This is a genomic window from Mesorhizobium sp. WSM4307 (assembly GCF_007003945.1).
Classification (GTDB): Bacteria; Pseudomonadota; Alphaproteobacteria; order Rhizobiales; family Rhizobiaceae; genus Mesorhizobium.
Genome location: NZ_VFTB01000010.1, coordinates 220,445 through 274,370, shown reverse-complemented (window position 1 = coordinate 274,370; position 53,926 = coordinate 220,445). Strand labels below are relative to the sequence as shown.

Here is a 53,926-nt window from a genome sequence, read left to right as displayed (position 1 = left end):
TTTTCATCACGCTTTCAGAGCGCCGGCTCGGCTACGGACGCCTTGAAGACATCGAGGCGGGCTCCCGTCTCCGACGAGAAGAAATGCATGTCTTCAGGCGAAATCTTCAGGCCGACCTGGCTGCCGGGCTCGGGATGGACCGCCTCCGACGTCATCACCGAAAACGGTGCGCCGTCGAGATCGACATAGATGACCCGCCCCGCCCCCAGTTCCTCGACCAGATCGACGGTGGCGTTGAGCGCGCCGGCCGTGCCGGGCGCCACCAGCCGGACGGCCTCGGGCCGGATGCCCATCGCGACCTTCGCGCCGACCGGCAGGCCGGTGCGTGCCATGGCCAGGCGCCGGCTGCCGCCAAGCAGCGACAGCCCGTCGAGCTCGACCGTGCCTTCCAGAATGTTCATGGCCGGCGCGCCAACGAAGGTGGCGACGAAGCGGCTGGCCGGGCGGGTATAGATTTCGCCCGGCGTGCCGACCTGCTCGACGCGTCCGCCATTCATCACCACCAGCCGGTCGGCCAGCGTCATCGCCTCGACCTGATCGTGGGTGACGAAGACGGAGGTGGCGTTCAGCCGGCGATGCAGCTTGCGGATTTCCGAGCGCATCTGCACGCGCAGCTTGGCATCGAGATTGGACAGCGGCTCGTCGAACAGGAACACCTTCGGCTCGCGGATCATGGCGCGGCCCATGGCGACGCGCTGCCTTTGGCCGCCGGAAAGCGCCATCGGCTTGCGGTCGAGCAGATGTTCGAGCTCCAGTGTGCGGGCGACCGCCTGGATGCGCTGCTGGCGCTCGGCCGAGGGAACGCCGGCGACCTTGAGCGAATAGCCGATGTTCTGCGAAACACTCATGTGCGGATAGAGCGCGTAATTCTGGAACACCATGGCGCAGCCGCGCTCGCGCGGTTCCAGCCTGTTGACCACCGTGCCGTCAATCGCGATCTCGCCGGCGGAAATCTCCTCCAGCCCGGCGATCATCCTGAGCAGCGTGGACTTGCCGCAGCCGGAAGGTCCCAGGATGACGACGAATTCGCCTGAGGCGAAGTCGAGGTCGACGCCGTGCACGACCTGCGTCTTGGCGTAGTTCTTCTTGACGCCGCGTATTGTGATGGAGGCCATTTTTGTCTCCTTATTTCTCGGTGGCGATCAGGCCGCGCACGAACCAGCGCTGCATCAGCACCACGACGATCAGCGGCGGCAACATGACGATCAGCGTGCCGGCCATGGCGATGTGCCATTCCGGAATGCCGCCGACATTGGGGATCAGTTGTTTGAGCTCGGTCACCGCCATCGCATGCGACTGATCGGTGGTGATGAGCAGCGGCCACAGATACTGGTTCCAGGCCCACAGGAACATGATGGTGCCGAGCGCCGCCATGTTGTTGCGCGACAGCGGCAGCAAGATATCGATGAAGAAGCGCAGCGCGCCCGCGCCGTCCATGCGCGCGGCCTCGGTCAGTTCGTCCGGCACGGTCAGGAAGAACTGCCGGTAGAGGAAGGTGCCGGTCGCAGTGGCAACCAGCGGCAGTATCAGGCCGCTGTAGGAATTGAGCAGTCCGAGGCTGAGCTGGACCTGCACGCCCGAGACTTTTTCGATCAGCCAGGAAATGCCGGTCAGGTCCAGGATCGCCTGGTACGGCTCGAGCACGTTGGCGACCACGGCGTAGGTCGGCACGATGCGCACTTCGAGCGGCAGCATCAGTGTGATGAAAATCAGCCAGAAGATCAGCATGCGGCCGGGATAGCGGAAGTAGACGATCGAGAAGGCGGTGAGCGCCGAGACGATCACTTTGCCGGCGGCGACGCCGGTCGCCATGATGAAGCTGTTGAGCAGCTTGGGACCGAGATCGGCGGTCGTCCAGGCGGTCTTGATGTTGACCCAGAAGTCGCTGCCCGGCAGCAGCGACATCGGCACATCGTTGACATCCTTGAGGTTGTGCGACGCCGCGATCACCACGACCACGAACGGCGCAATGCAAAAGATGAAGCCGATGAACAGGATCAGATGCGTGAAGAAATTGAGGAACGGGGTGCGCTCGACCATATCCATCTCACCTGTAGTGCACGCGCCGCTCGATGAAGCGGAACTGGAAGATGGTGAGCACGATGATGAGCAGCATCAGGATGATGCTCTGCGCGGCGGCACCTGAATAATCGAGGCCTTTGAAGCCGTCGGAATAAATCTTGTAGACCATCAGATTGGTCGCATTCGCCGGACCGCCAGCGGTCATGATGTCGACGATGCCGAAGGAGTCCTGAAAACTCTCGGTGATGTTGATGACCAGCAGGAAGAAGATGGTCGGCGTGATCAGCGGAAACTGGATGTCCCAGAAACGCCTGATGACACCGGAACCGTCCATCGCCGCGGCCTCGATCAGCGAACGCGGGATGGCCTGGAACGCCGCCAGGAAGAAGATGAAGTTGTAGCCGACATATTTCCACGAGAAGGCGACGATGATCGAGGCCATGGCGTCGGCGCCGTCGAGGCCGGGATCCCAGAAGCCGGGCCAGACCCGGTTGACCACGGCCATGAAGCCAGCCTCCGGCGCCAGGATGAAGCGGAACGCCATCGCCAGCGCGGGCGCGGCGATGCCGTAGGGCCAGATCAGCACCACGCGATAGAGACGCGAGCCGGCCAGCTGCCGGTCGGTCAAGGCGGCGAGCACAAGCGCGATGAACATTGCGAGACCGGTACTGATGCCGGCGAAGACAAGGCTGGCGGTGATCGAGTTCCAGTAGTCGGCGTTGGACAGGATCGAGCGGAAATTGTCGAGCCCGACCCAGATGTTGCCGCCGCCCCAGGGCTGTTGCAGCGTCAGCGACCAGTACACGGCCTGGCCGGCCGGCCAGTAGAAGAACGTGAAGATCAGGAGGAGCTGCGGCACCGCGAAAAGGATGCCGATCGTCCATTTGCCGAAAGTGACGCGTTTTTCCATCGATCCGCCGATGCCGTTGAACCGTCAGCCCGCTTCTTGGGCAAGACTAGATATGAAATGGCCGCCCGTCGAATCTCGGCGGACGGCCGTTCCGCAATCGGAGGTCAGGGCAGGGTCTTGCCCGGATAGGTCTGCTGGAAGCGTTCGAGGATGGCGTCGCCGTTCTTGACCAGAGTGTCGAGGCCTTCCTGGACGCTGACCTTGTTGGCGAAGATCGCCTGCATCTGCGTGCCGAACTCGGCGCGGATCTGGGTGAAGTTGCCCAGCCGGATGCCGCGGGTGATTTCGGTCGGCTCGGACGCCGTCAGGCTGGCGATGGCGACTTCACGGCCCTTGTAGGGCGCCTTGTCGTAGAAGCCCTGGCCCTTCATGTAGTCGAAGCCAGACTTGGTCACCGGGATGTAGCCGGTGTTGGTCGACCAGAACAGCGCGGTCTTGGGGTCGTGGATGAAGTTCAGGAAGGCGGCAGCGCCCTTGTACTCGGCGTCCGACTTGCCGGAGAGCACCCACAGCGAAGCGCCGCCGACGAGCGAATTCTTGCGCTCGGTGCCGGCATAGACCGGCAATTCGGCGACATCCCACTTCATGCCTTCCTTCTGGGTCCTGCCGACCGTGCCGTGGTCGCCGACCGAGGTCAGGATGACCTGGCAGGTACCCGAGGCGAAGGCCTGGACCATATCCTGGCCGAGATCCTTGGACTTGATCTTGATCAGGCCGGCGTCATACCACTTCTTGAGATCGGTGACATACTGGACGAACTTGGTCTTGTTGACTTCCAGACGCGCGTCGAGACCGTCATAACCATTGTTCTTGGTGGCGATCGGCTGGTTGTGGAGCGCCGAGAACTGCTCCATCAGCTGCCAGCTTTCATTGGCAGAGATGTTGATCGCCATCGGGCACTCGTAGCCGGCGTCCTTCAACGCCTTGAGGTCGGCGCCGACATCTTCCCAGGTCTTGGGTGCTTCGGTCTTGCCGATCTTGGCGAAGGCGTCCTTGTTCCAGTACATCAGCGGGGTCGAGGAATTGAACGGGAAGGACAGCATCTCGCCCTTCGACGTGGCGTAGTAGCGCGCGATGCCTGGGAAATAGTCGGCATAGTCGATCTTGTAGCCGTTTTCTTCCATCAGCTTGTCGGCGGGCTTGTAGGCGCCCGACAGCATCATGGTGGCGGTGCCGACATCGTAGACCTGGACGACGGCCGGCTGCTTGCCGGCGCGGAAGGCCGCGATGGTGTTCTGCAGCGTGGCGTCATAATTGCCCTGGCTGGTGCAGACGACTTCGTAGTCCTTCTGCGAGGCGTTGAAGTTCTTGCACAGCGTGTCGACGACACGGGCAAGGTCGCCCGAAAGGCCGAACCAGAAGTCGAATTTTACCGGTTCTGCAGAGGCAGGCATTGCCAGCGCGGTGCTGAGCGCACCAGCGGCAAGGGCAGCAAAGCCCCGCTTGATCATGGTCATGGTTTTTCCCTCTTGAGTGGCTGGTGACAAGGGTCTTGCGCAAGTCCTTGCCCGCTCTCTTAGAGAAGGTATGTGACAGTTCTGTTGTGGCTCCCCGGCCTTTGCACAGCTGCCCGTTCCTCTCCCTCGGCGGCTTTGGCCGGCATTAAAACGCACCGGCGTTTTAGGTAGCTAGGGCGACTGTCGAAGACGTAAAGACCGCATCGGCCGCCATGATTATCCGGCTAAGGGGACAATGATATCCAGGTGCGGCAGCGGGCGTAAATGCGCCGGGGAAGCACGCCAGGGCTACTATCTCGGCAAACCGGCGCCCATCGAGGCGTTCGACGACCTGACCGGCCACGGCAAGCGCACTCCGGCGCGCACAGACCATCGGGATGGCAGTCTCGTATTGCTCAAGCCAAGCGTGCGCTCGGCTTGATCGCTCACGATCCGAGCGCCGTGTCGATCAGCCGCCTGGCGTCAGGCCCCGACCATTCAGCCGGGCCGTTCATATGCGCGATCAGGCAGCCTTCGCCGTCGATCAGCATGGTGGCGGGAAGGCCGAGCGCCAGGCCGCGTGCCTTGAGGTCGTTGAACAGGGCCACCGTCGAATCCCGGTAATAGCCCAGCGCTTCGACACCTGTTTCCTTGAGGAATTTCTTCGGCTTCACATCGTCGCCGGCATCGACATTGACGGCGACCACCTGAAAGCTGTCGCTGCCCTTCTCCTTCTGCAGCGCATCGAGCGCCGGCATTTCGGCACGGCAAGGCGCGCACCATGTCGCCCAGAGATTGAGCAGCACCGTCTTGCCGGCATGGTCGGCGATCGTCATCGGCTTGCCGTCCGGGCCATTGAAGGCGAGGCTTTTCATCGACTGCGGCGGATCGGCGGGCAACAGGGCCGCGACCTGGCCGGTGGCGGCGGCCGCGATCTTCTTGGCGCGATCGCTCTTGGCGGCGCAGGCGACGTCATCCTTGCTGCCGCCGACCGCCACCTGGGCCGGTGCATTGTTGCCAGACCGGCTCTCGCTGACATATACCGCGACCGCGCCGGCCAGCGCTCCCGCCACCAAAGCGGCGAGGATCAGGCGCGGGGCCGGGAAAAATCTGTTTCCGTCTGCCATTTTCTCAAACTGCTCCGAAGCACGGGTTTTATAGCGATGAGCGACAAGAAGACCAGCAACCAGATGTGGGGCGGACGATTTGCCTCGGGTCCGGCCGCGATCATGGAAGCGATCAACGCGTCGATCTCGTTCGACCGCAAACTCTACGCACAGGACATACGCGGCTCGATCGCCCACAGCGAGATGCTGGCGCAAACGGGCATTATTTCGGCGGCCGATCAAGAAAAAATCGCTCACGGGCTGAACACGATCCTGAAAGAGATCGAGGCCGGCCGCTTCGAGTTTTCGACGAAGCTCGAAGACATCCACATGAATGTCGAGGCCCGTCTCGCCGACCTGATCGGCCCGGCCGCCGGCCGCCTGCACACCGCGCGCTCACGCAACGACCAGGTGGCGGTGGATCTGAGGCTCTGGGTCAAGGACGAGTGCTTCCGCGTCGCCGAGGCGCTGAAGGGCCTGATCGCGGCGCTGCTGGAGCGGGCCGGGGAGCACGCGGCGACCGTGATGCCGGGCTTCACCCATATGCAGGCGGCGCAGCCGGTGACCTTCGGCCACCACTGCATGGCCTATGTCGAGATGTTTGCACGCGACCTGTCGCGCGTGCGCGATGCGATCGAACGCATGGACGAGAGCCCGCTCGGTGCCGCCGCCCTTGCCGGCACCAGCTTCCCGATCGACCGCCACAGAACCGCCAGGGCGCTCGGTTTCCGCGAGCCGATGCGCAATTCGCTGGACAGCGTTTCCGATCGCGATTTCGCGCTGGAGTTCCTCGCCATGGCGGCGGTCTGCGCCACGCATCTGTCGCGGCTGGCCGAGGAGATCATCATCTGGTCGACGCCGCAATTCGGCTTCATCAGGCTGTCGGACAGTTTTTCCACCGGCTCCTCGATCATGCCGCAGAAGAAGAACCCCGACGCCGCCGAACTGGTGCGTGGCAAGACCGGCCGCGTCAACGGCCATCTGGTCGGCCTGCTGACGGTGATGAAGGGCATGCCTTTGACCTATGGCAAGGACATGCAGGAAGACAAGGAATCGGTCTTCGACGCCGCCGAGACGCTCGACCTGATGCTGGCGGCGATGACCGGCATGGTCTCCGACATGACGGTCAAGGCGGCGGCGATGAAGAAGGCCGCCGGCTCCGGCCACGCGACCGCGACCGACCTCGCCGACTGGCTGGTGCGCACGCTGGGCCTGCCGTTCCGTGAGGCGCATCACGTCACCGGCCGTGCGGTGGCGCTGGCCGAGGAGAAGAAGGTAAGCCTGGAAAAGCTTTCGCTGGAGGATCTGCAGTCGATCAATCCCGGCATCACATCGGATATCTTCTCGGTGCTGGCGGTGCAGAATTCGGTCAAGAGCCGCACCAGTTTCGGCGGCACCGCGCCGTCGGAAGTGAGGAAGCAGATCCGCTATTGGAAAAAGCGGCTGGTCAAAGCCTGAGGCCGATATTTCGACGGCAATATCCCGGATATTGCAACCGGCAATATCCGGGGTGCAATGCGCCGAGAACTCGGCTAAAAGCGGCGGCTGACAAAACGTTTCGGACGGATGGATCGATGACCGGAAGCAGGATTTTGGTGACGCTGACGCTGCTGGCGGCGATGGCCGCCGTGACCGCCTGCGGCCGCAAGGCCGGTCTCGACACGCCCTATGAGGCGGCCGTCCAGGCGCGCAAGGATGCCGAGAAGGCCAAGCAGCCGCTGCCGCCGGAGCCGGAAAAACCGGTCAAGGACAAGAAGTTCATCCTCGACCCGCTGATCTAGAACCGATCAGGCCGGGTTTGGCTTCCAAGCCCGATCTTATCGTGCTCCAACTTCCGGAATCACTCTCGTGAACCATTTCGACTACCGCGACGGCGTGCTGCATGCCGAGGACGTGGCAATCCCTGATATCGCCGCTCAGGTCGGCACGCCGTTCTACTGCTATTCGACGGCCACGCTGACCAGGCACTACCGCGTCTTTGCCCAGGCTTTTGCCGGCCTCGACGCGCTGGTCTGCTACGCCATGAAGGCCAACTCCAACCAGGCCGTGCTGCGCACCCTTGCCAGGCTCGGCGCCGGCGCCGACGTGGTCTCGGAAGGCGAGCTGCGCCGGGCGCTGGCGGCCGGCATCCCGGCAAGCAAGATCCTGTTTTCCGGCGTCGGCAAGACCGCGCGCGAAATGGACCTTGCGCTCGAAGCCGGCATCCTTTGCTTCAACGTTGAATCCGAGCCTGAACTTGAACTGTTGTCGGCGCGAGCCACGGCACTCGGCAAGGTGGCGCCGGTCTCGCTGCGCATCAATCCCGATGTCGACGCCAAGACGCACAAGAAGATTTCCACCGGCAAGGCCGAGAACAAGTTCGGCATCGCCTGGCAGCGCGCGCGGCAGGTCTATGCCCGTGCGGCGACGCTTCCGGGTATCAAGGTCACCGGCATCGACACCCATATCGGCAGCCAGATCACCGAGTTGCAGCCCTTCGACGACGCCTTCGCCCTTTTGGTCGATCTGGTCGGCGCACTGCGCGCCGATGGCCACGCCATCGAGCATGTCGATGTCGGCGGTGGCCTCGGCATCCCTTACCGTGTCGACAACAACCCACCGCCCTTGCCCGACGCCTATGCCCAGATCGTCAGGAAGCATGTCACCAAGCTCGGTCTGAAGGTGATGTTCGAGCCGGGCCGGCTGATCGTTGGCAATGCCGGCATCCTCGTTTCGGAAGTGATTTTCGTGAAGGAAGGCGACGCCAAGAATTTTCTGGTCGTCGACGCCGCCATGAACGATCTGATCCGGCCAACGCTTTACGATGCCTTCCACGACATCAGGCCGGTCGTGCAGCCGCCGGCCGACACGCCGCGCATGATGGTCGACGTGGTTGGCCAGGTCTGCGAGACCGGTGACTATCTCGGCCTCGACCGTGACCTGCCCAGGCTGAAGGCCGGCGATCTCATTGCCGTTTCCACCGCCGGTGCCTATGGCGCGGTGCAGGCAGGCACCTACAACACCCGCCTGCTGGTGCCGGAGGTGCTGGTCGACGGCGACCGGTTCCACATCGTGCGCCCGCGCCTGACCTATGACGATTTGATCGGGCTGGATTCGGTGCCTGACTGGCTGGCATAGAAGCCACAGCCGGCAGCGCTACAGCCGGTTCTGCAGGAGCGTCCTTGTCTCGGCGATCCTGTCTTCGTCACGGCGGTAGAACGTCCATTGCTTGATGCGCTTGGGCCGCAGCAGGCCGGCCTGGGTGAGCACGCGCATATGCTCGGAGAGCGTCGCCTGCGTGATACCGAGCTTTTCGGCGATCAGCAGCGCGCAAACGCCGTCCTCGATCAGATCGCCGTCGGCCTGAGCCGGGAAATGCGCGCGCGGATCCTTCAGCCAGTTGAGGATCTGCAGCCTGCGTTCGTTGGCGATCGCCTTGAAGACATCAACCTCTTGCATTTAGTCATTTTGCCAAGTTACTAATTGCTGTCAATCCCAAGGAGATCGCCATGGCGCAGGGCAACCCCGTTACACGCGAGCGCATTGCCGCGATGGAACCGCGCATCCGGCCCTATATCAGGCACACGCCGGTGCTGCGCGTCGACATGGCCGACTTCGACCGGCCGCCGCTGGCGGTAGACCTCAAGCTCGAATGCCTGCAGCATTCCGGTTCGTTCAAGGCGCGCGGCGCCTTCACCAATCTTTTGGAAAGGCCGGTTCCCAAGGCCGGCGTCGTCGCCGCCTCGGGCGGCAACCATGGCGCTGCCGTCGCCTATGCCGCCATGCGGCTCGGCCACAAGGCGACCATCTTCGTTCCCGAAGTGAGCCCGCAGGCCAAGCTGGACCGCATTCGCGGCTATGGCGCCGACCTGGTGGTTGGTGGTGCCCGCTATGCCGAGGCGCTGGCCGCCAGCGAACGTTTCGCGCAGGAGACTGGCGCCTTGCAGATCCATGCCTTCAACCAGGAGGAAACGTTGGTCGGACAGGGCACGCTTGGGCTCGAGATCGAGAGCGACCTGCCCGAGATCGACACGCTGTTGGTCGCCGTCGGCGGTGGCGGCCTGATCGGCGGCATCGCCGCCTGGTATGCCGGCCGCATCCGCATCGTCGCCATCGAGCCCGAAGGCGCGCCGACGCTTCATCGCGCCTTCGAGGCCGGCCATCCCGTCGACGCTCCGGCGGAAGGCATCGCCGCCGATTCGCTGGCGCCGAAGCGCGTCGGCGAAATGATGTTCCCGATCGCCGAGGCCTTCGTCGAGCGCTCCATCCTGGTCAGTGATGACGACATCATCGCCGCGCAGAAGGCGCTGTGGCATCGGATGCGCATCATCTCCGAGCCGGGTGGGGCGGCCGCCTTCGCCGCGATCCTGTCCGGCCGCTACACGCCGGCACCGGGCGAACGCGTCGCCGTGCTGGTCTGTGGCGCCAACGCAAACCCCGCCAATTTCTGATTGCAACCATTTCGGCCGGGTTCACATTTTCTGAGAACGCCTCGCCTTTGCCGTGTTTGCTGGTATTCTTCGAGTCGTGAGGATCGGGCTATCCCGCCTGATTCCAGGAAGGGCCGATGACGCAACGACCCACCTCTAGCGATCGCGGTCTCGCCGGGCGCCTTGCACTCAGCCGGCTGGCGACGCGGGTCTCGATGATGGTCGAGCGCGGCTGGCCGCTGCTGCTGCCGCTGATCCTTATCGCCACCCTGTTCCTGAGCATCTCCTGGTTCGGCGTTTTCTCACGGTTGCCGGATATCGCGCGCATCGGCCTTGTCGCCGCATTCGGCCTGGCAGGGCTGGCGGCGCTCTATCCGCTGCGTTTCTTCCGCCTGCCCGGCGCCGCCGAGGTCGACCGCCGCATCGAGGCCGCCAACGAATTGCTGCACAGCCCGGTGCTGGTGCAGGCCGACCGGCCAAGCGGCCGCGAAAGCAGCTTCTCGCAGGCGCTGTGGCGTGAACACCAGAAGCGCATGGCCGCCAGGCTCGACAGCCTTGGCGCCGACCTGCCGCGCACCCGCGTGCCGGAGCGCGATCCTTGGGGGCTGCGCGCCGTGGCCGCGCTGCTGCTCGTCACCGCCTTTGCCTTCTCCTTCGGGCCGACGGGCGGCAGGATAGCCGACGGCTTCAGCACCCACGGCGCGCACGATGCCGTGCCGCCACGCATCGATGCCTGGGTAACGCCGCCTGCTTATACCGGCAAGCCTCCGATCTTCCTGACCGCCGACGCCAACCAGGCAACGCCGACGTTTCATGTGCCCGAGGGCAGCGACGTCTCCTTGCGCGTCACCGGAGGCTCGGGCGAGGAAACGCTCGCCTATGCCGACAAGGATGGCAATGCGCGCACCATCGACCCCGCCGGACCACAGGCGGCCAGCGCCAAGTCAGCCGCGAGCCCGGCGGCGCCGACCCCCGCATCCCCGTCGAAGGTGCGCCAGTTCATCGGCAAGCTGACCGGCGACGGCACGCTGACGCTGAAATCGGGCGAGGATCAGCTCGGCCGCTGGGCCTTCGCCGTGATCGAGGACAAACCGCCACAGATCCGCTTCGTCGGCGAGCCCAAGCGCGCCGCCAACGGCGCCTTCGAACTCAACTACCAGATCGACGACGACTATGGCGCCGCCAACGCCAAGGCGGTCTTCGCGCTGGTCGACCCGCAGGTGCCGGGCGCGCATCCGCTCTACGGCCCGCCCGAAATGCCGTTGGCGCTGCCGCGCCGCGGCGGCAAGTCCGATGCCGCCAAGACCACCAAGGACCTGACCGAGCATGTCTGGGCCGGCAGCAGCATCAAGCTGACGCTGGTCGCCACCGACGACGCCGGCCACACCGCGTCGAGCGAGACCAGGACGCTGGTGATGCCGGAGCGGCCTTTCGCCAACCCGCTGGCGCGGGCTGTAATCGAACAGCGCCGCCTGCTGGCCCTCGACGCCAATGCCAAGCCGCACGTGCTCGACCTGATCGACGCCATCACGCTGCGGCCGGAAGACACGTTCGACAACATGTCCCACTACCTCGCCATCATGAGCGCGCGCAGCCGGCTGAAACTGGCCGGCAACGACGATCAGCTGCGCGGCGAGGTCGCCTATCTCTGGGAAATCGCGCTCGGCATCGAGGAGGGCAACCTCTCGGCCGCCGAGAAGCGGTTGCGCCAGGCGCAGCAGGCGCTGCAGGACGCCATCAAGAACGGCGCCAGCGATGCCGAAATCGAGAAGGCGATGAAGGAACTGCGCGAGGCGATGAACCAGTTCCTGCAGGAATTCGCCGAACGCGCCAAGCAGAACCCGAATGCGCCGCAAATGCAGCAGAACGGCCAGGAACTGCGCCAGAGCGACATCGACCGGATGATGGACCAGATCGAGAACCTGGCGAAGTCGGGCGACCGCGACAAGGCGCAGCAATTGCTGTCGCAGTTGCAGGACATGATGAACAATCTCCAGGCCGGGCGTCAGCAGCAGGGCGGCGAGCAGGACAGCCAGATGCGCCAGCAGATGGACAAGCTCGGCGAGATCCTGCGACGCCAGCAGGAGATGATGAACGACACTTTCCGCATGGACCAGATGCAGCGTGGCGAGCGCCAGCGCGGGCAGAACCGCGATGAGCAGCTTGGCCAGGGCGGTGGCGAGGACCAGGACAAGCCAGGCGCCGGCGAGGACCGCGATCCGCTGGCCAGGCAAAAGCCGATGACGCCGCAGGAATTCGCCGATGCACTGAAGCAGTTGCAGGAAGGCCAGGGCCAGCTGAAGGGCGATCTCGAGCAGTTGAAGAAGAACCTCGAAGGCATGGGCATGGAGCCCAATGAAGGATTTGGCGAGGCCGGCAAGTCGATGGGCAGCGCCGAGCAGGCGCTTGGCGAGGGCCAGGGCGACGAGGCCGTCGGCCACCAGGGCCGGGCACTCGAGGCGCTGCGCAAGGGCGCCAAGGACATGATGAAGCAGATGCAGGCCATGCAGGGCGACCAGGGCGGCAGCCAGGAAGGCGGGCGTCAGCAGAATGCCGACCGCGACCCGCTCGGCAGGCCGCGCGCCAGCCAGGGTCCCGATTTCGGCGATTCGGTGAAGGTCCCCGACGAGATCGACGTCCAGCGCGCCCGCCAGATCCTGGAAGCGATCCGCAAGCGGCTCGGCAACGCGCTCAGCCCCGATATCGAGCGCAGCTATCTCGAGCGGCTGCTCGAGCTGAAATAGGGACCGCCCCCACACCCCGGCCGCCCCCTCGAACGGTTGCAACACCATGCCGAAGCTCGGTACCGTCACGCCCATCCTGCGCATCTTCGATGTTGCCAAGGCGCATGAATTCTACGTGGGGTTTCTCGGTTTCGAGGTGCGGTTCGAACACCGCTATGATGACAACGCGCCGCTCTACACAGGCGTTTCTCGCGACGGCTGTGTCTTGCATCTGAGCGAACATCATGGCGACGGCACGCCGGGCTCTCACATCCGGATCGAGACGACCGACATTGCGGGGCTCCACCACGAATTGACCGAAAGAAAGTACCGCTTCGCCAGGCCGGGGTTGGAGGAGACGCCCTGGAAGACGAAAGAGGTCACGGTCGACGATCCGTTCGGCAACCGCCTGACCTTCTATGAGGATGTGAAGGACTGAGCCTACCGGTTGACGAACGCCTCGCGGATCGCCTCCTGCATGCCGTCGATCGCCTCGCCCGACGCGTTCGGGTTGCGATGCATCACCACATTGGAGGAATCGATGTCGCCGAATCCATCGGCGGAGGTCAATTCGCGGCAGCCGTCCGGGATGTTGCTGCGCGAGATCGGCGCGATCGCCAGCCCTGACGTGACCGCAAGCTTCAGGCCGCCGGTGGTGTCGCTGGTATAGGCGACACGATAGGCAAGACCGCGCTGCTCCAGCGACTTGATGGCGAAGTCCTTGCACCAGCTGACCCGGTTGTAGAGCGCGATCGGCACCGGCCGTTCCTCGTGCATGTGATGCAGGGTCGACGTCACCCAGACGGTCGGGTCGTGCATCAGCACTTCGCCGCCGGCCGGGTCCTGCCATTCGAACACCACGCAAAGATCGAGTTCGCCGGCGGCGAGCGCCGCCAGCTGCGCCTCCGAATGCGCGTAGCGCACGGTGACCTCGACCTTGGTGTGGCGTTTCGAAAACGCGCTGAGCGCGCGCGACAGGATGGCGTGGCCATATTCCTCCGGAATGCCGATGCGCACCGGTCCGCCGAGCGGCGCTGCCGCCATCGACGCCGCCGTTTCGTCGAGCAGCGAGACGATGCGGCGGGCGTTGACGATGAGTTCGCCGCCGCGCCGCGTCAATGCGACGCCGCGCGAGCCGCGCTCGAACAGGCTGTCGCCGACCAGCTCCTCGAGCTTCTTCATCTGCATCGACACGGCCGACTGGGTGCGCCCGGCCTGCTCGGCCGCACGGGTGAAATTGCCGGTCTCGGCGATGGCGACGAAGGTGCGCAGCAGATCGCTGTCGAGGGTTGGACGCATGCTATCCATCATAAGCAGATTTGATTGCAGGCATCATTCCAATTCGTTTGCAACATGTCAAACACCGGACGATAGTTGCCTCACCCATTGGATATGCGGCTGCGAAATCGGCCGCGGACCAAGCAAAGAGTCCTCACTCGTACCCGCTGCCCGAAACGGTGGCGGGTTCTTTTTGATCTGGAGGCGGAGCTGCTTCGGATCGTACGCGCAGGAGCCGGAACGCAGATGCAGAATAGGATGGTGCGCGGCATCCTGAGCCTGTGCCTGGGCGTGCTGGTGTTCTCGCTGCAGGACCCGCTCGTCAAGGCCGTGTCGAGCGGCTATCCGGTGACCGAGGTGATGGCGATCCGGTCGATCGTCGCCCTGCCGATCCTGATCATTCTCGTCCATGCCGATGTCGGGCTGTCGGCAATCCTGTCGAAGCGGTTCGGCTTGCTGACAATCCGCGCCTTCATCCAGTTCACCTCCTACACGGTCTATTATCTGGCCATCGCCGCGCTGCCGCTGGCCGACGCGGTGGCGCTCTATTTCATGGCGCCGCTGTTCATCATGGCGCTGGCCGGACCCTATCTCGGCGAACGCGTCTCCTGGCGGACGCTGGCGACCGTGCTGATCGGCATGCTTGGCGTCATCGTGATGGTGCGCCCCGGCGCCGGCCTGTTCGACTGGGCGGCACTGCTGTCGCTCGGCTCGGCGGCGCTCTACGGCTTCTCGCAACTGATGGCGCGCAAGATCGGCGATACCGAATCGTCCACCGTCATGGCCTTCTACCAGAACGGCGCCTATCTCATCGGCGCCGCCGTGGTTGCCGGCACGTTCCATCTCGCCGGCATAAGTCACGCCGTCCACCCCAGCGTCGAATTCCTGGTGCGGCCCTGGATATGGCCGACGCTGCCGGATTTCCTCAAGATGGCCGCCTGCGGTTTCGTCGCCTCCGCCGGCATGATCCTTCTGTCGCAGGGCTACAGGCTGGCGCCGGCCAACCGGGTAGCCACCTTCGAATACACCGGCATTCTGTGGTCGCCGCTCTGGGGTTTCCTGTTCTTCGCCGAGGTGCCGCGGTCGACGACCGTGATCGGCGCGGCGCTGATCATCGGCGCCGGCCTGCTCGCGCTCAACACTGGGCGGCGCAATAGCGCGGCGCCCGTGCTTGCCGCCGCCGATCCGGTCTGATCAGGCGAAGCAGATCAGCGCGCGCTCGACGCGCGAACGGATTTCGGCCAGCGTGAACGGCTTCTGCACGACATCGAGGATGATGCCGTTCAACTCCTCGGCGCGCTCGCGCTGGTCGGCATAGCCGGTCATCAGCATGATCTTCATCGCCGGAAAAAGGGCGGCCGCGGCGATCGCCATCTCGATGCCGTCCATCTCGGGCATGCGGATGTCGGAGACGACGAGATCATAGCCACCATGGGCGGCGCGTATCAGCGCCAGGCCTTGAGCGCCGTCGGCGGCGATATCGATTGCGTGGCCTGCGCGTTCAAGCGCGCGGGCAGCGAGGGTGCGGACGGACTCATCGTCCTCGACGATCAAAAGCTTTGCCATGGCCGGCAATTTGGCCGCGAAAAGTTGACTTTTCCTGAAAGGACCCAGCCTGAGACCGGGCTAATTTTTCCGGCGCCGTTAAGGCCTTTTTCAGAACTTGTCGGCGCAAGGCAGTGGCCTCACGCATCGCCTTTCACAACACCCACGAACGGCAATTCACGGAAGGCGTGCGCGACATCCATGCCGTAACCGACGACGAAATAATCGGGGCAGTCGAAGCCGACATAGTCGGCGACGAGCGCGGTCTGGCGGCGCATGCGCTTGTCGAGCAGCACAGCGATGGAACAGCTTTTCGCGCCGCGCGACAGCATCAGGTCGCGGGTGAAGGTCAGTGTCTTGCCCGATTCCAGAATGTCGTCGATCAGCAGCACGTCGCGGCCGGCGACCTCATTGTCGATGTCGCGCAGCACCCTCACCTCGCCACTGGTGGTGCCGGCGCCATAGCTGGAAATGAAGATGAACTCGACCTCCGGCGACAGGCCGACATCGTGCATGGCGCGGATCAGGTCGGCGGCGAAGATGAACGAGCCCTTCAGCACCGAAATCACCAGGAGATCATGATAGTCGTGCCCGGCGATCTCCTTGGCGAGCTCGAGATTGCGCCGCGCGATCGCCGACGCCGAAAACAGGACTTCGATGTCCTTGTCGCGTACGATTGGCATTTTTCGCCCCTCAAGTTTTTTGCCCAAACGCCTTCACACCGAGCGTGTGTTGAGATTCAGGTCAGGCCGAGTCGAAAACGGTGGTTTCCGAGAACCGGAGCGGAGCGTACTTAAGTACGTGAGCACCGGAAGCGCAGGGAACCGCCGTTTGCAGGCCGGCCTCACCTGAATATCGACACACGCTATTCAGCGAAAGTAACCAAAACGGTCCTTACGCCGTTCTTAGGCACGTCGAGCCGACTGGCAAAGCCGAATCTTTCGCCCGATGCCAGCGAATGGCCGGATGTCCCCAACGTATAGCGGGTTACGCGCCCATCATTGCCGGTCACGCGGATTTCGAGCGACGGCATTGTCGCGGGCCCCGCCCCGTCATTGGCGGCCTCGCCATCGACGAACAGCACCGGATTGGCGCCCGAGGCGTCGACACGCGAGGTGACGCCTGAAATGGTCAGCGCCGAGGCTTGCGCGCCGGTCAGGAACGGCGCCTGGCGCACCAGCGCATGTCCGCCGGAGACCCAGAAAGCGGCCAAGGCGGCACCGACGCCGGCGATCCAGAAGATCGGCCCGCCGCGCGCGGCCGGCGGCCGTTCCGCCGGCGCTTCCGGCTTGCGCAGCATGTCCATGCCCTCGATGGACGGCGTGACAATCAGGCGCGGCGGTGAAACGCTTTCCACGGCGGGGACAAAGCGCGGCATCACTTCATAGTCGGCATCGACGATATCAGCCGCCGGGCCGCGCACGATCCGCTCCGCCGCGACGATTGCCGGGGGATCGGTCATGATTTCGCCGGAAACCGGGCGCGCGGTTCGTTCGTCAGCCATCATGGCCCCGTTATTGCGCGTGTTCGCTTTTCGTTTCTTTTGCCTAAACAAAAATGGTTAACGCTTCCCCACCGGAGCCCTCGTGACGCGCCGAAACAAGCCAGAAATTAACCGCCGGTTAACCATGCCGGCCGATGGTCTTTTCGCAGAACAGGCAGGCTCAGCACTGCCAGGAATTTCAGGTCGTCGAAATTGATTCGCTTCGAAAATGTCGGCCTCCGCTATGGCATGGGTCCGGAAATCCTCCGCGACATCTCCCTGCACATCCCGGAGCGCTCCTTCCAGTTCCTGAGCGGACCCTCGGGCGCCGGCAAGACGACGTTGCTGCGGCTTCTGTTCATGTCGCTGAAGCCGACGCGCGGGCTGATCACCATTTTCGGCAAGGACCGTTCGCGCATTTCGCGCACCGAACTGCCGCATCTGCGGCGCCGCATCGGCGTGGTGTTCCAGGATTTTCGCCTGCTCGACCACATGACCACCTATGAGAATGTCGCGCTGCCGCTGCGCGTGCGCGGGCGCGAGGAAGCAAGCTACCGCACCGATGTCACGGAGCTGCTGAAATGGGTGGGGCTGGGCGAGCGCATGCATGTGCTGCCGCCGGTCCTGTCGGGCGGCGAGAAGCAGCGCGCCGCCATCGCGCGCGCCCTGATCGAGCAGCCCGAGATCCTGCTCGCGGACGAACCGACCGGCAACGTCGATCCGCCGCTGGCGCGGCGGCTGCTGCGGCTCTTCATCGAGCTCAATCGTCTCGGCACCGCCGTGGTGATCGCCACCCATGACCTTGGCCTGATGGAACAGGTCGATGCACGCCGCATGATCCTGGCCGGCGGAAGGCTGGACATCTATGACTGATCTGTCCGCCGAACACCTCGAAGAGCATGAGCAGGAAGCCGAGGCGGCTGAAGCAAGACCGCGCGCCCAGCGCCGAATGGCGCCGATCGTCCCGGCGCAGAACATCGCCGGCCGGGCGCTCGTCCTGGTCATCGCCATCATGACCTTCCTGTCCTGCCTGACCTTCGGCGCGGTGACGCTGGTGCGCGACACCGCCTCGGTCTGGGAGAACCAGATCTCGCGCGAGGCGACGATCCAGATCAAGCCGGCCGACGGCCTCGACATGGAGGCCGCCCTTGCCCAGGCCTCGCAGATCGCCGGCGAATTCCCCGGCGTGAAGTCGACAAGGATCATCGACCGCGATGCGACCGCCAGGCTGCTGGAGCCATGGCTTGGTTCGGGCCTCAACATCGACGAGCTGCCGGTGCCGCGCCTGATCATCGTCACCATCGATGAGAACAACCCGCCCGACTTCGCCGCCATGCGCGCCGCCATCACGCCGAAACTGCCGAGCGCGTCGCTCGACGATCACCGCACCTGGGTCGACCGGCTGGTGGCCATGGCCCGCACCACGGTGACCATCGGCATTGCCGTGCTGGCGCTGATGCTGTCGGCGACGGTGCTGACCGTGGTGTTCGCGACCCGCGGCGCCATGGCCGGCAATGGCCACATCATCGAGGTGCTGCATTTCGTCGGCGCCGAGGCCGCCTTCATCGCGCGCGAATTCCGCCGGCATTTCCTGGTCACCGGCATGAAGGGCGCGGCCGCCGGAGGTGCTGCGGCGGTGCTGGTTTTCATCGTCTTTTCCTGGTGGTCGTCACGCAATATGGCGACGCCGCAGGCCGACCAGGCGACTGCCCTGTTCGGCAATTTCGCCATTGGGTCGGCGGGCTATCTCGGCGTCGTCCTCATGGTGCTGGTGATCGGCGCGCTGACGGCGGCAACCTCGCATGCCACCGTCGTCGCCTATCTCAGCGACATCGATGTTCGCCAACCGGACGCATGAAAGGCAACTTGCTCTGGCGGAAATCGAAGCAGGATGATCACGGATGGAGAAACGACGTAACGCAAAGTGCGTCTTTTACCTACCCAAGGCCGCATTTCAGGATTAACCATATGGCCATGGACGTGCGGGATTCGACCGGGACGGTTGGACAGATGCCAGTGGTGGTTGCGCGTCTGCGCGACCATAGCGGGATTAGCCGTTTAAAGACCGCAGTGCGGATATCCGCGCTCTCCCTCCTCATTTTCGCAACGCTGTTTGCCGGCGGCTTCGGCTGGTTCGCCAACAAGGTCGCCCATCTCACCACGCCAGCCAATCCGGCCAAGGCCGATGCCATCATCGTGCTGACCGGCGGCCAGTCGCGCCTTGACGCGGCGATGGATCTGCTGGCATCCGGCAAGGGCGAGCGGCTGTTGATCAGCGGCGTGCATCCGTCCGCCAGCCGGCGCCAGCTCCAGGCAGCCACCGGCGGCGACAAGAACCTGTTTTCCTGCTGCGTCGACATCGACCGTGCCGCGTTGGATACGATCGGCAATGCCGAGGAAAGCGCCAAATGGGTCGAGAGCCACGCCTATGGCACGGTGATCCTGGTCACCAACAATTACCACATGCCGCGCAGCCTGCTGGAAATGGGCCGCCTGCTGCATGGCGCCAAGCTGGAACCCTATCCAGTGGTCAATTCCAATCTCGACAATGGCGGCTGGCTGACCAAGCCGCGGGCGTTGCGCGTGCTGTTCACCGAATACACCAAATACCTGCTGGCGCTGGCGCGCGGCATCGTGCCGGTGAAACCGACCCCGGACGGCATTGCGCTGGCCGAGACCGCGGCCGGCGGCTGAGCCCCCGGCGTTCCATCATCATTCCTTGTCTGTCCCCTTCGACACGGCCTTCAGGCGGCTGACCTCCTGCTCGAGCTGTTGAATGCGCCTGTCCCGCTCGCCAAGCGCTGCCGCCACATCAGCCGCTTCGAAGCGCTGCGGGATGTGTTGCGGGCAATTGGCATCCCAGGCCGAGACGGTGAACAGGATGATCTGCTCGGGACGTGCCTTGTAATCCTGCGGCATCAGCCTCGCCATCAGCTCGGCATCGTTCTCGACGACGCGCGCCGTGCCCCAGATCTTGATGCGCTGGCGCAGCATGTAATCGATCAGGAACAGGAAGGCGCGTGGATTGTCCGCCAGATTGCCTTGTGTGATGAACTGCCTGTTGCCGGAAAAATCCGCGAAGCCGATCGTCTTTTCGTCCAGCACCTTGAGAAAGCCGGCCGGGCCGCCGCGATGCTGGATGTAGGGCTGGCCATCGCCATTGGCCGTCGACAGGAAGACGCTGGTCTGCATCTCGATGAAGGCGGCAAGGTCCGGCGTGATGACAGCCTGCCAGCCACCACGCTCCTCGACGCGGGCGTAGGACTGGCGCGAACCCTTGCGCGCCTGGATCGCCTTGACGGTCGGCGTGAAGGCGACATCGCTGGTGAAAGCATGCGCGTCCATCGAAACCTCCTTGCCTGAAACCGGCTTCCAGCCGACGCAATTCCGGACGGAAAACCGCTTCACACTTTTCCTGGAACTGCTCTAAAGCCCGAGCGCCGACAAAGTCGGATGGTCGTCCGGGCGACGCCCCAACGGCCAATGATACTTGCGATCAGCCTCGCTGATCGCCAGGTCGTTGATGCTGGCGATGCGCAGACGCATCAGCCCGTGCTCGTCGAACTCCCAGTTCTCATTGCCATAGCTGCGGAACCAGGAGCCGTTGTCGTCGTGCCATTCATAGGCGAAGCGCACGGCGATGCGGTTGCCGTGGAAGGCCCAGATCTCCTTGATCAGCCGGTAGTCGAGTTCGCGGCTCCATTTGCGCGTCAGGAAAGCCTGGATGGCATCGCGGCCCTGCAGGAATTCGGCGCGGTTGCGCCAGCGGCTGTCGATCGTATAGGCGAGCGCCACTCGTGCCGGATCGCGCGAATTCCACGCATCCTCGGCCATGCGGGCCTTTTGCGCGGCGGTCTCGGCGTTGAACGGCGGAAGGGGTGGGCGACTTTCAGACATGAGAACTCCATGGCGCGGCTCTGCTGCGAACTGACATATAGCCCCTTCCATTCCTGAAATGGAGATGGCATATTTGCAACCGTTCCTTCCATTTTCTGGAAGAAGTTGTGGATCGTCTCGAAGCCATGTCGCTCTTCGTCGCGGCGGTGGAGGCCGGCAGCCTTTCCGCCGCGGCCTGCCGTTTCGGCATTCCCCTGGCGACCGTCAGCGGCAAGGTTTCCGATCTTGAGCGCCATCTCAACACCCGGCTCCTGAACCGTTCGACGCGCCGGCTGACGCCGACCGATGCCGGCGAAGCCTATCTTGCGGCCTGCCGCCGCATCCTTGATGACGTTGGCGAGGCTGAACGCGGCGCGGCCGGCGAGTACAGCGCTCCGACCGGTGAACTGGCCATCACCGCGCCGGTCGTGTTTGGCCGTCTCCATGTGTTGCCGGTGGTCACCGGCTTTCTCTCGGCCTATCCCGACGTGGATATCCGCCTGACCCTGGCGGACCGCATAACCCAGCTGGTCGAGGACCATTTCGACCTCGCGCTGCGCATCGGCCAGTTGCCGGATTCGAGCCTGGTCGCCATTGGCGTCGGCGCGATCCGCCGCGTCGTCTGCGCCAGCCCGGCCTATCTGGCCGAACACGGCACGCCCACGATCCCGGAAGATCTAGGCACCCACAGTTGCATCACCTTCGAGGGACTTTCCTCCGCCGCCCGTTGGACCTTCACCAGAGGCAAGACGGGCGTCACGGTCCAGGTCCGCTCGCGCCTTCAGGTCAACACCGCCGAGGCGGCGATCGATGCCGCGATTGCCGGCGTCGGGCCGACGAAAGTGCTTTCCTATCAGGTCGATGCCGCCGTGCGGTCCGGCAAGCTGCGCATCCTGCTGCAAGAGTTCGAGCCGGACCCGTGGCCGGTGAGCCTGGTGCATGCGGGCCACGGCCTGCTGCCGGTCAAGCTGCGCGCCTTCCTCGACTTTGCCGCACCGCGTCTGAAGGAGCGGCTGGCGCGATTGGAGTAGCGTGCCTGCGCTGGCGTGATCCATGCTTCAGCATCGGCCGGGACACTGCTGCGCCATTTCCTTTTTCCCCGCGCTTGGTGTAACCAACGCACACTTCCTCACCGGACCTCCCCCATGCTCCATGTCAGATCGCTGGCGTTCAATTTCGTCTTCTACGTCAATCTGATCGTCCAGATGATCCTCTGGACCCCCTATTATTTCCTGTCGCCCCGCCACCGTGCCTGGTTCGTGCCGAAATTCTGGTCGCGCAGCTGCATGTGGCTCTACGACAAGATCGCCGGAACGAAGAACGACATCACCGGGCAGGAAAACCTGCCCGAAGGCTCCTTCATCCTGGCGCCCAAGCACCAGTCGTTCTGGGATGCGATCGCCTTCTTCCCTTTCCTCCAGGACCCGCTCTACATCCTCAAGCGCGAGCTGACCTGGATCCCGTTCTTCGGCTGGTACATCATGAAGATGCGCATGATCCCGGTCGACCGCGGCAGCCGCTCCAAGGCCCTGAAGGCAGTGGTCGCGGCGACCAAGCAAGAGATGGCGCGCAACCCGCGCCAGTTGATCATCTATCCCGAGGGCACGCGCCGGGCGCCGGGCGACGAGCCGGCCTACAAATACGGCATCGTCGAAATCTACACGCAGCTTGGTGTTCCCGTGGTGCCGGTTGCCCATGTCGCCGGCCTCTATTGGCCGCGCCGCAAATTCCTGCGTTATCCCGGCACCATCAAGGCGCGTTTTCTGCCGCCGATCCCACCGGGCCTCGGCAAGGACGAGTTCATGGCGCGGCTGATCGGCGAGACGGAAGCGGCTTGCGACCAGCTCCTCATCGAGGCATCGCGCGCCCCCAACCCGCCCGCCTTCCCGCCGACGGCGTTGAAGCGGCTGCGGGAGCTCGGCGCGAAGGCCTGAACGCCTCCAGCCAGGCGATCAGCCGTAGACGGCCAGCAGCGTGGTCAGCACCAGCGTCGCGGCAAAGATCAGATTGATGATCCGCGAAGCGATAGGCCTGCGCAGGAAGCGCGCGAACGCCGCACCGGCAAGCAGCCACACGGCATGGATGACAACGATCATCGCCGCCAGAACCGCCAGCTTCAGCCATAGGCCGAGTTCCGCGCCGTCCTGGCTCGACGAGGCGCCGGCGAACACGGCGGCGATCGCCACATAGGCTTTCGGGTTGGCGACAGCCAGCAGGAACCCGGCCAGCCAGGTCGGGCGCGCAGCGTCGGCCGTGCGCGCCGCCAGCGGCGGCGCCGTGGCGATCCTGAAGGCGAGATAGAGGATATAGGCTGCCGAGGCGACAACCAGCACCGGCGCCAGCTTCGGCATCGAGCCAAGCACCGCCATGATCCCGGTCGCCACGACCAGCAGCACGACGACCGTGCCGAGAACAATCCCCAAGGTGTAGCGCACAGAATCGCGCAGACCGAAGGCGGCGCCAACAGCGGTGACGCTTATCGTTGCCGGCCCTGGACTGCCCATGACCACCGTGGCGGCCAGCACCAGGGCAAGCAGAGGCCGCCAAAGCTGCGGCTGCGAAAGAAGCGGCTCGGTCATCGCACCCTCCGTCTTGCCAATGGCGAAGGACGCTATGGCAAGACGGGAGCGTGGTCTTGGACGTTCGTGCGTGGGGCGGCCGAAGCCTCAGTCGCTCGCTTTGTCGAGCTCGGCCATGTCGTCGGCGGTCAATTTCAACGACGCCGCCTTGATCAGGCTGTCCATCTGGCTGGGCTTGGTGGCGCTGGCGATCGGTGCCGTGACACCTGGCCGCGCGATCGCCCAGGCAAGAGCGACTTCCGCCTGTTTCGCCGAATGCTTGGCGGATATGGCATCCAGAGCGGCCAGAATGCGCATGCCGCGCGCATTGAGATAACTGCCGACGTCCTCGCCGCGCTCGCTTTGGCCGAGATCGGCCTGGCTGCGGTATTTGCCGCTCAGGAAACCCTTGGCCAGGCTGAAATAGGTGATGACGCCGATATCCTCGGCCACGCACAGATCGCGCAACGGCCCATCGAAGGAGGAGCGGTCGTAGAGATTGTATTCCGGCTGCAGCACCTCATAGCGCGGCAAGCTGCGCAGGCTCGCCACGTCGAGCGCGGCGCGCAATTGGCCGGCGTCGAGGTTCGAGCAGCCGATATGGCGGACCTTGCCCTTGGCAAGCAGCTTCTCATAGGCGCCAAGCGTCTCCTCATAGGGCGTGGCCGGGTCCGGCCAGTGCGACAGATAGAGGTCGATGACATCGGTCCGCAGTCGCTTCAGCGAGGCCTCGACGGCCTTTTCGATATAGGCGGCGGAGAGGTCCTTGTGCCCCTGCCCCATATCCGAGCCGACCTTGGTGATCACCATGACCTTGTCCCGGTTGCCACGGTCCTTCATCCAGTTGCCGATGATGGTTTCCGATTCGCCGCCCTTGTTGCCGGGCACCCAGCGTGAATAGGCGTCGGCCGTATCGATGGCGTTCAGTCCGCCCGCGACGAAGCGGTCGAGCAGGTCGAAGGAGGTTTTCTCGTCGGCGGTCCAGCCGAAGACGTTGCCGCCCAGAACCAGCGGCGCGATGGAAAGGTCGGTGCGACCGAGACGGCGTTTCTGCAAGATGGTTCTCCGTGATGATTGGGTTGGGGCGCATGCCGCCCGCTGGCTGGGTTCGGAGCCTAAGCTAGGTCGTCCCGCGTCGAGGTCAAAGGCCTGACCGCTTATTTGAGCAGAGCCAGTGCTTCACGATGGCGCTATCCCCCGTGCCACATCCTCCAGCCAGTGGTCGCGGATACCCAGTGCCTCCAGATGCTTCAGCGTGCTGAGCACATAATCCTCGTTGTTGCCGGATTGGCCGGCGGCGCCGCGCACCACCGCCGCCGCATGCGCGGCATCCAGCGCGCCGGCATATTGCTCATGCTTGCGGTCGACGATGTAGGCGACCGCTTCGACCGTGCCGCCGCCGTCGAGGCGGACCTTGAGCGTGCGCTCGAGATAGACTGATGTGACGAGTTCGCGCTCACGTAGATAGGCGATCACCTCGTCGCGCAATTCTCCAGGCACGCGGAAAGCCAGGCCGACGCAGGAGCCGCCATGGTCGAGGCCAAGCACCAGCCCGGGCCGCTCACGCGTGCCACGGTGCACGAAGGAATAGACACACAGCGAGCGGCGATAGCCGTGCAAATGGGCGCGCCGCGTCTCGACATGTGCGAAACCCGGCCGCCAGATCAGCGAACCGTAGCCAAACACCCAAAAATCGCCCATATCGCCGTGCCTGATTGCAAAAAGAATGGCCACACCGCACCGGAATCCGGTGTTTTTCCGTCCGTCCCCGGCTACCTATTCGTCAATGTCTACCAGGTGTTGTCGGAATCGAAGGTCCGTCCACCAACACCGTGGGTTAATGAGAGCCAAAGCATGACGTCAAGTGACGAACGCCAACCAAAGTCCCGCCGCGGCCTGTTCTGGCTTGTGGCGTTCATCGTTGTGCTGTTCGCCATCTACAGCGGCGGCTGGTTCTACCTGGCCAAAAGGGTCAGGACCGAGGCCGACAAGGCGGTCGCCACGCTCAACAAGAGCGGCATCGAAGCCGGCTGCGCCAATCTCCAGGTCAGCGGCTATCCCCTGAGCTTTACCGTCTCTTGCGACAATCTGGCGTATGAGGACGATGCCAAGAACATCGCGGCCTCGGCCGGCTCCTTCAATGCCGTCGCCCAGATCATCCAGCCCTTGTCGCCGGTCGCCGATCTGCGCGGTCCGCTCAGGACCTCCGTCCCCGGCATGGTGCCGCTGTGGATCGACTGGGACAATCTGCAGGCCAAGGTCAAACTGTCATGGCCGCTGCCGCAGCGCATCGCGCTGCAGGCGGAAGGCCTGTCGGGCCAGACCGACCCGGCCGACGACACCGATCCGGTGGAACTGTTCAGCGCCGGCAGGGCGGCCGGCCAGCTGCAACCGAACGGTCAGGACGTCGATTATGTCGGCAGCTTCACCGATCTGGAGATCGACCCGGATGCAATCGGCGGCCGCGTGCTGCCGGCGCTCGATGCCAGCGGCGACGCCACGCTGAAGGATGGTGTCGCGCTGATCGGAACGCAGGTGAAGAGCCTTCGCGGCCAAAGGGTCGAGATCCGCGACCTCGATTTGTCGTCAGGCACGGCGCGGGTCACCGTTTCCGGGCCGCTGTCGGTCGACGCCGAAGGCCTGGTCGACGCCGATCTGATGATCAGGATCAAGGATCCGAAGGCCGTGGCGGCCATTCTGGCCGGCGCCATACCCGAGCAGAAGAATGCGATCGAACAGGGTTTTGCCGCGCTTGCCATGCTCGGCAGCGAACCGTCGATGCCGCTGAAAGTGGTCAAGGGCAAGGCCTCGCTCGGCTTCATCCCGCTCGGCAAGATCAAGCCGGTGCAATAGCGCGCCATGCCGGGACCCGCGAGGCTCCTCAGTGTCGGCGCGCTGACGCTGGACACCATCCTGCGTGTCGAGACGCTGCCCGCGCATCAGGGAAAGTTCATCGCCGCCGATGGCGTGCAGATCGCCTCGGGCATGGCCACCAGCGCTGCCTGCGCCGCGCATCGGCTGGGCGCCGAGGTGTCGCTGTGGGCGAGCGCCGGCGACGATCCGGTCGGCGATCAGCTGATCGCCGGGATCGAGGCCGAGGGTGTCGACTGCAGCTATGTCCGCCGCGTCAGCGGCGCCCGCTCGGCATTAGCCTCGATCCTGGTCGACGCGCATGGCGAGCGCATCATCGTGCCTTTCTATGACAGCCTGGCCCAGGCCGACCCCGGGGCATTGCCTTTCGCGGACATCACGGCATTCGATGCCGTGCTGGTGGACGTGCGGTGGCCGGGTGCAGCGACACTTGCCCTCGAGGCGGCGCGCGCGGCCGGCCGGCCGGCAATCCTCGATGCCGATACGGCGCCGCTGGCGGTGCTGGAGCAGTTGTTGCCGCTGGCTTCGCACATCGTCGCGTCGGAGCCCGCGGTGGGCATCATATGCGGCCAGGCGCTGGATCTGGCGAGCGCTTGCACCGAAATGGCTTCCCACACCGATGCGTTCGTCGCCGTCACCGGCGGCGCGGCAGGCACCTGGTGGTTCGATCGCGCGTCGGGATCATCCCGCCATGTCGCGGCGCCAAGGATCAAGGCGATCGACACGCTCGCCGCCGGAGACGTCTTTCACGGCGCCTTTGCTGTCGGACTGGCGGAGGCCATGCCGGTCGAGCAGGCCTTGCGCTTTGCAAGTGCCGCCGCCGCGCTCAAATGCCTGCGCTTTGGCGGCAGGCTCGGCGCGCCGGACCGGGCCGAGACGCTGGCCATGGTCATGGCGACCTGGCCCGAAACAGCCTAGTTCTTCGACGGATGCTCCACCGCCTGGCGGCCGAAATCGGGCACGTCGATATCCTGGCCGGCCTCGATGATCGAGCGGCGCACGGCGCGGGTGCGGGTGAACAGATCGAACAATTTGTCGCCATCGCCCCAGCGGATCGCCCGCTGCAGGAATGCCAGATCTTCCGAGAACCGCGCCAGCATTTCCAGGATCGCATCCTTGTTGTGCAGGCAGACGTCCCGCCACATGGTCGGGTCGGAGGCGGCCAGACGGGTGAAGTCGCGAAAGCCGGAGGCCGAATATTTGATGACTTCCGTCTTGGTTACCGATTCCAGATCGTCGGCGGTGCCGACGATGTTGTAGGCGATGATGTGCGGCAGATGCGAGACGATGGCGAGCGTCATGTCGTGATGCTGGGGATCCATCGTGTCGATGTTGGCGCCGCAACGGCGCCAGAATTCCGACAGCCTCTCGAGCGCGTCCGGATCGGTGCCCGGCAGCGGCGTGAAGATGCACCAGCGATTGTCGAACAGATCGGCGAAACCGGCATCCGGTCCGGATTTTTCCGTGCCCGCCAGCGGATGGCCGGGAATGAAATGAACGCCATCAGGCACATGCGACTGCATCTGCGCGATGACCGAGGCCTTGGTCGAGCCGACATCGGTGAGGATGGCGCCCTTCTTCAGCGCCGGCGCGATCTCCTCAGCCACCGCGCCGGACGAGCCGACCGGCACCGAGACGATGACCAGGTCGGCATCGCGGACCGCTTCCTTCGCATCCGTCGTGTAGGAATCGCCCAGTCCAAGTTCCTCCGCCCGCTTCAGCGTCGCGGCGCTGCGGGTCGAGATGGCAACGCGGCCGGCAAGGCCCTCGCGTCGGATGACGCGGGCCAGCGACGAGCCGATCAGGCCGATGCCGACCAGCGCGATCTTTTCAAACATCGGTGATGTCATGGTGTTCCTGCTTTTCGGGCGTTCTAGCTTTTCAGGAATGTCGTGAGCGCGGCGACAACGCCGCGATTGGCCTCTTCCGTGCCAACGGTCATGCGCAGCGCGTTGGGGAAGCCGTAGCCGGAAACGCGCCGCAATATATACCCACGCGCGGTCAGATAGTCGTCCGCCGCGGCCGCCGAATGCTTCTGATCGTGGGGAAAGTGAATGAGCAGGAAATTGCCGACGCTGGGCGTCACCCGCAGCCCGAGCCCGGTCATCTCCTGGCTCAGCCAGGTCAGCCAGGTCTCGTTATGCGCCACGCTGCGCTCGACATGGGCGCGGTCGCGGATTGCCGCGATGCCGGCCTCGATCGCCGTCGCATTGACGTTGAAGGGACCGCGGACGCGATTGATGGCGTCGACGATGTGCATGGGCGCATACATCCAGCCGATCCGCGCGCCACCGAGGCCGATCTTGGAGAAGGTGCGGGTCATGACCACATTCTCGGTGCTGCCGACCAGTTCGATGCCGGCTTCATAGTCATTGCGGCGGACATATTCGGCATAGGCCGCGTCGAGCACCAGCAGCACATGTTTTGGCAGGCCGGCATGCAGGCGGCGCACCTCCTGGAACGGCACATAGGTGCCGGTCGGATTGTTGGGATTGGCGAGAAACACGATCTTGGTTCGCGGCGTGACGGCCGCCAGTATCGCATCGATGTCGGCGCGCTCGTCGGTCTCCTTGACCGCGATCGGCGCAGCCCCGGCCGACTGGATGTAGATCTTGTAGACCATGAAGGCGTGTTCGGTGAAAATCGCCTCGTCGCCGGGCGCCAGATAGGTCTGCGCCAGCAGGCCGAGGATCTCGTCGGAGCCGTTGGAGCAGATGATGTTCTGCGCGTTGAGGCCATGCACTTCCGCGATCGCCTCGCGCAGCCGTCTGGCGGTGCCGTCGGGATAGATGTCGAGCCTGGCGGCGACTTCACGCGCGGCCTCGATCGCCTTCGGTGACGGGCCAAGCGGGTTCTCGTTGGACGACAGCTTGTAGACCTTGGCGACACCGGCGGGTGCGGCGCTCTTGCCCGGCACATAGGCGTCAATGTCCATGATGCCCGCGCGCGGGGTTGGACGTGCCTGATCCGGTGTCTGGTTCATTTTTGCAAAATCCGTCGAAAATGCCTCGCTCCGGAGGCCGCAGCGGAAATACAAGCCGTGGCCGATAATGTCGAGGGGTGGCAGTGGTGCCAGCAGCGGCCCAGATGTCGGCTCGGATGTCGGCATTGACGGCAGGGCGGGCGAGTTCTAGAAGGGCAGCAACAGTTCCGTGGTGATTTGGCCGGTCGGCTTGCAGCCACGTTAAACAATTCGCTAAAGGGCCGTTTGCGTGACGTAACCGGCTTTGCGAATGGCAATGCCGGTTTTTTATTGTCCGCGACCGGCCGGACGGACGCATCGGCGGCGATTTTTCGCCCGATATGATGCAGCGAGTGAGACAAGAATGGCCGCTCTGCGCGCAGGAAAGACCAACAACGAGGCCGACCAGCCGTCGAGCCCAGTGTTGCGCTTCGGGGCGGACAAGCCGCTCAAGCTCGACGCCGGCACGCTTCTGTCGCCGTTCCAGATCGCCTACCAGACCTACGGCACGCTGAACGATGCCCGCTCCAATGCCATCCTCGTCTGCCATGCGCTGACCGGCGACCAGCATGTCGCCAGCACCAATCCGGTGACCGCCAAGCCGGGCTGGTGGGAAGTGCTGATCGGCCCCGGCAGGATCATCGACACCAACCGTTTCTTCGTCATCTGCTCCAACGTCATCGGCGGCTGCCTGGGCTCCACCGGGCCAGCTTCCACCAACCCCGCCACCGGCAAGCCCTATGGGCTTGACCTGCCCGTCATCACTATCCGCGACATGGTGCGGGCGCAGCAGATGCTGATCGACCATTTCGGCATCGAGAAACTGTTCTGCGTGCTCGGCGGCTCGATGGGCGGCATGCAGGTGCTGGAATGGGCGTCGAGCTATCCCGAGCGCGTCTTTTCGGCGCTGCCGATCGCCACCGGCGCGCGCCATTCCTCACAGAACATTGCCTTCCACGAGGTCGGCCGGCAGGCCGTCATGGCCGATCCGGACTGGCATGGCGGCAAATATTTCGAACACGGCAAGCGCCCGGAAAAAGGCCTGGCGGTGGCGCGCATGGCCGCCCACATCACCTATCTCTCCGAAGCCGCCCTGCATCGAAAATTCGGCCGCAACTTGCAGGACCGCGAAGCGCTGACGTTCGGCTTCGACGCCGATTTTCAGATCGAAAGCTATCTGCGCCACCAGGGCATGACTTTCGTCGACCGCTTCGACGCCAATTCCTATCTCTACATGACGCGGTCGATGGACTATTTCGACCTCGCCGCCGATCATGGCGGGCGGCTGGCGGATGCCTTTGCCGGCACCAAGACCCGCTTCTGCCTGGTGTCATTCACATCGGACTGGCTGTTTCCGACCGAAGAAAGCCGCTCGATCGTGCACGCGCTCAACGCCGCCGGCGCGTCCGTGTCCTTCGTCGAGATCGAGACCGACCGTGGCCACGATGCCTTCCTGCTCGACGAGCCGGAACTGTTCGCCGCCATCAACGGCTTCATCGGCTCCGCGGCGCGGGCGAGAGGGCTAAGCGCATGACCCCGGAAAGTTGCAGACTTTCGGGATCGGGATCATGCGCCGCAAAGGAGACGACATCATGAGCGTCAACGGCAGCCAGCGCGTCGACCTCGAGGTCGTCGCCAATCTGATCCCACCGCAGTCCCGCGTGCTCGATGTTGGTTCGGGCGACGGCTCGCTGCTTGAATTGCTGCAGGACACCAAGCAGGTCGACGGCCGCGGACTGGAACTGTCGCAGCGCGGCGTCAACGAATGCGTGGCGCGCGGCCTCTCCGTCATCCAGGGCGATGCCGACAAGGATCTCGAATTCTATCCCGACAAGGGCTTTGACTTCGTCGTCCTGTCGCAGACCTTGCAGGCGACGCGCAACCCGAAGCTGGTGCTCGACGAGTTGCTCCGCATCGGCAACCGGGCGATCGTCTCCTTCCCCAATTTCGGCCATTGGCGGGTACGTCTGTCGCTGTTCGTCAAGGGCCGCATGCCGGTGACGCAGGACCTGCCCTATTCCTGGTACGACACCCCCAATATCCACTTCTGCACCATCCGCGACTTCGTCAACCTGTGCGAGGAGCTTGGCGCGACGGTGGAAAAGGCGACCGCGCTCGACGCCGCCGGCCAGAAGATCGGCCTGTCCATGCCCTGGTGGTTCTGGAACTTCTTTGGCCAGCAGGCGGTGTTTCTGCTGAAACGGAGCTGACGTTACGGCGCGTATTCGACCAGCTGGTGGTTCTCGTCCGCAAGCTCCTCATCGATGATTGAAGCAATCGTTGCCCAATCGCCTCCCGCCAGACCCGCGCCAATCCTGGGATAGCCGATCCTCCGGCCGGCGAATCCAGCCTTGACCGCCTTCATGACACTGCGGATGGCGCCATAGTCAGCCTTCACGCCCTGGCCCTGCCAATGGAACTGGGTGTAGCCATTGATGACGTGGAAATTTCGATCTTCGCGCCGGATCTCGGCAACCGAGATAGTACCCAGCTTGGAGCGGTCGCCTTTCACGGTCGCGATATCCGCGGCGTAGGCCTCTGGAAACCGCTGCTTGATGGAAAGGGCAATGCCCTTGCCCATCTGGCATTGGCAATTGCAGCCATGCAGGATCGCGTCGAACTCTCCGTCGAGCGCAAGTTGCAACAGATCGCCACGAATCGTCCGCATGGGCAGTTCCATCAGCCAAGCACATCGGTAGCCTTGTGCGGATGCTCGACGCCGTCAACGATGATTACGTCGGAGTCCGAATTATCGGTGCGCAGTGAAAGGATCGCCTGATAGGCGGGCGAAGCATACCACTCGCGCACATGCTGGCGGTCAGGAAATTCGATGACGATGAGGTTGCCCGGCCAGTCGTTCTCGATCACCTCCACATCGCCGCCATGGACCAGGAAACGGCCGCCGAAAGGCTCCAGCGTGGCATCGATCCTGTGCAGATACTCGACGATCTGCGGACCCATCGTGACTTGGCGCATATGGGCGATGGCGTAAGCGGTCATGACGTAACTCCCTTTGCATCGAGACCGACCAACCGGCCTCGCCAGGGCAATCTGCCGGAACACCTGACACAAAGCGATTACGCCCGAGGTAATGGAATCGGCGCCTTCGACGGCCGGCGACAGGCGCTCTTGCGCATTTTCACCGGTCGAGTTCCGGAAAATACGGATCCGAAAGGAACCGCCTGTCGCGTTCGCCTTGCAGGCAGTCGATCGGCGCGTCCGCGTCGACGGGGATGATCCTGGCCTTGTCCTGAATACCGCTCACTTCGAGGATCAGCTTGCGCCGGATGGCTGTGGAAAATTCGGCAGCCGAGTAGATGGGCAGCACGAAAGAGCCGGGTCCGCCGGTCACGCACTGCGCATAGTACTGGTCGAGATGCTTGAAGGTGGGCGATGGATTGATCAGGATCGGCAGGCCGTTGATGACGATGCCTTTTGCGGTTGCCGCATCGCGCGTCGCGGTGACCGGCGGCCCGATATTGTTGGGGCCATCGCCCGATATATCGATGACGCTGCGCTCACTGGCGAAATTCGTCCTGCCGAACAGCCCCGTGCCGAAGGCAATTGCCGTGGAAATCGAGGTGCCGCGAAAACTCCGGAACGGGCGCGCCGCCACCTTGTCGGCAAAGCTGTTGGCGCTTTGCGCGCCATCAATGATCTGCCAGTCGATGACCGCGTCGTCGCGCACCGTGCCGGCCCATTCGAAATAGGCAATCGCGATGCGGCCGGTATTGCCGGACCGGACGGCCTGGATGAAGTCGGGATGGCGAAGCGCCTCGACATAGCCGGCGCGTTGCAGGGCGAATTCCTTCTCGTCCATCGACAGGGATATATCGACCGCCAACACCAATTCGACGTCGACAGCCAACGCACCCGATGGCGAGGCAACGGGCGTTGGCTGGACACAGGCAAGACAGGCAAGCAGGCGCAGAGCATCAAGCATCGCCACCGCCAAGTTTTGTTTCTCGGGGAAATCTTCCTTCGCGATCGCGGCGAAATAAAGCTTGCAGCGAGAGTGCGGGAAACGGCCCTACTTCTTGCGGCGGACCGCGACCGGCGGCGGATCGATGGCGCCGGCCCTGACGTGGGCGGGCTTCAGCGCTGGCGCACCGGAATCCTTGACGATCGTCAGGCCGCGCGGAAAGAACTGAATATTGTGCTGCCCGCGCCCGATGTTGATGATCGTGGCGCCCTTCAGATGCTTTTCCAGCATCGCCAGAACACGCCGCAGCGAGGGGCCGTCGAACGCATCCATGGCTTCGTCGATGATCACCCATTTCGGCTGCCGCAAGGCGAGCCTGGCCACGCCCAGCAAGCGCTGCTCGTCATCCCCCAGTTCATGGTCCCAGCGCCCGACGCGGTCGAGCGAGGACGACAGCCGTTCCAGGCCAACCTCGGCCAGCACCGCCACAATGTCGGCGTCACTCGCGGGCGCATGCCCGTTGGCGTGATTGAGCACTTCGCGCAACGTGCCGGCCGGCAAATACGGCACGCGTGGCACGAAGATGAGGGGTTCTCCGGCCGGCAGGCCGATTCTTCCCCTGCCCCAGGGCCACAGGCCGGCAATGGCGCGGAAGAACAGCGTCTTGCCGGCGCCGGGTTCGCCGGTGATCATCACGCGATCGCCGGCGCGGATTTCGACATGCTGCTCGGAGAGCTTAGTGCAGCCCTCCGGCGAGGCCACCTGGAGCTTCTCGAACGTCAGGCTGCCATTGGCGTTCTCATCGAAAGTGATGCGCCTTTCGGTGTCGTGCAGCACATCGGTTTCATCGAGCGCGATGCGGAAGTCGGCGACACGCATCAGCGTGGCCCGCCAATCGGCGATGCTGCCGATATTGTTGATGAACCAGCGCAACGAGGAATGGACCTGGTTGAAGGCGCCGACCGCCATCATCAGCCCGCCAAAGCTGATGTCGCCCGAGAAATAGACGGGCGAGGCAACCAGGATCGGCGCCACGACGGTAATCCAGCCATAGGTATCGGTCACCCAGGACAGGTTGATCTGCGCGGTATAGATGCGCCGCATGGCGCCCAGCACCGTGCCGAGGTCGAGTTCGAGCCGCTGCCTGGCGTCGGCCTCGCCATGGTACAGCGCGATGGCATCGACATTTTCGTTGACGCGCACCATCGAGGAGCGCAGCTCCGCCTCTCGTGTGTAGCGGTCGCTGTTCAGTTTGATGAGCGGCCGGCCGACCAGCCAGCTCAGCCAGGAGGCTGTGCCGGCATAGAGGAACGCCGCCCAGACCATGTAGCCCGGTATGGCCAGCGACCAGCCGTTGATGTGGAAGACGAAACCCGAAGACAGTTCCCACAATACGCCGACGAAGGACACGAGCAGGATGAGCGACTGCAGGAGCCCGACGCCGAGATCGGTCGACAGGTCGGACAGATGCGCCGCATCCTGCTGCATGCGCTGGTCGGGATTGACGCCGATGGCACCGGCATTGGCCAGCCGGAAGGCGCGTGCCGGCCGCATCCACTGGTCGATCAGGTCGAGCGTCAGCGCCTCGCGCAGCTTCAGCCGGATCATCTGGTTGAGCCAGGTCTGACCGATATTGAGCATCAGCAGCCCGCCGGCGATCATCGCAAAGACAAGGAGCTGGTGCACGAAGGCCGCCATGTCGCGGCGTGCCAGCGCATCGTAGAAGGGCTGGTTCCAGCGGTTGAGCAGGACCTGGCCGATCGAGGTCGCGATGATGACGGCCATGATGCCGACCGACGTCCACAGCAGCCATTTGCGAACCGGCGACACCACCAGCGCCCGCCTGATCGTCGCAACCTGATCACGCAGGCTGCTGGCCTCGACGGCGACCGGCTGAACGGTGGCCTGATTGTCAAGTTGATCAGCCATGTCAGAGGTCCTTGCGTTCAGGTGCGATGCTGAATCCGGATGATGACGGCATCCGCATATCAGGCAGGTTGCGAGTTCACCACGACAGATAGGTCGAGGAGGGACGCGCCGTGCGCGTTTCTAGCATGATCACGAAGGTTTCACCTGGCGAGACGGCATGGCCCCGCCTGTCGCCTCGGCCCGGCGGCCGAGCCGTGTCGCGCCGTGTGGCGACAGCACCGGCACGAAGACGCGGCGCGAGGCGCGCTGGGCGACCGGCACGCCCTGATAGAGCCGCTTCTGCGCCTCGACGACGATGACGCCGGAAAAGATCGGCCACAGCCGCCGGCCGGCGCGCTCCAGCACATTGTGGAAGCGCATCATGAAGCGCCGCCGCGATGGCGGGAAGAACAGCGCATCCGACCAGGCGGCAGGCGTGAAATTCGCCTCGCGCAGCAGTTCCGTCAGTTGCCCGCGCGAGAACGGCCGGCCATTGCCGAACGGTGTGTGCTCGAAGCGCGCCCAGACACCGCGCCGGTTGGGCACGACGATGACGACGCGCCCCGCGGGCGACAGCACCCGCCAGATCTCGTTCAGCGTCTCGCGCGGATTTTCGACATGTTCGAGCGAATGGACGAGCAGCATGCGGTCGATGCAGGAATCGACCAGTGGCAGTTCCTCGTCGAAGACCAAAGCGGTCGCTGTCGGCCCGGCTGCCGGCCAGACCACGGCACCCTGCGTCGCCGGCATGAAGGCAAAGACCCGCTCCGCATCGGAGCCGAAACGCTCCAGCCAGGGCAAGGTATAGCCGAGCCCGACCAGCCGTTCATTGGGGACAGCCGCCCATATCGACGACAGCGCCATGGTGATCGAACGCTCGGCGAACCGGCCAAGCGTTGTCGAATAGAAGGAGCGAAGGTCGACGATGTCGGAATGCATGTCAGGGATGTAGCCGTGATATCGGCCGGTTTCAACAAAAGGCCCTGAGGCGGCCGACACATTGCGATGATATTCGTCATCCCCGGGAATGACATTCGTCATCCCGTAGATGACATACGCCCACCGGCGCCCTATGTCTGCGGCGACAAAAGGAGAGACGCGATGGCGGTCGAAATCGAACAGTTCATGTGCCGGAGCGACAATTTCGGCGTGCTGGTGCATGACCCCAAGAGCGGGCAGACGGCGATCATCGACGCGCCCGAGGAAGCGCCGATCCTGGCCGCGATCAAGCGCACCGGCTGGACGCCGACGATGATCCTGACCACGCATCATCATATGGACCACGTCGAGGCCAATCTGGCGCTGAAGGAGCGCTTCAGGCTGCGCATCGTCGGCCCGGAGGCGGAAAAGGCCAAGATCCCCGGCATCGACGAAACCGTCGAGGAGGGCTCCGTCCTTCAGCTCGGCGACGAGCGCATCGAGGTGATCGCCACACCTGGCCATACCGCCGGCCATGTCTCCTATCATCTGCCGGCATCGCAAGTGGCGTTCACCGCCGACACGCTGTTTGCGCTGGGCTGTGGGCGGCTGTTCGAATGCAGGCCGCCGGTGATGTATGAATCGCTGCGGAAACTCGCAGCCCTTCCCGCCGAGACGACGATCTATTGCGGCCATGAATACACGCTCGCCAACGCCCGTTTCGCGCTGACCGTCGACCCGACCAATTCGGCCTTGAAGGAGCGCGCCGCCAGGATCGAGGCACTGCGGGTCGACAACAAGCCGACACTGCCGACGACGATCGGCGAGGAACTGTCGACCAATCCCTTCCTGCGCTGGCACGATCCGGCGATCCGCAAGCATCTCGGCATGGAAAAGGCCGGGGACGCCGAGGTGTTCGCCGAGATCCGCAAGCGCAAGGACAATTTCTGAGCAGCTCCGACCGATGACCAGCGCAGCAGAAATCATCGCCACCCTCGGACTGAAGCCGCATCCGGAAGGCGGCTGGTACGCGGAAACCTTTCGTGACGAGGCCGGCGGAGCGCGCGGCCATTCGACCGCCATCTATTTCCTGCTGGAACAGCACCAGCTTTCGGCCTGGCATCGGGTCAAGGACGCAGCCGAGGTCTGGCATTTCCATGCCGGCGCGCCGCTGGCGCTGTCGATGTGGCAAGAAGGCGCTGCCGTCATTGAGCAGGTGCTCGGCATCGGCCTCGCGGCCGGCGAACGGCCGCAGATCGTCGTGCCGGCGGGCTGGTGGCAGTCGGCGCGCAGCCTGGGCGAATGGGCGCTGGTCGGCTGTACCGTCGCGCCCGGCTTTGATTTCGCCGCCTTCGAACTGGCCGAGCCGGGCTGGAATCCTAACCCAGCAGGAACCCCAGCGTAATCCCAAGCTGGGCTGCGTAGTACAGCACCCAGACGGCCAAACGCATCCAGGCGCGATGCGGCGAGATGGCCGCCACCAGAAATTTCTCGGTGGCCAGCAGACCGTCCGATGCCATGAACAGCACCGCGCCGCCGATGACCCAGGCGCTGTTGGTGGTCAGCGCCGCCATGCCCATCGCCAGGATCGCCACGACATAGATGGCGATCGGCACGCGCAGGCCGGGCCCGACACGGCGCCAGAGCGCGGCCAGCATGACGATGACGAACACCGCCAGTGCCAGCGCGATCGCCCCGCGCCAGGGCTCGGCCCCAAGCAGTCCCAACCCGCCGCCGCTGCGCAGGAACAGCGCGATGTAGACGATGTGGGCGACAAGGAAGCTGGCGAGCCCACCGAGAAACGCCTTTTCGCCGTCGCGCGACAAGAACGCGTCGCCCACCGCGCTGAGCGCAAGGGCCGCGACCAGCAGCAGCGGGCCGCCTTGCAGCGCCGAAAGCACGGCAAGCATCGCGACCGCGAGCGTCTTGGCCGCGGAGCGGGCGAGGCTCGGCGGCATGCCCAGCGTGAAGGCATAGATCACCGCCGCCACCAGCGAGAAGATCAGCGTCGCATTGGCATTGGCGTCGATGCCGCCGGCAAACGGCATCGTCATGCCGCGGCTCCGCTTTCGGATGCCTTGGCTTGGCTCTCGGCCTGGGCCGGCTTGCGCAGGAACAGCGACTTCGCCGCCAGGGCCGCGCCACCGGTGATGAGCACGCAGGCGGCGAGGATACGCAGCGACGGCTCGGCAACGCCGGCCGCAATCAGCACCAGCGTCGAGAGCAACGGCGCCAAGTAGCTTGCCGCGCCCAGCACCTGAATGTTGCCGCGCTTGACGCCGATGTCCCAGGCATAGAAGGCCGCACCCACCGGCATCAGGCCAAGTCCGAGCACGGCCAGCCACTGGCCCGCGCCATTTGGCAGAACGGTTTGTTCCAGCGCCAGATGGCAGACGAGCGACAGCACGGCGGTCGCCGCGCAGAACCAGGTGACGATGCTGGTCGGCACCGAGGGAAAGCGCCGTGACAAAAGCGAATAGGACGACCAGAGCAGGGCGCAGACGGCCGCCATGGCGTAACCGAAGGCGTAGCGCGCATCGAAGGCCAGCCCGCCGCCCTTGGTGACGATCAGCACGGTGCCGGCCAGGCCGAGCAACGCGCCGACGACATGGTTCCACGCCAGTTTTTCGCCCGGCACAAGGGCGGAGCCGAGCACGATCAGCAGCGGCCACAGATAGGCGATCAGGCTCGCCTCCATCGCCGGCGCGTTGCGCAGCGCTGTGAAATAGAAAAAGTGGTAGCCGAACAGGCCGGCAATACCGATCAGCCAGACCTGCGGCGGTATTTTCTGGCTCTCGGCGGCCGGCATGAACAACCGCGCGACAAGGCCGACGCCGGTGCCGATCGAGAAGGTGAGCGCCGACAAAAGGAACGGCGGCACCTTGCCGGACGCATCGGTGAGCAGCGCCAGAAGCGCCCACATGGCGACCGCTGAAAAACCGATCAGTGTTGCGCGCCCCATTCCTGCCCCCGACGGCGCACCGAGGCGCCCACCACAATCTCGGGAAACCGCGTGGCGGTGGTCGTCCCGAAATTGCGTAAGATTACTCGACCGCTTCGAACCGTCTCGCGCTTATGGTCAGCGGACCGATCTGGGTCCCTACCGTAGCGTGGATCGGCGCATATACGCCGGTTTGGCCGAGCGGTGCAAACGTCACCATCATGCGGCTTTTGTTCCTGAGATAGTTCAGCGCCTTGCGGCCCTTGCGATAGCCGGCCACCGGCTCGAAACCCATCCGGCAGGTGATGGTGTCGCCCTTGTAGCCCGGCACCGAGATGGTGCCTTTCGAATCATAGGTCAGAGTCAGGTCGGCGCGCATCTCGCCATCATAGAACTTGACCGTGCGGCCGCAGACCCGGTCGAGGCTGTCGGCGTGGATGACGGTGGCGGCCATCGGATCGAGTACCGATGCCAGGTCGCCGGCGCCGATCGGCACCCAGTCGTTGGGGTCGCGCTTGCCAGGCGCCGGGACGACCTGCGTCGAGGTGACAGCGCCGTTGGCAAAGCGAATGTCGATCGCCGACGCCTTCTTGCCGGAGGTATAATCGGCACGGAACGCCTGGGGCACCATTTTCTTGCCGGAAATCGTGCCCTTCGACGAGACCGTGCCGCGCGTGTCGTCGAATAATTTGGCGAGGCCCGCAGCCGTCACGCTACCTTCGATCGCGTAGGCGCCGTTCTCGTAATGGCTGGAGAAGGTCGATTTCGCGATCGAGAGACCAAGGAATGACACCGTGTACTCACCCTTGAACGACTGCGGCGAGGCAGCCGACGCGGCGGACGGCAAGGCGACGGCGAGCACGGCAACAAGCGCGTGAGACAAACGAAGCATGGCGGGATCGGATCCTTGATTTTCGGCCGGAGGCGGGCGACTCCGGTCTGGCGTGTCCCTATGAGACCGCTTATAGGATGAAATCCGGCCTTAATATGAAATGCCGGGCGCTTCCGTGGCGAAGCCGGAGCTTGACGCCCCGGTGAAATGCAACTATGGAACGCCAACTTTTTCCATAAGGCCGCCTGATCAGAACCGCGCGCCACCCGGCGTGGGCACAAAGGTTTGGCAGGTCCCGAGAGAATTGAAGGTTAGAATTATGTCCCGCACCTGCGAACTCACTGCCAAGGCAGTCCAGACCGGCAACAATGTGAGCCACGCCAACAACAAGACCAAGCGTCGCTTCCTGCCGAATCTCGTCAATGTGACGCTGATCTCGGAAGCGCTGAACCAGAATGTGCGCCTGCGCATTTCGGCCAACGCGCTGCGTTCGGTCGAACATCGCGGCGGCCTCGACGCCTTCCTGGCCAAGGCCGACGTCAAGGAGCTGTCGCAGCGCGCGCGCCTGCTGAAGAAGCAGATTGCCAAGAAGCTGGCCGAACAGGTCGCTGCCTGACATCGTATAAAGGCGGGGGACCGCCCGGGCCAACTTTGTTGGCCTTGAGCATCGGATGGATCCGCAAGGTTCGACAATCCGGTGCTCGACTACGAAGCGAGCAGCGCCCGATGGGCATGATGCTCCTCTGGTTCCATTACCCAGGATAAAAAAATGACTTCCTTCTCGCGATATCTGCCCTTCGTGGCCGCCATGGCGCTTGTCGTCGTGGCATCGAACATTCTCGTGCAGTTCCCGATGCAGGGCCAGATCGGCGGCCTGTCGCTGGCCGACCTTTTGACCTGGGGGGCTTTCACCTATCCCTTTTCCTTCTTGGTCACCGACCTCGCCAACCGCCGCTATGGCCCTGCCGTGGCGCGCCGCATAGTCTTCGTCGGCTGCATGACGGCGGTGGTCTGCTCGATCCTTGTCCCGCCCTTCCTGTTTCGCCATGGCCTGATCGAATTCGAGACCGCGGCCGCCCGACTGGTGCGCATCGCAGCCGCTTCAGGCGCGGCGTTCCTGTCCGCGCAACTGCTCGACGTCACCGTGTTCAACCGGCTGCGCCGGCAGAGCTGGTGGCGCGCGCCGATCGTCGGCACACTGGTCGGGTCGGTCTTCGACACCATGGTGTTCTTCACCGTCGCTTTCTCGGCCGCTTTCGCTTTTGCGGGCCCGAACGACAGTTTCGCGCTCGAGACGGCGCCGCTGATGGGCGTCTTCCACGTCGAGGCCATGCGCTGGGTTTCCTGGGCGCTGGGCGATCTCTCGGTGAAGCTGATCATCGCGGTGGTCGCGCTCATCCCTTATCGGCTGCTCGCCGCTCGCTGGAGCCAGCCGGCGCTGGCCGTTTAAACCATGATCCCCTGGGTTCACCTCGATTCGGCAAAGACCGGGGATGGTGTCCAGGAACTTCGCCTCAAGCGTCGCGGCAGCGAATTCTCGATCATGCTCGGCACCAACGAACTGATGAACAGCCGCCTCAGCGGCTCCGAGCAAGCGCTTGCGAAACTGTCGTGCCAAAGGATTGCGGGCCATCGCCAGCCGAGGATCCTGATCGGCGGCCTCGGCATGGGTTTTACATTGCGCGCCGCTCTGGCCGAACTTGGCAAGGATACCGGCATCGTTGTCGCGGAACTGGTGCCGGCGGTCGTCGCCTGGGCACGCGGCCCGATGGCGGAGGTGTTTGGCGGCTGTCTCGACGACCCCCGCGTCGCCATCCATGAGACCGATGTCGGGCAATTGATCCGGTCTGGGTCCGCGACCTGGGACGCCATCCTGCTCGACGTCGACAACGGCCCCGAAGGCATCGTCCACAAGGGCAACGACGCGCTCTACAGCCTCGCGGGCCTCGGCGCCGCACGCACTGCCCTCAAGCCGGGCGGCGTGCTGGCGGTGTGGTCGCAAGGACCTGACAGCGGCTTCACGCGGCGGCTGAAGCAGGCAGGCTTCGCCGTGGAGGAGGTCAACAAGCGCGCCAACGGCAAGCGCGGCGCGCGCCACGTCATCTGGATCGCCACCAACGGCTCCCGGGAAGGCGCCTGACCAGATCGAATCCGCCCAAACCGAACCCGCCGTTGAAAACGCTTCAGCTTGGCAGTTGGACCGCTTCTCAGTCCTGGTGCAGGACGAATTCCAGGTAGAGGTTGCGCTGCAGGATCGAGTGGTTGTCGTCGGAGATCAGCGACACCATCACCGCGCCGTCATCGCGCGTCCAGACGTCGAGACCTTCCATATTGTCGATCTGGTAGCCCATGTCAGCGTCCAGCAGCACGGGTCCGTCGGCGACGGCGCCCTTCTCGACACTCTCGCCATGGATGCGCCGCAGCCGCATCTTGAGCCCGCCCGCCATGGTGAAACTGCGCTCCAGCAGCAAAAGGTCGCCGTCCGGCAGGAAGGCGCCGTCGGTGATGTCGAAGTCGCCGTTGCGCTTGACGGTGAAGACGCCCTTGTGCGGCCCTTCGATGATGGCGGCGTAGATGTTGCCGGCTCTGTCGAGGCTTTTCTCTGACACCACGACCAGACCGCCCTGATGCTGGCCGTTGGCATTGGCATGGGTAACGGTCTCGAAGCCGCGATTCTGGCGCAGCTCGCGCGCCGGCACCAGGAAATCCAGCTGCCGGTACGGCGCCTTCATATCAGTCGGATCGATCTTGAACTGGGCGACGCGGTGGTTGCGCTCGAAGCCGACGGTGGCGATGCCATCCTTGACCGCAAGGCCTTCGGCGTCGACTTCCCATTTCTCGTCGATCGGCTGGCCGCCCTGGTCGACCATCTGCTGCATGCGGAAGTTCTGGATGCCCACGGGCCGCCTGTCGGCATCGCGGGCCACCGTGCCGAAAAACCAGTAGCCGGTGTCGGCCACGCCGATGAAATCGCTGCCCGCTTTCAGAAAGCGGAGGGCCGACAGCGCGCCGAAATCACGCGATTTCGAGGTCATTTCCAGCCCGCCGACGAATTCGAGCGAGCCGAACTGCTTGTCGGTCCGGCCAATGCGGAACTCGGTGATCGGGCGGGACGAAACCTCGATGGGTTCAACCGAGGCCGAGCCAACCGCACCGGCTGGCGCCGAAGCCACGCCGGCGAACAGGGCGATGGCGGCGAAGAGCGTTTGCCGAAACCCGCCGCGCGAAAGGATCATCCGGCGCGCCGCATGCCGCTGCGCCGCGTGTCGCGCGCGCTTTCCTCGGCAAACAGCGAGGCCAGTTGCTCGGTCATGGCGCCGGCCAGTTCCTCGGCATCGACGATGGTGACGGCGCGGCGATAATAGCGCGTAACGTCATGGCCGATGCCGATGGCCAGCAGTTCCACCGGAGAGCGCGTCTCGATCAGCTCGATGACGGCGCGCAAATGGCGTTCGAGATAATTGCCGGGATTCACCGAAAGCGTCGAATCGTCGACCGGCGCGCCGTCCGAGATCATCATCAGGATCTTGCGCTGTTCGGGCCGGGCGATCAGGCGGTTGTGCGCCCACAGCAGTGCCTCGCCATCGATGTTTTCCTTGAGCAGGCCTTCGCGCATCATCAGGCCGAGATTGCGCCGTGCCCGCCGCCACGGATGGTCGGCCGACTTGTAGATGATGTGGCGCAGATCGTTGAGGCGGCCGGGGTTCGGCGGCTTGCCGTCCTTCAGCCACTTCTCGCGCGCCTGCCCGCCCTTCCACGCCCGCGTGGTGAAGCCGAGGATCTCGACCGAAACGCCGCAGCGTTCCAGCGTACGGGCAAGAATGTCGGCGCAGGTGGCGGCGACCGTGATCGGCCGGCCGCGCATCGAGCCCGAATTGTCGAGCACCAGCGTCACCACCGTGTCGCGGAATTTGGTGTCGCGTTCCTGCTTGAAGGACAGCGGCTGCATCGGGTCGATGACGACGCGCACCAGCCGCGCCGGGTCGAGATAGCCCTCTTCCAGGTCGAAATCCCACGACCGGTTCTGCTGCGCCATCAGCCGGCGCTGCAGCCGGTTGGCCAGCCGCCCGACGACACCAGACAGATTGGCCAGTTGCTTGTCGAGGAAGGCGCGCAGCCGGTCGAGCTCTTCCTCTTCGCAAAGCTCTTCGGCGCCGACCGTCTCGTCGAAAGCGGCGGTGTAGACCTTGTAGTCGATTTCCTTCGGCAGATTGGTGAAGGGGTTGTCGTTGCGGCGCGCCTCGCCGGGCGTTTCGGCGTCGGCATCGTCGTCATCGGACAGATCGTCGGCGGTGGCGTCGGAGGCTTCCGTCTCGGACGACTGCTCGTCATCGGCCGAAGCCTCGGCGTCCTCGGACTGCGACTGCTCGGAGCCGGAATCGTCTTCCCCGCCCTCCTCGCTCTGCTCCTCGCCTTGCGGCTGGTTGTCGTCATTGTCCTCGGAATCTTCCGTCTCCTGGTCGTCGCCGAGTTCCTCGGCCATCTCCATGGAGGCGAGCATCTCGCGCACGACGCGGGCGAACGCCTGCTGGTCGTCGAGCTTAGCCGACAGGCCGTCGAGGTCGGCCTTGGCCTTTTCCTCGACCCAGGGACGCCAGAGCTCGACCAGCCGCTCGCCGCTTTTCGGGACCGCCCGGCCGGTCAGCTTCTCGCGCACCATGAGCGCCAGCGCTTCCTCGATCGGAGCGTCGGCCTTGTCCTTGACGTCGACAAGGTTGGCCTTGGCGTATTTGTCCTCCAGCATCGAGCCGATATTGTCGGCAACGCCCTGCATGGCGCGGCTGCCGATCGCCTCGACACGGGCCTGCTCGACCGCGTCATAGATGGCGCGCGCCGCCTTGCCTTCCGGCGCCAGCTTGGTGTGGATGCGCGCATCATGGCAGGCGCGCTTCAGCGCCATGGAATCGCCGAGGCCGCGGGTGATCGCGATATCGGTCTTCGACGCCTTCTTCGGAAGTTCCGGCAAGCGCGCCCGGCTGCCGGCGAGCGCCGGCCTGTCCTTGGCGAAGCCGACTTCCATGTCCTTGTCGCCGGCAATGGCGCGCATGCAGACGGTGACGGCGCGCTTGAAGCTGTCGGCTTCAGACCCCGTCTTCGACTTGTTGCGCGTGTTGTCGCCCGGACCCGCCATTATCTATCTCTATTTCGCCACAGGCTGTTGACCAAGCTGAGAGCGGAGGAGGCCAACAATCTCTTCCACCGAGATTGTAAAGTAACCGCCCTTCCCACTGTCATATGCCTGTCTCCACAGACCATATCCATGGCCGAAGCCATCTGGAATTGTACCAGTCCCCTCAAGCCCAACCACACTCTCCCTAAGCTGGTTGGCCGCTATAGGGAGGTAGGGAACAGTTTGCAGCGGCTTTCCGCCATTCGGTATCGGCGCATCGGTGATTGAAATCGACACGACCGGTTGATCTTCACCTTCCAGATTGTCGACCGCGCCTATGATCACCCGCGAGGATATCGGCGTCGCTCCGTGATACGTCCAAATCTGCCCGGGCTTGAATGGTTCATCCTGGGCCATGGCTGCCTGTCCGAGACCAAAGCAGAGGATTGAAAAACTCCACAGGAACGTCCGACGGGTTGTTCCCATGGAGTGATGTTACCCCAGCACCACGTTGGCGGCGCTCTCGGGCAGATCCTCGCCAAAGGCGCGCTGGTAGAACTCGGCCACCACCGAGCGCTCCAGCTCGTCGCACTTGTTGAGGAAGGTCAGCCGGAACGCCATGCCGATATTGCCGAAAATCTCGGCGTTCTCGGCCCAGGTGATGACGGTACGTGGGCTCATCACGGTCGACAGATCGCCATTGATGAAGGCCGAGCGCGTCATGTCGGCGACGCGCACCATCTTGTTGACGATCTCCTTGCCCTTGTTGTCGCGATAGTGCTTGGCCTTGGCCAGCACGATGTTCACTTCATTGTCGTGCGGCAGGTAGTTCAGCGTGGTGACGATCGACCAGCGGTCCATCTGCGCCTGGTTGATCTGCTGCGTGCCGTGATAGAGGCCGGTCGTGTCGCCGAGGCCGACCGTGTTGGCGGTCGAGAACAGGCGGAAGGCCGGATGCGGACGGATGACCCGGCTCTGGTCGAGCAGCGTCAGCCGGCCCGACGATTCCAGCACGCGCTGGATGACGAACATCACGTCCGGACGCCCGGCGTCATATTCGTCGAAGCAGAGCGCGACATTGTGCTGGTAGGCCCAGGGCAGGATGCCGTCGCGGAATTCGGTGATCTGCAAGCCGTCCTTGACGACGATCGCATCCTTGCCGACGAGGTCGATACGGCTGACATGGCTGTCGAGATTGACGCGCACGCAGGGCCAGTTGAGACGGGCGGCGACCTGCTCGATATGGGTCGACTTGCCGGTGCCGTGATAGCCCGACACCATGACGCGGCGGTTGTAGGCAAAGCCCGCCAGGATCGCCAGCGTAGTTGCCTTGTCGAACAGATAGTCCGGATCGACGTCAGGCACATGTTCTGATGTCACCGAATAGGCCGGCACCACCATCTTGGAGTCGAAGCCGAATTTATCCTTCACCGACACCGTCGTGTCGGGCAGGTTGGCGATGTCGCGATCGACCTTGTTCATATCTCTCAACGTCTCCACGGGCGAAACGTCCCGTTTCGCCGGCAATCGATTTTGTTCGGGGGCGGTCTTAAAGCCTTTTCCAACCTTATGAAAGTTGGAAAGCGACATGAACCGTAGGGTCGCTCAGCACAGGCCCGCCTGTTTGAGCACGCGATAGGCCTGCAGCACATCGCGGAACCGGTCTTCCGAACCTCTGTCGCCACCATTCGCATCCGGATGGTGACGCTTCACCAGTTCCTTATAGCGCGCCTTGATATCCTTGCCAGTCGCCTTTGTATCAAGGCCAAGCGTTTCCAGCGCCTTGGCCTCAAGCGGCTTGGCCTTGCGCTCGCGCGCCTCGCGCGGATCCTTCGGCCCCTTGAACAGGTCGAACGGGTCGCGCATGCGGTTGTAATAGCCGGCACGGCCGGAGCGCATCTGCGCCATATCGGGTGACGAACGTGTCGAGGCGCCGTTGACGCCCATCTTCCAGGTCGGCCGATGGCCGGTCATGGCCTCCTTCTGGAAGCGCGCGACCTCGGTGTCCGGCACGCCGGAGAAGTAGTTGAAGCCCTTGTTGTACTCGCGCACATGATCGAAGCAGAAGCGGAAATACTCGCCCTCCTTCATGCGCCCGACGGGCGCGCGATGGGTGCCAGGCTCCTTGCAGCCGTCCCACTGGCAGATCGGCGAGTGCGACTTCAGCTCCGCATCCTTCTCCGGGCGGATGCGAATCTTCTCGAAATATTTGGGATACGGCTTCATCTCACCCATTTATGGGGCGTTCGCAGATGCGAAACAAGAATTGACATTTTCGCGATCATCGCCCTAACCGCTGAATCGCGGCTTAAAGCAGGCGAATGGCGGATTTAGTTGCGCAATAGCGGCCCCCGAGGCTGGCGCGCCAGCCACATGTGGTGAACGGAGACGGCAATGTCCATACAGGCGACCATGGAAGACAAGCTCAACAAGGCATTTTCGCCGGAGCGGCTGGTCATCATCAACGAAAGCCATCTCCACGCCGGCCACCATCACCATGGCTCGGACCACCATGGCGCCTATGACGGCACCGGCGAGACGCATTTTCGCGTTCGCGTCGTCTCGTCCGCCTTTGCCGGCATGAGCCGCATCGACCGCCACCGCGCCGTCAACGAATTGCTCGCCGACGAACTGAAGGCCGGCGTTCATGCATTGGCGATCGAACCGGCGGCGCCCGGCGAAAAGATCCGCTGGTAGCTCAATCCGCCCCGACCCTCCGCGGCGCGGTCAGATCACTGCTTCGATAACGAACGGCCCGCGCCGTGACAGGGCGCTGTCCAGCAGCGCGTCGAACCGCTCGCATGTGTCGGCGCGCGCCGCCTCCACGCCCATGCCCTTGGCCAGCGACACCCAGTCCAGCGCGGGATGATCGAGGTCGAGCATGCGCCGTGCGTTCTCGCCGATCGCGTTGACGCCGACATTCTTCATCTCGCCATGCAGGATCGCGTAGGTGCGGTTGGAAAAGACGATCGTCACCACGTCGAGATTTTCCCGCGCCTGCGTCCACAGGCCCTGCACCGTGTACATGCCGCTGCCGTCGGCCTCCAGATTGATCACCTTGCGGTCGGGACAGGCGATCGCCGCTCCTGTCGCCATCGGGATGCCGCCGCCGATCGATCCGCCGGTGCCCATCAGGTAGTCATGCGGCGCGGCAAAGGCCGACAGGGCGAAGAAACGCCGTGCCGAAGTGACTGCTTCGTCGCAGACGATCGCATTATCCGGCAGCTTGCGCGCCACCGACTGCGCGATGGCGTCCTCCGTCAGCCCGCCGCTCGGCGCGGCCTCGTCGGGAAAAGCGGTTGCAAAGTCAGCCCGTTGCGACGGCTCGATACCGAGTTCGTCGCGCAGCGCTTCCAGCGCCGCATGCAGGTTCTGCCCATGGGCAGCGAGCGTCAGCACCTGGCAGCCGTCGCGCACAAGCCGTCCCGGTTTTCCTGGATAGGCGAAGAAGGCAACCGGCTCCTTGCCGCCGACCAGCACCAGCACGTCGATATCCGCCAGCAGCGTCGTCGCCGCATCGATCGGATAGGGAATGCGTGTCGGCGCGACGCGCCCACGCCCGCGCTGCATCCGCGCGATCAGGACCTCGCTGAACAATTGGACATCGCAGGCCGCCGAAATCTGGCCGGCGATCTCGAGCGCATCGGCGCGCGCCGCTCGCCCGCGAACGATCATGCCGACACGGCCCGGAGCCGCACGGATCGCCGCGGCGGTCGCGCGCACGGCGTCGCTATCGACGGCCGGTGGCGGCGAAAGGATGACCTTGCCCGGCGAGGCCGGGGCAGCATCGCCCCAGGCGGCATCCGCCGGCAGGATCAGCGTCGTGACCCCGGGCGGCGTCAGCGAGGCGCGGAAGGCCGCCTCCGTGGCCGGCTGGACATCGGCCGGCCCGGCGATGCGGCGAACCCAGTTGGACATCGGCGCCGCCAGGCCTTCGATGTCGCTGGTGAGTGGCGCGTCGAGCGGCAAATGATAGGAAGCGTGGTCGCCGACGATGTTGATCGTCGGGCTGAACGCACGCCGGGCGTTGTGCATGTTGGCCAGCCCATTGGCGAGGCCCGGACCGGTGTGCAGCAAAGTCGCTGCCGGGCGGTCAGTCATGCGCGCATAGCCGTCGGCCGCGCCCGTCACCACGCCCTCGAACAGGCCAAGCACGCAGCGCATCTCAGGCTTGCGATCGAGTGCCGCAACGAAATGCATTTCGGAGGTGCCGGGATTGGCGAAGCAGACCGTCACATCGTTGGCCAGCAGCACGTCGCACAGGACATCGGCGCCATTCATGCAATTTTTCTCCAAGTCATGAGGACCAATTGCACTTAGGGATGTCCGCACGGCAATATCCCGCCGCCGCTTTTGGCATGATCCAGTCGCAGAAGTTGGCGAGCGGAAGTCGACAGCGATCAGCCGACCGTCGATTTCAGGAAGGCCAGGGCGGCAGCGGTCAGCGCGTCGCCATCCCTGCCGAAATCGCGGTTGATCGACATGTGCGTATAGGCGCTGCCGTCGAACAGCGTTACCGCGGTGCCCGTGGCGCGCAAGCGCTCGGCGAAGGCTTTCGACTCCTCGCCACGGCCTGACGCCCCCGAATACGCGATGAAGGTCGGCGGATGCTTGCGGCCATCGACATAGCTGGCGGGCGAAAGTGCCGCCCATTGCGAAGGGTCGGAAAAGACCCGCGCATAGGCACGCACCATGCGGCCATTCTTCTCGAGCGCCGCAAGATCATAGGCCCTGGTGTCGTCGAGAAGCAGGCCGGCGACGCCGGGCAGCCCGCCGCGCATGCCGGTCAGCGCGATCAGATGGCAGCCGGCGGAATGGCCCATGCCGACAACGCGCTTGGGGTCGCCACCATGCTTGGCGATATTTGCGCTGACATAGGCATAGGCCTTTTCGACGTCACTGGCCTGCGTGGCGACATCGGCCTCGGGCAGCATGCGGTAGTCGATGGAGACGAAGCAGAAGCCGTTGGCGAGCAGGAAGGCCGGCTTGGCGCCGACCTGGCTGCGCTTGCCGAACTCCCAGGCCCCGCCATGGGCGAAGAAGACGACAGGCAACCCGCTTGCGCCGTCGGGCGCATAGATGTCGAGCTTGGCCGGTCCGTAGTCGAAGGTTTTGGGAGATGGTGAGGATTGGCGCGCGAGCGTCGTGGCCGGCACAAAAGCCGCCATCGAAGCCAGAAGCAGGGTTCGCCGATCGATCATCATCTTCTCCTGACTGCCCGGCGCAAAATGCACCGGGACGCCGCGAAGTTCCAATGAAGGATCGGTAAGGTGGCCGAAAGTGGCGCTACGCGATCGGCCTGATCCTCAACCGGGCGATCCGGTTCTTGTCGCGCTTCATGACGATGAAGCGCTTGCCGTGGAAGGTGAAAGCCTGCTTCTCCTCGGGGATCGACTGCGCCTCGTGGATGACGAGGCCGGCAATCGTGGTCGCCTCCTCGTCCGGCAGGTTCCAGTCGAGCGCCCGGTTCAGGTCGCGGATCGGCACATTGCCGTCGACGACGACGGAACCGTCGGCCTCCTGCTTGACGCCCTGGATGTCAACATCGTGCTCGTCGGCGATCTCGCCGACGATCTCCTCGATGATGTCCTCCAGCGTCACCAGCCCTTCGACCTCGCCATATTCGTCGACGACGACGGCGAAATGCGCCTTGCGGCGCAGGAAGGCGTTGAGCTGTTCCTGCAAGGTCGTGGTGTCGGGCACGAACCAGGGCTTCGAGGCGATCTTCATCACGTCGATCTTGGAAAAGTCGTTGCCGACTTCGTTCAGCGCGCGCAGCAGATCCTTGGCGTGCAGCACGCCGACAATGTTGTCGAGCGAGCCCTTCCACAGCGGCATGCGGGTGTGCGGGCTCTGCAGGATCTCGCGCACCACTGCTTCCGGGGCGTTGTCGGCATTGACCGAGCGCATGTTGGTGCGGTGGACCATGATATCGGAGACTTCGAGCTCTTCGAGGTCGAACAGGCCGCCGATACGGTCGCGGTCCTCGCGCACCACCTGGCCGTCGCGGCGGAAATCGTCGACAGCACCGCGCAACTCATCCTGGCTCGAGCGCTGCGGCTCGATGCGCGACAGCTCATAGCCGAACATGGCGAGAAGGCGTGTGCGCACGGCAACGACCAGCAGGATGAGGATGGCAAGAACGGCGACGACGATCCAGCCATTGTCCATTTCAGCCGGCTTTCCGGCTGGCTGGGTGGTTTTCCCGCAGGAACGACAGCACTTCCGAAGCCGGAACGTCCTTGGCGATAAAAGCCTGGCCGATGCCGCGCGTCAGGATGAAGGTCAGCGCGCCGCGCGACACCTTCTTGTCCTGGGTGATGAAGGAAAGCAGCGCCTCGGCATCGGGCAATTCACCCGGAATATCGGCCATCCGCCACGGCAGACCGACCGCGCGCAGATGCGTCTCGACGCGTGCCGCGTCGTCGGGACTCGCCAGATTGAGCCGCGAGGAGAAGCGATGCGCCAGCGCCATGCCGATGGCGACCCCCTCGCCATGGACGAGCCGGGCGCCGTCATACTGCGTGGCGGCTTCGAGCGCATGGCCGAATGTGTGGCCGAGATTGAGCAGCGCCCGGTCGCCGGTCTCGAATTCGTCGCGGGCGACGACATCGGCCTTGGCACGGCAGGCTTCGGCAATCGCCTGCGCCCGCTCCGGCCCGCCGGCGAACACTTTTTGCCAGTTCGCCTCAAGCCAGGCGAAAAGTTCCGGCCGGTCGATCAGCCCGTACTTTGCGAGTTCGGCGTAGCCGGCGCGGAATTCGCGGATCGGCAGCGTGTCGAGCACTTCCGTGTCGGCCAGCACCAGTTTCGGCTGCAGGAAGACGCCGACAAGGTTCTTGCCGCGCGGGCTGTTGATGCCGGTCTTGCCGCCGACAGAGGAATCGACCTGCGCCAGCAGCGAGGTCGGGATCTGCACGAAATTCATACCGCGCCGCACGATGCCGGCGGCAAAACCGGTGAGATCGCCGATGACGCCGCCGCCCAGCGCGACGACGACGTCGCCACGCTCCAGCCTGGCGGCCAGAACGCCGTCGACCACCTCTTCGAGATGGGCAAAGCTCTTGGTCTTCTCGCCAGGCGGCATCGTGATGACGGTGGGCTGGATACCACCCTTCTCGAGCCCTGCCTTCAGCGTATCGAGATGCGCGGCGGCGACATTCTCGTCGGTGACGACAGCCGCACGCGTACCCGGCAGCCGGCGCGCAATCTCCTCGCCGGCGCGCGACAGAAGGCCGGAGCCGATCAATATGTCGTAGGCGCGGTCGCCAAGCCCGACTTCGACGGTGACTGGCTGGTCCACGCTCACGATTCGATCTCGCCCGTCGCTGCAATTTCATCGATGCCGAAATGCCGACACAGCGCGTTCAGCACCTCGGCGGCGATGACCTCCTTGCGATCGTCCCGGGTCGGCACGGTGACATCTGATGTCGCGTAGACCGGATAGCGCTCGCCCATCAGCCGCTCCAGCACGGCGCGGGGATCAGCACTTTTCAACAGCGGCCGGTTCTGCTTCTTCGAAACCCGGTCCATCAGAAGATCGAGCTCGGCCTTCAGCCACACCGAGACGCCATGGCCGGCGATGGCTTCGCGCGTCTGCGCGTTCATGAAGGCGCCGCCGCCGGTCGAAAGCACCTGCGGGCCATTCTCAAGCACGCGCAGGATGACACGCTGCTCCAAGGCCCTGAACTCGGTCTCGCCATAGCGTTCGAACAGCTCCGGCACGGTCATGCGCGAGACGCTTTCGATCTCCTGGTCGCTGTCGATGAAAGGCAGCGAAAGCATCGTCGCCACCTTGCGCCCGATCGCCGTCTTGCCGGCGCCCATCAAGCCGACAAAGACGATGGTCCGGCTGCCCAGCCGGCCAAGCAGCGCGGCGTGGCTCTCGCCTGGAGGATTTGCCTGGTGCGCGTTCATCAGTTGTTTCTTGGGCCCTCTTTGCCGGCGTATCGACATGAAAAGCCGGTTTGCGTCAAGCGTTCCGAGTATAGGCAAGCCTATATCGGGCGGAGGATGCCTGCATCAGAAGTTGCCGACAGGCCTCCGCTTCTTCCTTGAATTGGTCGGATTGGCGTCCCATAAGGGCACAGGGTTTGGAAACGCAGAACAAGAAGACGGGCGAAAATTGATGCCGACACTGTTTCGCTTTGTCGTGATCCTCGCGATTCTGGCCGGCATTGCCTATGGTACGATGTTCGCATTGGTGATGTTCGTCGAGCCCAAAAAAGCGGAGATGAGCGTGCGCATCCCGCCGGAAAAGCTGAACCCCAAGAAAAACTGACAGAAGAAAAGCTGATCCCCGAGGATGAACAGCGCCGCCCGCATCGAGGCCTTCCTGGAAATGATGAGCGCCGAGCGCGGCGCCGCCGAAAACACGCTGTCCTCCTACCGACGTGACCTCGAAGACGCTTCGAGCGGGATCGATGGCGGGCTTGCCGGTGCTACCGCCGCCGATATCCGTGCCTATCTCGACGATATCGCGGCGCGCGGCTTCGCGCCGACGTCGCAGGCGCGCAAACTGTCGGCAATACGCCAGTTCTTCAAATTCCTCTACGCCGAGGGCCTGCGCACCGACGACCCGACCGGCACGCTGGACAGTCCGAAAAAGGGCCGTCCGCTGCCCAAGACGATGAGCGAGACCGAGACCGGCAGGCTGATCGACCGCGCCGCGGTGGAAGCCGGCGACGCCGGGCTCGGCTACAGTGAAAGGCTGGCCGCGCTGCGCCTGCATGCGCTGGTCGAGGTGCTCTACGCCACCGGCCTGCGCGTTTCCGAGCTGGTCGGCCTGCCGGTGACGGTGGCGCAGCGCGACGACCGTTTCTTCATGGTGCGCGGCAAGGGCGACAAGGAACGCATGGTGCCGCTGTCGGCCAAGGCGCGGGTGGCGATGCGCGCCTGGCTTGCCGCCCGGGCCGGCGTGGCCGCTTTCGCCGAAAGCCCGTTCCTGTTTCCGGCAGCGTCCGACAGCGGCTACCTCTCGCGCCAGGTCTTTGCCCGCGATCTGAAAGGGCTGGCGGCGCGGGCGGGCATCGCCTCGGCGAAGATATCGCCGCATGTGCTGCGCCATGCTTTCGCCAGCCATCTCCTGCAGAACGGTGCCGATCTCAGGGCGGTGC

General features: G+C 64.3%; 61 protein-coding genes and 1 riboswitch (2 of these 62 cut by a window edge). Of the genes, 25 read left to right on the top strand and 36 right to left on the bottom strand.

Annotated elements, in window-relative coordinates:
• From FJV83_RS25145 to FJV83_RS25125, 5 genes are all read right to left on the bottom strand, one after another.
• Positions 1-7 carry the 5' portion of a phosphodiesterase gene (locus FJV83_RS25145; protein WP_142885618.1) on the bottom strand. 803 nt of this gene lie to the left of the window's left edge, so only the first 7 of its 810 coding nucleotides appear in the window; it begins with the start codon at positions 5-7; its stop codon lies off the left edge, out of view.
• A 7-nt stretch (positions 8-14) separates the two neighbouring features.
• On the bottom strand, positions 15-1,115 hold the full coding sequence (locus FJV83_RS25140; RefSeq protein WP_142885619.1) for a sn-glycerol-3-phosphate import ATP-binding protein UgpC: 1,101 nt from the start codon (positions 1,113-1,115) through the stop codon (positions 15-17).
• 10 nt (positions 1,116-1,125) lie between these two features.
• On the bottom strand, positions 1,126-2,040 hold the full coding sequence (locus tag FJV83_RS25135; RefSeq protein WP_095772370.1) for an ABC transporter permease subunit: 915 nt from the start codon (positions 2,038-2,040) through the stop codon (positions 1,126-1,128).
• Between the two features lie 7 nt (positions 2,041-2,047).
• Positions 2,048-2,932: a sugar ABC transporter permease gene (locus FJV83_RS25130; protein WP_095772275.1), complete on the bottom strand. Its 885-nt coding sequence runs from the start codon at positions 2,930-2,932 to the stop codon at positions 2,048-2,050.
• 104 nt (positions 2,933-3,036) lie between these two features.
• On the bottom strand, positions 3,037-4,389 hold the full coding sequence (locus FJV83_RS25125; RefSeq protein ID WP_095793234.1) for an extracellular solute-binding protein: 1,353 nt from the start codon (positions 4,387-4,389) through the stop codon (positions 3,037-3,039).
• Positions 4,390-4,624: 235 nt separating this feature from the next.
• On the opposite strand from FJV83_RS25125, the gene FJV83_RS25120 reads away from it, so the two are divergent.
• On the top strand, positions 4,625-4,810 hold the full coding sequence (locus FJV83_RS25120; protein WP_095772273.1) for a hypothetical protein: 186 nt from the start codon (positions 4,625-4,627) through the stop codon (positions 4,808-4,810).
• A 4-nt stretch (positions 4,811-4,814) separates the two neighbouring features.
• On the opposite strand, the gene FJV83_RS25115 is transcribed toward FJV83_RS25120, so the two are convergent.
• Positions 4,815-5,495: a TlpA disulfide reductase family protein gene (locus FJV83_RS25115; RefSeq protein WP_095772272.1), complete on the bottom strand. Its 681-nt coding sequence runs from the start codon at positions 5,493-5,495 to the stop codon at positions 4,815-4,817.
• Positions 5,496-5,531: 36 nt separating this feature from the next.
• Between FJV83_RS25115 and argH the strand changes: the two genes are divergently transcribed.
• The 3 genes from argH (at position 5,532) to lysA (ending at position 8,591) form a co-directional block, all read left to right on the top strand.
• On the top strand, positions 5,532-6,932 hold the full coding sequence (gene argH / locus FJV83_RS25110) for an argininosuccinate lyase (RefSeq protein WP_095787877.1): 1,401 nt from the start codon (positions 5,532-5,534) through the stop codon (positions 6,930-6,932).
• 116 nt (positions 6,933-7,048) lie between these two features.
• A complete protein-coding gene (locus FJV83_RS25105; RefSeq protein ID WP_019861402.1) occupies positions 7,049-7,255 on the top strand; it encodes a hypothetical protein in 207 nt (68 codons plus the stop codon).
• Between the two features lie 67 nt (positions 7,256-7,322).
• Positions 7,323-8,591 (top strand): diaminopimelate decarboxylase, encoded by a 1,269-nt coding sequence (gene lysA, locus FJV83_RS25100; RefSeq protein ID WP_095772270.1) that lies wholly within the window; start codon positions 7,323-7,325, stop codon positions 8,589-8,591.
• An 18-nt stretch (positions 8,592-8,609) separates the two neighbouring features.
• Here lysA and FJV83_RS25095 read toward each other — a convergent pair whose 3' ends face one another.
• Positions 8,610-8,912, bottom strand: a complete 303-nt coding sequence (locus FJV83_RS25095; RefSeq protein WP_095793229.1) for a metalloregulator ArsR/SmtB family transcription factor — start codon at positions 8,910-8,912, stop codon at positions 8,610-8,612.
• Positions 8,913-8,962: 50 nt separating this feature from the next.
• Between FJV83_RS25095 and FJV83_RS25090 the strand changes: the two genes are divergently transcribed.
• The 3 genes from FJV83_RS25090 (at position 8,963) to FJV83_RS25080 (ending at position 13,045) form a co-directional block, all read left to right on the top strand.
• Positions 8,963-9,904 (top strand): threonine/serine dehydratase, encoded by a 942-nt coding sequence (locus FJV83_RS25090; RefSeq protein ID WP_142885620.1) that lies wholly within the window; start codon positions 8,963-8,965, stop codon positions 9,902-9,904.
• Between the two features lie 116 nt (positions 9,905-10,020).
• Positions 10,021-12,627 carry a TIGR02302 family protein gene (locus FJV83_RS25085; protein ID WP_142885621.1) on the top strand — a complete coding sequence of 869 codons (2,607 nt, stop codon included), beginning with the start codon at positions 10,021-10,023 and terminating at the stop codon, positions 12,625-12,627.
• A 46-nt stretch (positions 12,628-12,673) separates the two neighbouring features.
• The gene (locus FJV83_RS25080) at positions 12,674-13,045 is read left to right on the top strand and encodes a glyoxalase superfamily protein (protein WP_142885622.1); all 372 of its coding nucleotides are present in this window, start codon (positions 12,674-12,676) and stop codon (positions 13,043-13,045) included.
• Positions 13,046-13,047: 2 nt separating this feature from the next.
• Here FJV83_RS25080 and FJV83_RS25075 read toward each other — a convergent pair whose 3' ends face one another.
• Positions 13,048-13,905, bottom strand: a complete 858-nt coding sequence (locus FJV83_RS25075; RefSeq protein WP_142885623.1) for a LysR substrate-binding domain-containing protein — start codon at positions 13,903-13,905, stop codon at positions 13,048-13,050.
• Between the two features lie 225 nt (positions 13,906-14,130).
• On the opposite strand from FJV83_RS25075, the gene FJV83_RS25070 reads away from it, so the two are divergent.
• On the top strand, positions 14,131-15,078 hold the full coding sequence (locus FJV83_RS25070; RefSeq protein ID WP_142885624.1) for a DMT family transporter: 948 nt from the start codon (positions 14,131-14,133) through the stop codon (positions 15,076-15,078).
• Here the strand turns inward: FJV83_RS25070 and FJV83_RS25065 are convergent, their stop codons facing one another.
• The 3 genes from FJV83_RS25065 to FJV83_RS25055 all read right to left on the bottom strand — a co-directional run bounded on the left by FJV83_RS25065 (position 15,079) and on the right by FJV83_RS25055 (position 16,936).
• Entirely contained in the window at positions 15,079-15,450 is a 372-nt protein-coding gene (locus FJV83_RS25065) for a response regulator (protein ID WP_010911735.1), read from the bottom strand.
• A 119-nt stretch (positions 15,451-15,569) separates the two neighbouring features.
• On the bottom strand, positions 15,570-16,112 hold the full coding sequence (gene hpt / locus FJV83_RS25060; RefSeq protein WP_010911737.1) for a hypoxanthine phosphoribosyltransferase: 543 nt from the start codon (positions 16,110-16,112) through the stop codon (positions 15,570-15,572).
• Between the two features lie 182 nt (positions 16,113-16,294).
• Positions 16,295-16,936, bottom strand: coding sequence for a hypothetical protein (locus FJV83_RS25055; RefSeq protein ID WP_142885625.1), 642 nt, complete (start codon positions 16,934-16,936; stop codon positions 16,295-16,297).
• Between the two features lie 189 nt (positions 16,937-17,125).
• Here FJV83_RS25055 and ftsE point away from each other — a divergent pair, with 189 nt between their 5' ends.
• From ftsE to FJV83_RS25040, 3 genes are all read left to right on the top strand, one after another.
• On the top strand, positions 17,126-17,785 hold the full coding sequence (gene ftsE / locus FJV83_RS25050; protein ID WP_010911739.1) for a cell division ATP-binding protein FtsE: 660 nt from the start codon (positions 17,126-17,128) through the stop codon (positions 17,783-17,785).
• Positions 17,778-18,770, top strand: coding sequence for an ABC transporter permease (locus tag FJV83_RS25045; RefSeq protein ID WP_142885626.1), 993 nt, complete (start codon positions 17,778-17,780; stop codon positions 18,768-18,770). Before ftsE ends, FJV83_RS25045 begins: the two co-directional genes overlap by 8 nt.
• 110 nt (positions 18,771-18,880) lie before the next feature.
• Positions 18,881-19,606, top strand: a complete 726-nt coding sequence (locus tag FJV83_RS25040) for a YdcF family protein (protein WP_095772263.1) — start codon at positions 18,881-18,883, stop codon at positions 19,604-19,606.
• Between the two features lie 18 nt (positions 19,607-19,624).
• Here FJV83_RS25040 and FJV83_RS25035 read toward each other — a convergent pair whose 3' ends face one another.
• Together FJV83_RS25035 and FJV83_RS25030 are read right to left on the bottom strand one after the other, a co-directional pair.
• Positions 19,625-20,257, bottom strand: a complete 633-nt coding sequence (locus FJV83_RS25035; protein ID WP_142876503.1) for a pyridoxamine 5'-phosphate oxidase family protein — start codon at positions 20,255-20,257, stop codon at positions 19,625-19,627.
• 81 nt (positions 20,258-20,338) lie between these two features.
• A complete protein-coding gene (locus FJV83_RS25030; RefSeq protein ID WP_142885627.1) occupies positions 20,339-20,809 on the bottom strand; it encodes a DUF1348 family protein in 471 nt (156 codons plus the stop codon).
• A 107-nt stretch (positions 20,810-20,916) separates the two neighbouring features.
• Here FJV83_RS25030 and FJV83_RS25025 point away from each other — a divergent pair, with 107 nt between their 5' ends.
• Together FJV83_RS25025 and FJV83_RS25020 are read left to right on the top strand one after the other, a co-directional pair.
• Positions 20,917-21,819, top strand: a complete 903-nt coding sequence (locus tag FJV83_RS25025) for a LysR family transcriptional regulator (protein ID WP_142885628.1) — start codon at positions 20,917-20,919, stop codon at positions 21,817-21,819.
• 114 nt (positions 21,820-21,933) lie between these two features.
• Positions 21,934-22,722, top strand: a complete 789-nt coding sequence (locus tag FJV83_RS25020) for a 1-acyl-sn-glycerol-3-phosphate acyltransferase (protein ID WP_095772260.1) — start codon at positions 21,934-21,936, stop codon at positions 22,720-22,722.
• Positions 22,723-22,740: 18 nt separating this feature from the next.
• Here FJV83_RS25020 and FJV83_RS25015 read toward each other — a convergent pair whose 3' ends face one another.
• From FJV83_RS25015 to FJV83_RS25005, 3 genes are all read right to left on the bottom strand, one after another.
• Entirely contained in the window at positions 22,741-23,367 is a 627-nt protein-coding gene (locus tag FJV83_RS25015) for a LysE family translocator (RefSeq protein WP_142885629.1), read from the bottom strand.
• An 87-nt stretch (positions 23,368-23,454) separates the two neighbouring features.
• Positions 23,455-24,402 carry an aldo/keto reductase gene (locus FJV83_RS25010; protein WP_142885630.1) on the bottom strand — a complete coding sequence of 316 codons (948 nt, stop codon included), beginning with the start codon at positions 24,400-24,402 and terminating at the stop codon, positions 23,455-23,457.
• Positions 24,403-24,525: 123 nt separating this feature from the next.
• Entirely contained in the window at positions 24,526-25,047 is a 522-nt protein-coding gene (locus FJV83_RS25005) for a gamma-glutamylcyclotransferase (protein ID WP_095793221.1), read from the bottom strand.
• Positions 25,048-25,200: 153 nt separating this feature from the next.
• Here FJV83_RS25005 and FJV83_RS25000 point away from each other — a divergent pair, with 153 nt between their 5' ends.
• Positions 25,201-26,199 (top strand): DUF2125 domain-containing protein, encoded by a 999-nt coding sequence (locus FJV83_RS25000; RefSeq protein ID WP_142885631.1) that lies wholly within the window; start codon positions 25,201-25,203, stop codon positions 26,197-26,199.
• A gap of 6 nt (positions 26,200-26,205) precedes the next feature.
• Positions 26,206-27,135, top strand: coding sequence for a sugar kinase (locus tag FJV83_RS24995; RefSeq protein WP_142885632.1), 930 nt, complete (start codon positions 26,206-26,208; stop codon positions 27,133-27,135).
• Here the strand turns inward: FJV83_RS24995 and FJV83_RS24990 are convergent.
• Complete coding sequence (locus FJV83_RS24990) at positions 27,132-28,067, bottom strand: prephenate/arogenate dehydrogenase family protein (protein ID WP_185973357.1); 936 nt, start codon at positions 28,065-28,067, stop codon at positions 27,132-27,134. The two genes, FJV83_RS24995 and FJV83_RS24990, sit on opposite strands and share 4 nt — an antisense overlap.
• A gap of 23 nt (positions 28,068-28,090) precedes the next feature.
• A complete protein-coding gene (gene hisC, locus FJV83_RS24985) occupies positions 28,091-29,200 on the bottom strand; it encodes a histidinol-phosphate transaminase (RefSeq protein WP_142885633.1) in 1,110 nt (369 codons plus the stop codon).
• 159 nt (positions 29,201-29,359) lie between these two features.
• Positions 29,360-29,437: riboswitch (SAM riboswitch) on the top strand.
• Between the two features lie 106 nt (positions 29,438-29,543).
• Between hisC and FJV83_RS24980 the strand changes: the two genes are divergently transcribed.
• Positions 29,544-30,713 carry a homoserine O-acetyltransferase gene (locus FJV83_RS24980; protein WP_142885634.1) on the top strand — a complete coding sequence of 390 codons (1,170 nt, stop codon included), beginning with the start codon at positions 29,544-29,546 and terminating at the stop codon, positions 30,711-30,713.
• 58 nt (positions 30,714-30,771) lie between these two features.
• Positions 30,772-31,389: a methionine biosynthesis protein MetW gene (gene metW, locus FJV83_RS24975; protein WP_095793280.1), complete on the top strand. Its 618-nt coding sequence runs from the start codon at positions 30,772-30,774 to the stop codon at positions 31,387-31,389.
• 2 nt (positions 31,390-31,391) lie between these two features.
• Here metW and FJV83_RS24970 read toward each other — a convergent pair whose 3' ends face one another.
• The 5 genes from FJV83_RS24970 to FJV83_RS24950 all read right to left on the bottom strand — a co-directional run bounded on the left by FJV83_RS24970 (position 31,392) and on the right by FJV83_RS24950 (position 35,948).
• Complete coding sequence (locus FJV83_RS24970) at positions 31,392-31,847, bottom strand: macro domain-containing protein (protein WP_179301119.1); 456 nt, start codon at positions 31,845-31,847, stop codon at positions 31,392-31,394.
• Positions 31,848-31,858: 11 nt separating this feature from the next.
• Positions 31,859-32,179: a DUF1330 domain-containing protein gene (locus FJV83_RS24965; RefSeq protein ID WP_095793217.1), complete on the bottom strand. Its 321-nt coding sequence runs from the start codon at positions 32,177-32,179 to the stop codon at positions 31,859-31,861.
• 139 nt (positions 32,180-32,318) lie between these two features.
• On the bottom strand, positions 32,319-33,122 hold the full coding sequence (locus tag FJV83_RS24960; protein WP_095793216.1) for a DUF1194 domain-containing protein: 804 nt from the start codon (positions 33,120-33,122) through the stop codon (positions 32,319-32,321).
• Positions 33,123-33,209: 87 nt separating this feature from the next.
• Complete coding sequence (locus tag FJV83_RS24955) at positions 33,210-35,030, bottom strand: ABC transporter ATP-binding protein/permease (RefSeq protein WP_142885635.1); 1,821 nt, start codon at positions 35,028-35,030, stop codon at positions 33,210-33,212.
• Between the two features lie 129 nt (positions 35,031-35,159).
• The gene (locus FJV83_RS24950) at positions 35,160-35,948 is read right to left on the bottom strand and encodes a methyltransferase domain-containing protein (protein WP_095772250.1); all 789 of its coding nucleotides are present in this window, start codon (positions 35,946-35,948) and stop codon (positions 35,160-35,162) included.
• 162 nt (positions 35,949-36,110) lie between these two features.
• Here FJV83_RS24950 and gloB point away from each other — a divergent pair, with 162 nt between their 5' ends.
• A complete protein-coding gene (gene gloB, locus FJV83_RS24945; RefSeq protein WP_142885636.1) occupies positions 36,111-36,878 on the top strand; it encodes a hydroxyacylglutathione hydrolase in 768 nt (255 codons plus the stop codon).
• A gap of 13 nt (positions 36,879-36,891) precedes the next feature.
• Positions 36,892-37,332, top strand: coding sequence for a cupin domain-containing protein (locus tag FJV83_RS24940; RefSeq protein WP_142885637.1), 441 nt, complete (start codon positions 36,892-36,894; stop codon positions 37,330-37,332).
• Here FJV83_RS24940 and FJV83_RS24935 read toward each other — a convergent pair.
• The 3 genes from FJV83_RS24935 to FJV83_RS24925 form a co-directional block, all read right to left on the bottom strand.
• A complete protein-coding gene (locus FJV83_RS24935; protein ID WP_142885638.1) occupies positions 37,307-37,981 on the bottom strand; it encodes a lysoplasmalogenase family protein in 675 nt (224 codons plus the stop codon). The two genes, FJV83_RS24940 and FJV83_RS24935, sit on opposite strands and share 26 nt — an antisense overlap.
• Entirely contained in the window at positions 37,978-38,889 is a 912-nt protein-coding gene (locus FJV83_RS24930; protein WP_142885639.1) for an EamA family transporter, read from the bottom strand. Before FJV83_RS24930 ends, FJV83_RS24935 begins: the two co-directional genes overlap by 4 nt.
• A gap of 82 nt (positions 38,890-38,971) precedes the next feature.
• Positions 38,972-39,760 (bottom strand): DUF3108 domain-containing protein, encoded by a 789-nt coding sequence (locus tag FJV83_RS24925; RefSeq protein ID WP_142885640.1) that lies wholly within the window; start codon positions 39,758-39,760, stop codon positions 38,972-38,974.
• 259 nt (positions 39,761-40,019) lie between these two features.
• On the opposite strand from FJV83_RS24925, the gene rpmB reads away from it, so the two are divergent.
• From rpmB to FJV83_RS24910, 3 genes are all read left to right on the top strand, one after another.
• Positions 40,020-40,316: a 50S ribosomal protein L28 gene (gene rpmB, locus FJV83_RS24920; protein ID WP_010911765.1), complete on the top strand. Its 297-nt coding sequence runs from the start codon at positions 40,020-40,022 to the stop codon at positions 40,314-40,316.
• A 153-nt stretch (positions 40,317-40,469) separates the two neighbouring features.
• The gene (locus FJV83_RS24915; protein ID WP_142885641.1) at positions 40,470-41,150 is read left to right on the top strand and encodes a queuosine precursor transporter; all 681 of its coding nucleotides are present in this window, start codon (positions 40,470-40,472) and stop codon (positions 41,148-41,150) included.
• Between the two features lie 3 nt (positions 41,151-41,153).
• Positions 41,154-41,840, top strand: coding sequence for a spermidine synthase (locus FJV83_RS24910; RefSeq protein ID WP_142876514.1), 687 nt, complete (start codon positions 41,154-41,156; stop codon positions 41,838-41,840).
• A gap of 67 nt (positions 41,841-41,907) precedes the next feature.
• On the opposite strand, the gene FJV83_RS24905 is transcribed toward FJV83_RS24910, so the two are convergent.
• From FJV83_RS24905 to FJV83_RS24885, 5 genes are all read right to left on the bottom strand, one after another.
• A complete protein-coding gene (locus FJV83_RS24905; protein WP_095793208.1) occupies positions 41,908-42,936 on the bottom strand; it encodes an esterase-like activity of phytase family protein in 1,029 nt (342 codons plus the stop codon).
• Positions 42,933-44,831 (bottom strand): cobaltochelatase subunit CobT, encoded by a 1,899-nt coding sequence (gene cobT, locus FJV83_RS24900; protein ID WP_142885642.1) that lies wholly within the window; start codon positions 44,829-44,831, stop codon positions 42,933-42,935. The genes FJV83_RS24905 and cobT overlap by 4 nt, the downstream gene beginning before the upstream one ends.
• A gap of 9 nt (positions 44,832-44,840) precedes the next feature.
• Complete coding sequence (locus FJV83_RS24895) at positions 44,841-45,227, bottom strand: hypothetical protein (RefSeq protein ID WP_246691916.1); 387 nt, start codon at positions 45,225-45,227, stop codon at positions 44,841-44,843.
• Positions 45,228-45,305: 78 nt separating this feature from the next.
• Positions 45,306-46,292, bottom strand: coding sequence for a cobaltochelatase subunit CobS (gene cobS, locus FJV83_RS24890; protein WP_142885644.1), 987 nt, complete (start codon positions 46,290-46,292; stop codon positions 45,306-45,308).
• Positions 46,293-46,415: 123 nt separating this feature from the next.
• Positions 46,416-47,045: a J domain-containing protein gene (locus tag FJV83_RS24885; protein WP_019861454.1), complete on the bottom strand. Its 630-nt coding sequence runs from the start codon at positions 47,043-47,045 to the stop codon at positions 46,416-46,418.
• A 159-nt stretch (positions 47,046-47,204) separates the two neighbouring features.
• Here FJV83_RS24885 and FJV83_RS24880 point away from each other — a divergent pair, with 159 nt between their 5' ends.
• Entirely contained in the window at positions 47,205-47,507 is a 303-nt protein-coding gene (locus FJV83_RS24880; RefSeq protein WP_142876519.1) for a BolA family protein, read from the top strand.
• 30 nt (positions 47,508-47,537) lie between these two features.
• Here FJV83_RS24880 and FJV83_RS24875 read toward each other — a convergent pair whose 3' ends face one another.
• The 5 genes from FJV83_RS24875 to FJV83_RS24855 all read right to left on the bottom strand — a co-directional run bounded on the left by FJV83_RS24875 (position 47,538) and on the right by FJV83_RS24855 (position 52,727).
• Positions 47,538-49,091 carry an acetolactate synthase large subunit gene (locus FJV83_RS24875; protein ID WP_142885645.1) on the bottom strand — a complete coding sequence of 518 codons (1,554 nt, stop codon included), beginning with the start codon at positions 49,089-49,091 and terminating at the stop codon, positions 47,538-47,540.
• 119 nt (positions 49,092-49,210) lie between these two features.
• Positions 49,211-50,011: an alpha/beta hydrolase gene (locus tag FJV83_RS24870; RefSeq protein ID WP_142885646.1), complete on the bottom strand. Its 801-nt coding sequence runs from the start codon at positions 50,009-50,011 to the stop codon at positions 49,211-49,213.
• Between the two features lie 85 nt (positions 50,012-50,096).
• Positions 50,097-50,981: an HlyC/CorC family transporter gene (locus FJV83_RS24865; protein WP_095772238.1), complete on the bottom strand. Its 885-nt coding sequence runs from the start codon at positions 50,979-50,981 to the stop codon at positions 50,097-50,099.
• A gap of 1 nt (position 50,982) precedes the next feature.
• Entirely contained in the window at positions 50,983-52,119 is a 1,137-nt protein-coding gene (gene aroB / locus FJV83_RS24860; RefSeq protein WP_095772237.1) for a 3-dehydroquinate synthase, read from the bottom strand.
• On the bottom strand, positions 52,116-52,727 hold the full coding sequence (locus FJV83_RS24855; protein ID WP_142885647.1) for a shikimate kinase: 612 nt from the start codon (positions 52,725-52,727) through the stop codon (positions 52,116-52,118). Before FJV83_RS24855 ends, aroB begins: the two co-directional genes overlap by 4 nt.
• A 211-nt stretch (positions 52,728-52,938) precedes the next feature.
• Here FJV83_RS24855 and FJV83_RS24850 point away from each other — a divergent pair, with 211 nt between their 5' ends.
• Together FJV83_RS24850 and FJV83_RS24845 are read left to right on the top strand one after the other, a co-directional pair.
• Positions 52,939-53,091, top strand: a complete 153-nt coding sequence (locus tag FJV83_RS24850; RefSeq protein ID WP_019861463.1) for a hypothetical protein — start codon at positions 52,939-52,941, stop codon at positions 53,089-53,091.
• A 24-nt stretch (positions 53,092-53,115) separates the two neighbouring features.
• Positions 53,116-53,926, top strand: partial view of a site-specific tyrosine recombinase XerD gene (locus tag FJV83_RS24845; RefSeq protein ID WP_142885648.1) — the 5' portion only. It continues 107 nt past the right edge of the window; only the first 811 of its 918 coding nucleotides appear in the window; it begins with the start codon at positions 53,116-53,118; the stop codon falls past the right edge of the window.

What these genes read in the sequence shown, in the direction of transcription:
- FJV83_RS25140 (WP_142885619.1), bottom strand. Translation starts at nt 1,115, where the DNA reads ATGGCCTCCATCACAATACGCGGCGTCAAGAAGAACTACGCCAAGACG.
- FJV83_RS25135 (WP_095772370.1), bottom strand. Translation starts at nt 2,040, where the DNA reads ATGGTCGAGCGCACCCCGTTCCTCAATTTCTTCACGCATCTGATCCTG.
- FJV83_RS25130 (WP_095772275.1), bottom strand. Translation starts at nt 2,932, where the DNA reads ATGGAAAAACGCGTCACTTTCGGCAAATGGACGATCGGCATCCTTTTC.
- FJV83_RS25125 (WP_095793234.1), bottom strand. Translation starts at nt 4,389, where the DNA reads ATGACCATGATCAAGCGGGGCTTTGCTGCCCTTGCCGCTGGTGCGCTC.
- FJV83_RS25120 (WP_095772273.1), top strand. Translation starts at nt 4,625, where the DNA reads ATGATATCCAGGTGCGGCAGCGGGCGTAAATGCGCCGGGGAAGCACGC.
- FJV83_RS25115 (WP_095772272.1), bottom strand. Translation starts at nt 5,495, where the DNA reads ATGGCAGACGGAAACAGATTTTTCCCGGCCCCGCGCCTGATCCTCGCC.
- argH (WP_095787877.1), top strand. Translation starts at nt 5,532, where the DNA reads ATGAGCGACAAGAAGACCAGCAACCAGATGTGGGGCGGACGATTTGCC.
- FJV83_RS25105 (WP_019861402.1), top strand. Translation starts at nt 7,049, where the DNA reads ATGACCGGAAGCAGGATTTTGGTGACGCTGACGCTGCTGGCGGCGATG.
- FJV83_RS25095 (WP_095793229.1), bottom strand. Translation starts at nt 8,912, where the DNA reads ATGCAAGAGGTTGATGTCTTCAAGGCGATCGCCAACGAACGCAGGCTG.
- FJV83_RS25090 (WP_142885620.1), top strand. Translation starts at nt 8,963, where the DNA reads ATGGCGCAGGGCAACCCCGTTACACGCGAGCGCATTGCCGCGATGGAA.
- FJV83_RS25085 (WP_142885621.1), top strand. Translation starts at nt 10,021, where the DNA reads ATGACGCAACGACCCACCTCTAGCGATCGCGGTCTCGCCGGGCGCCTT.
- FJV83_RS25080 (WP_142885622.1), top strand. Translation starts at nt 12,674, where the DNA reads ATGCCGAAGCTCGGTACCGTCACGCCCATCCTGCGCATCTTCGATGTT.
- FJV83_RS25075 (WP_142885623.1), bottom strand. Translation starts at nt 13,905, where the DNA reads ATGCGTCCAACCCTCGACAGCGATCTGCTGCGCACCTTCGTCGCCATC.
- FJV83_RS25070 (WP_142885624.1), top strand. Translation starts at nt 14,131, where the DNA reads ATGCAGAATAGGATGGTGCGCGGCATCCTGAGCCTGTGCCTGGGCGTG.
- FJV83_RS25065 (WP_010911735.1), bottom strand. Translation starts at nt 15,450, where the DNA reads ATGGCAAAGCTTTTGATCGTCGAGGACGATGAGTCCGTCCGCACCCTC.
- hpt (WP_010911737.1), bottom strand. Translation starts at nt 16,112, where the DNA reads ATGCCAATCGTACGCGACAAGGACATCGAAGTCCTGTTTTCGGCGTCG.
- FJV83_RS25055 (WP_142885625.1), bottom strand. Translation starts at nt 16,936, where the DNA reads ATGATGGCTGACGAACGAACCGCGCGCCCGGTTTCCGGCGAAATCATG.
- FJV83_RS25045 (WP_142885626.1), top strand. Translation starts at nt 17,778, where the DNA reads ATGACTGATCTGTCCGCCGAACACCTCGAAGAGCATGAGCAGGAAGCC.
- FJV83_RS25040 (WP_095772263.1), top strand. Translation starts at nt 18,881, where the DNA reads ATGGCCATGGACGTGCGGGATTCGACCGGGACGGTTGGACAGATGCCA.
- FJV83_RS25035 (WP_142876503.1), bottom strand. Translation starts at nt 20,257, where the DNA reads ATGGACGCGCATGCTTTCACCAGCGATGTCGCCTTCACGCCGACCGTC.
- FJV83_RS25030 (WP_142885627.1), bottom strand. Translation starts at nt 20,809, where the DNA reads ATGTCTGAAAGTCGCCCACCCCTTCCGCCGTTCAACGCCGAGACCGCC.
- FJV83_RS25020 (WP_095772260.1), top strand. Translation starts at nt 21,934, where the DNA reads ATGCTCCATGTCAGATCGCTGGCGTTCAATTTCGTCTTCTACGTCAAT.
- FJV83_RS25015 (WP_142885629.1), bottom strand. Translation starts at nt 23,367, where the DNA reads ATGACCGAGCCGCTTCTTTCGCAGCCGCAGCTTTGGCGGCCTCTGCTT.
- FJV83_RS25005 (WP_095793221.1), bottom strand. Translation starts at nt 25,047, where the DNA reads ATGGGCGATTTTTGGGTGTTTGGCTACGGTTCGCTGATCTGGCGGCCG.
- FJV83_RS25000 (WP_142885631.1), top strand. Translation starts at nt 25,201, where the DNA reads ATGACGTCAAGTGACGAACGCCAACCAAAGTCCCGCCGCGGCCTGTTC.
- FJV83_RS24995 (WP_142885632.1), top strand. Translation starts at nt 26,206, where the DNA reads ATGCCGGGACCCGCGAGGCTCCTCAGTGTCGGCGCGCTGACGCTGGAC.
- FJV83_RS24990 (WP_185973357.1), bottom strand. Translation starts at nt 28,067, where the DNA reads ATGACATCACCGATGTTTGAAAAGATCGCGCTGGTCGGCATCGGCCTG.
- hisC (WP_142885633.1), bottom strand. Translation starts at nt 29,200, where the DNA reads ATGAACCAGACACCGGATCAGGCACGTCCAACCCCGCGCGCGGGCATC.
- FJV83_RS24980 (WP_142885634.1), top strand. Translation starts at nt 29,544, where the DNA reads ATGGCCGCTCTGCGCGCAGGAAAGACCAACAACGAGGCCGACCAGCCG.
- metW (WP_095793280.1), top strand. Translation starts at nt 30,772, where the DNA reads ATGAGCGTCAACGGCAGCCAGCGCGTCGACCTCGAGGTCGTCGCCAAT.
- FJV83_RS24970 (WP_179301119.1), bottom strand. Translation starts at nt 31,847, where the DNA reads ATGCGGACGATTCGTGGCGATCTGTTGCAACTTGCGCTCGACGGAGAG.
- FJV83_RS24965 (WP_095793217.1), bottom strand. Translation starts at nt 32,179, where the DNA reads ATGACCGCTTACGCCATCGCCCATATGCGCCAAGTCACGATGGGTCCG.
- FJV83_RS24960 (WP_095793216.1), bottom strand. Translation starts at nt 33,122, where the DNA reads ATGCTTGATGCTCTGCGCCTGCTTGCCTGTCTTGCCTGTGTCCAGCCA.
- FJV83_RS24955 (WP_142885635.1), bottom strand. Translation starts at nt 35,030, where the DNA reads ATGGCTGATCAACTTGACAATCAGGCCACCGTTCAGCCGGTCGCCGTC.
- FJV83_RS24950 (WP_095772250.1), bottom strand. Translation starts at nt 35,948, where the DNA reads ATGCATTCCGACATCGTCGACCTTCGCTCCTTCTATTCGACAACGCTT.
- gloB (WP_142885636.1), top strand. Translation starts at nt 36,111, where the DNA reads ATGGCGGTCGAAATCGAACAGTTCATGTGCCGGAGCGACAATTTCGGC.
- FJV83_RS24940 (WP_142885637.1), top strand. Translation starts at nt 36,892, where the DNA reads ATGACCAGCGCAGCAGAAATCATCGCCACCCTCGGACTGAAGCCGCAT.
- FJV83_RS24935 (WP_142885638.1), bottom strand. Translation starts at nt 37,981, where the DNA reads ATGACGATGCCGTTTGCCGGCGGCATCGACGCCAATGCCAATGCGACG.
- FJV83_RS24930 (WP_142885639.1), bottom strand. Translation starts at nt 38,889, where the DNA reads ATGGGGCGCGCAACACTGATCGGTTTTTCAGCGGTCGCCATGTGGGCG.
- FJV83_RS24925 (WP_142885640.1), bottom strand. Translation starts at nt 39,760, where the DNA reads ATGCTTCGTTTGTCTCACGCGCTTGTTGCCGTGCTCGCCGTCGCCTTG.
- rpmB (WP_010911765.1), top strand. Translation starts at nt 40,020, where the DNA reads ATGTCCCGCACCTGCGAACTCACTGCCAAGGCAGTCCAGACCGGCAAC.
- FJV83_RS24915 (WP_142885641.1), top strand. Translation starts at nt 40,470, where the DNA reads ATGACTTCCTTCTCGCGATATCTGCCCTTCGTGGCCGCCATGGCGCTT.
- FJV83_RS24910 (WP_142876514.1), top strand. Translation starts at nt 41,154, where the DNA reads ATGATCCCCTGGGTTCACCTCGATTCGGCAAAGACCGGGGATGGTGTC.
- FJV83_RS24905 (WP_095793208.1), bottom strand. Translation starts at nt 42,936, where the DNA reads ATGATCCTTTCGCGCGGCGGGTTTCGGCAAACGCTCTTCGCCGCCATC.
- cobT (WP_142885642.1), bottom strand. Translation starts at nt 44,831, where the DNA reads ATGGCGGGTCCGGGCGACAACACGCGCAACAAGTCGAAGACGGGGTCT.
- FJV83_RS24895 (WP_246691916.1), bottom strand. Translation starts at nt 45,227, where the DNA reads ATGGCCCAGGATGAACCATTCAAGCCCGGGCAGATTTGGACGTATCAC.
- cobS (WP_142885644.1), bottom strand. Translation starts at nt 46,292, where the DNA reads ATGAACAAGGTCGATCGCGACATCGCCAACCTGCCCGACACGACGGTG.
- FJV83_RS24885 (WP_019861454.1), bottom strand. Translation starts at nt 47,045, where the DNA reads ATGGGTGAGATGAAGCCGTATCCCAAATATTTCGAGAAGATTCGCATC.
- FJV83_RS24880 (WP_142876519.1), top strand. Translation starts at nt 47,205, where the DNA reads ATGTCCATACAGGCGACCATGGAAGACAAGCTCAACAAGGCATTTTCG.
- FJV83_RS24875 (WP_142885645.1), bottom strand. Translation starts at nt 49,091, where the DNA reads ATGAATGGCGCCGATGTCCTGTGCGACGTGCTGCTGGCCAACGATGTG.
- FJV83_RS24870 (WP_142885646.1), bottom strand. Translation starts at nt 50,011, where the DNA reads ATGATCGATCGGCGAACCCTGCTTCTGGCTTCGATGGCGGCTTTTGTG.
- FJV83_RS24865 (WP_095772238.1), bottom strand. Translation starts at nt 50,981, where the DNA reads ATGGACAATGGCTGGATCGTCGTCGCCGTTCTTGCCATCCTCATCCTG.
- FJV83_RS24855 (WP_142885647.1), bottom strand. Translation starts at nt 52,727, where the DNA reads ATGAACGCGCACCAGGCAAATCCTCCAGGCGAGAGCCACGCCGCGCTG.
- FJV83_RS24850 (WP_019861463.1), top strand. Translation starts at nt 52,939, where the DNA reads ATGCCGACACTGTTTCGCTTTGTCGTGATCCTCGCGATTCTGGCCGGC.